The following is a 57,671-nucleotide window of genomic DNA, read 5'->3' as shown; positions in this document are numbered from 1 at the left end:
TTGGCCAGAAACGTTCAATATCACTTGTTATGAAGCCATAGCTGCGGGGTGTAAAGTAATTACATATCCAAGCTCTGGTAACGTATCTAACTACATCATAAGTAATGATTTAGGCGTTGAAGTTGAAAATGTCGATGAACTGTTATCGATGATTAAAGATGCAAAGCTATTACCAATCAATCAAAAAATTGATAGGGAAGTTAAGTACAGTAAGATGACCATGGAGTGTGAAAAGTAAAGTATGAAAAAGGTAGCAGTATACTCTAGTTTTACATTTAGTTACTTAGCCAAAGCGCGGGTACTAGCTGAGTCATTAAAAAAGCATCACCCTGACTGGGATTTTTATGCATTAATGACCGACTTGCCACCAGTAGAAGTTGACTTCAATGTAGAGGATGAACCATTTGATTCGGTGCTATGGAGTAAGGATATCGGCATTGTTAACTTTGATGAATGGATAAAAACGCATAATATCGTTGAAGCTTGTACTGCAGTAAAAGGCCCTGCTATGCAATATTTATGTGAGCAAGGGTATGATGTCGTTATGTACTTAGATCCTGATGTGGCTGTATTTGATTCTTTGCAGCCATTAATTAACGAACTAAATGATGGTGCAGATATACTATTAACCCCCCATCAACTGACTCCCGAGCATAAAGATGATGCTGTAGCTATTAAAGATAATGAACTTTGTTCGTTGACACATGGCGTTTATAACCTAGGGTTTGTAGCTGTTAATGCAAGTGAGAACTCAGAGGGCTACCGCTTTTCGAAATGGTGGCACGATAGGCTATACCAATATTGCCGAGAGGATATACCAAACGGTATGTTTACCGACCAGCGCTGGTGTGATTTAGTACCAGCTTTTTTTGATAACGTGAAGGTTATAAGAGACCCTGGCTATAATGTAGCAAGCTGGAATCTGTCACAGCGTACTATAACGTTTAGCAATGATGGTGATATCTTAGTGAATGGTAAACCATTAAGGTTTTTCCACTTTACGAAATTAGGTCCAGTAGGCCGTAAGATGACTGAAAGGTACGCAGTTGATAATTGTGAAGTATTTGAGCTATGGCGCTGGTATAAAGAGGCTGTTAAAAAGTCTCATGTTGAAGGGTTGCCGGATAGATATTGGGCATATGGTGCAATCTAGTGAAGAGACTTTATTTACATATAGGTACACATAAAACAGGCTCTACATCTATTCAGAAGACTTGCCTAGAAAATAAAGATGAACTTTTGGCGCAAGGCTTTCACTACCCTACAAGCATTGCTAATAGTGATGGAAATCATAGCGCCCTAGCATGGTTCTTTATGGGGGATAGCCGGGCTGATAATATTGATATTGAAGCTTTTAAATACGAAATAAATAATATTGGAGCAGGTAATTTAATTATCAGTGGTGAAGAGTTCGAGTTCATGGGGGTCGAGGACCTCAATCAAGTGATGGAATTTTTCAATGATTATAATATCACTATAATTTGCTACTTAAGGCCTCAACATGAACTTATTCGTTCGGAGTATATTGAGTGGTTAAAACAAGGTTTGACGTCAGATCAGTTTTCTGTTTTTTGGCGTCTTCAATCAAACTTACCGAGATTCAATTACGAGCTTCTTTATAATAACTGGAAAGAAAAATTTTCTAACTTAGAGTTTAGATCTTTTGACCAAGCAAAAAAGTTGCAGTTAGGTGTGGTTGAAGACTTTTTTAATATTTTAAATGTCAGTTCGTCCAATATAAGGTTTTGTTCTAATCAAAATGAGTCACCCAATAGTAAAGTGGTTAAAGCATGGTTATTGTTAGCAAGGCTTCATGAGCTTTCTGGTGGTAAGGACTACTCTATCGCTGATTATTTGTATAATGTGTCTAGAAGAAATGAAAGGAAGCCACTTTACGAATTACTAATGAGAGTAGCCGAGATCCAGCCCTTAAAGCAACATTCCTCCAAATTTATAGGTTATCACCCCTATGAGGCTAAGCAGTGCTATTCTAGGTTTACTTTATCTAATGAGCAGCTATTTAAGAGCCTAGGTAGCAATCTTTGGTCTAAAGAAGATCTTCAGTTTGCTTCAGAAGAGCCAGTTGCACTGTCTATTGAAGAACTGTCTTCTGCTTATGAGGTATTTAGAGAGTATTATAAAGGTTAGAGCTTTTTACTTAAAAAGTTTTTCTTCTTTTGTAGATGGTGTCAGCTAGCTAAAATATAGCTTGTTTAGTGGTATGTTATTGCATTTTGAGAGTTATTTAGATGATTGATGTAGAAAACGATTATGTGTTCATTTTGGGTGATTCTAGGACAGGAACAACCTCCTTGCACTTGTTCTTTGAAGAATTAGGTTTGCCATCTAAACATTATTTTGTTGAAGAAGCAGGCTTGATTGGACAAGTTCATACAAATTACGAAGTTAATAAAAGAAAAGCTTTAAATTATATAGATAAGAGTGGTTTTAGGTGTTTTTCGGACTATCCTACACGGCCATTCTACAAAGAGTTGCATGAAAAGTACCCAAGTGCGTATTTTATATTATCCAAACGAGCCTCGGACTCTGATTGGAAAAATTCAATGCTTAACTTTTTTAAAAACAGCCATGATATGGATATTGAGAAAGTAAATAAACTGTTTAAGCATTATAAAACAATCAATTGTGACATTCGCACATATTTTGAGTCTAAACCTACAACCAAGTTTATGGAGTTAGTCATAGACTCTCAGAGTGCATCAGACGAGCTGTCGAAATTCTTAGGACTAAGCAGTACTAAAGAGCTTAAGAAGAAGAATAGTTCTAAAGCCTAATTCCATAAGCTTTAAGGTTAAGCCAGTGTTTGAAAAAGTTTGTTCTCGTTATGGCATTATAAATGTTTTTGATGAAGACTTAATTTCTAAGTTTATAAAAAAGTATGGTGAGTGGGCGTTTATAGAGTGTGAATTTATTCATCATGTGCTTTCAAGGCAAAGTGGACCTCACTTGATATTTGATGTGGGTGCCTATATTGGCACCTTTACCATGGGACTAAGTAACCTTGGATTTTCGACCAGTAAGTTTGTTGCTGTAGAAATGAATGAAGGTTCCTTTAGTGCTTTAGCAAGTAATTTGAAAGAGCATATCGAGAATCACTCTCTGATTAAAGGCGCTATTGGTAAGGAGAATCGAAAGGGTTCAGCTTTTAAATTAACTGAAAATAGAGACAATGCTGGGGCAAGTTCGTTAGAGCATCTTGAAGAACCAGTTGGTGATAATGTCAAAATAATTGATCAGTATACGTTAGCCAAACTAGGGGCAATATACGGCCCCCCTGATTTAATTAAAATGGATATTGAAGGCATGGAATTGGAAGCCTTAAAGTACTCCCAAAACTGGATAAAAGATAATATGCCCACTTTTTGGCTAGAGTGCAATGAAAGCGCCAGCTCGCTCGCGCTTTGGGAGCTATTAGACTGGCTTGGTTATGACGTCTACTATTTTGCTTTTCCTTCGTTTAATCCATCAAACTTCAACTCATCAGAAGATAAAATTTTTGGTTGTGCGTATGAAGCAGGGCTTTTAGCTATAGATAATAGCCCAAGCCTTTCAATTGGCAACACGTTTTATGAGCGAGATTGTATTTTTAGTAAAGTGAATAGTGAGCAAGAGCTTAAGCGGTTGATGTGGAAAACACCACGCTGGTCGAAGGAGGAGTGGCTTACGCTTACTAAGGCTGAATTAATAGCGTTGCTTGGTAGAAAAGAGTTAAATAGTGACTTTTCAGAGTTTCTTTTAAATACTTAAATGAAGGGTGCTGATCGCATAAAAATACAAGAATAAAGGTATCAGTATTTTGCTAATTTTTCTTGTCTTATCAAATACCTTCACTGCTAAGTTTTAGCGCGCTTCTTCTTACAAAGCCATGACTAGTGGAGTCTTAAGAGAGCATTATCGAATATTTGGAAAGTATAGCGTTTTGAAAAAGAAAATTATTATCCATGCAGGCCCTGGAAAAACGGGTACGTCAGCTATACAGTCTTGGTTGTCGTCAAATATCGAGCTTCTTAAATCACATGGGATACATTATCCAGCTCATGAAGTTGACTCAAACTCAGTTAGCTCAGGTAACTTACTTAAGGTTCTCAAGAGCGATGGAAAGCATTGGGTTGTAGACGAGGTTAAACTAAAACAATTAGTCTCCGCTTTTGAATCATCAAAGTGTGAGGTTTTATTGCTTTCGTCCGAACACTTTTACAGTGTTATCGAAGAGCTTCATCGAATGCTGCCTGAAGCTAAATTCTTATTATATTTTCGAAATCCAGTCGATATGTTGGAATCAAATTATAACCAAGGGGTTAAGCGTCATGGCTTCACACATAAGTTTTCTCCACCAGAAAAAATAGGAACTGGATACCTTGAAAGGTTTAAGTCTTTACTTTCTTTATTGGGGACCAACCATTTATTTGTACGTTCTTATGATTTAGCTAATCAATTTGATGGTGGAGTGGTTGAAGATTTCTTATCGTTTTTGGGGTTGGATGTTAAACCAGAAAGGAAAAAAATTAATGCATCCTATACCCTAGAAGCGCTGGAGTTGAAAAGGCAGTTAAATGTATTTGAACTTGAGCCTTTAGATGCGAGGGAACTTGACAAATTATTACAAGGCTACAATCAAGGTCTGGTGGGTTATTCGCTCTTCAGTGAGAGTCAATATCTAACCTTACAGCAGAGTTGTCATGAGCAATTAAGAGAACTCTTCAGAAAGTACGATCTGCATAGCCTCCAGAAGTCACTGAGCGTATATCAAAGCCCTCCAGATAAGAATTTCGTCTCACAATATGTTTCAAAAGAACGCTTATCTGAGGTGGTCGATTACATATATAAAAATGACCAATGCTTATTTGAGAATATACATAATGAACTTGCTAGCTTGCTATATAACCCCCTAAGAAGTAGTGATATTTATCATTGCTTTAATGTTACACCTCCCTCACCCCCACCTTTATTGCTAGATAGAATGGTAGAGCAGGTTGTTTCATCTCTTCCGATAGCTGAAGAAAATAAGAGTAAGGTGGCAGTTAGAATGGCTCATTACTTTTTAGGAGAGCTCGATTTTACAAGGGCTATTAAATTTCTGTCTGTAGCCATAAATATGGAGCCTCATGTTGAGAAATATAATGAAGCTTTAGCTAAGGCATATAACCTCCGGAGAAAAAGCATTAAGAAAAAAAACCTTAGAAAAGAAAGGCTCTTTGGGCTAATAAGTAAGCTGTTAAATTTAAGGTAAAGCAATGGGTAGAGTATGTGTGTTATTAGCAACTTATAATGGCAGTTGTTATATAGAAGAACAACTGAAATCATTGTTTGAGCAAAGCTGTCGCCCGCAAAAAATAATCATCAGTGATGACAACTCTACAGACAATACTTGGTCTATTATAGAGCAATGGCAAAAGCGATACCCTTCAATTGTTGAGCTACATAGAAATACTACGACCCGTCATGGGCATGTTGGTAACTTTACTTATTTATGTGAGCTTGGAAAGAAGACAACCTGTAAGTACTTTTTATTTTGTGACCAAGATGATGTTTGGCTTGATACAAAAATAGAAACACTCGTTGAAGAATGTAAGCGCCAAGAAGGAGAAGATGTTGGCCTTGAACCGGTACTGGTGCATAGCGATCTTGAAGTGGTTGATAGCAACCTCAAAGAAATAGCCCCTTCTTTTTTTGAGTATCAGGGTTTGCCTCATGCCTCTGAATTGAGCTTCCCCAAACTTTTTATTCAAAACAATGTTACCGGCTGTGCAAGCCTAGTAAATCGGTGTTTACTAGAGTTAGCAACGCCTTTGCCTGACCAGGTACTGGTCCATGATTGGTGGTTTACACAAGTCGCCCATGCTCTAGGGAAAGTAAGCTTTATTAACAACACCCTTGTTAAATATCGTCAACATGGCGGTAACGCAATTGGAGCCTCAGCGAAACAACAAATAAAGTTTATGTCTCCTCAGCACATACGTTTGCTTATTAACGCAGCAAAGCATTTGAAAAGCAGTTATCTACAGGCTCAAGCTTTATCAAGTAAACTAGAGAAGCAGGCCCCGGGCCTAGCTAAGCAGCAACGTTATTCGTTTGCCTATTTAGACAAACTAACAATCAAGCAACGGTGGTCTTTAGCAAAAGAGTTAGTTAATAATAGACGCTGTCTCTTTGAAAAGACGTTAATGAACCTTGCGATGATATGGCTTATTATCTTCCACTCAAAGTAGACATAATTGAATTGTTCGCTATTTCAAGTAGGAATTGCTCAAGCCATTATTATAAATGTTACTACTGCTTCGTTTCATTATGTAAAAGATAGATTTTGTGATAACTATAGCTATTCCCTGTTTCAATACAGATAAAAACTATATAAAAACAGCGATAGACTCTGTTTGCGCTCAGTCTTGCTCTAACTGGGTCTTGCACGTAGTTGATGGCAATCCGCGTGCTGATTCTGCCCTTCAATTTTTATGTGAAAGCTACTCAAGCGACCAGATAAGGTATCTACGTAACCCTGATGATCATAGCATGGCTGGAAATTGGAACTTTGCGTTTGATAGTGCCAATACTGAACTGGTTAGCTTGTTGCACGATGATGACTTTTTAGACCCTACGTATGTTGCGGAGATGCTTATCCTGGCAAAAAAACACCATTTGGCGTCCGCGTATTTTTGTGATGTTGATATAGTGGACTCAAACAGTAGGGTAAGTAATACTTTTGTGGACGTTGTTAAAACAATAATAAGGCCTAAGTATCACGAAGTCACTCTAAGTGGTGATGTAGGTTTGTCAGCCCTACTCAAAGGGTGTTTTATTTACTGCCCAACTATTGTATTCAGAAAGAGTAAGCTTCCTTCTTCCCCATTTAAATCAAAGTGGGCGATGGTAACTGACCTCCAGTTTTACGCCGACGTTTTGATCTCAGGGGGGAGCATTATAGGTAGCGCAAAGAAGCTTTTTAGCTATCGTCGCCATGAAGGGAATCAAACAGTTCTACTTACCGCGACACGTCGTCGCTTTGAGGAAGAACTTTGCTTCTATCGTTCTCTATGCGCTGAAACAGCTCAGTTAGGTTGGCATAAAAGCTTGTTCCATTGCCGGTATCAACCAATTATAAGGTTACATATTTTGTATCAAGCTGCTAAAGAGTTAATGCACTTGAGAATAAAACGAGTAAAAGAACTTCTTATTCTTTCATTTAGTAAGGCGCGGTAGTTATTACATTAATTAACGGCTACAATAATGGGCTAAACTTTTTCGAGGGATAGAAATGCTTTCTCCGCTTGTGGTGATCCCAGCACATAATGAAGAAAACTCAATAGCCTCTGTGGTTGAGGATCTACATGCTAAAGGTTATCGCAATACCTTAGTGGTGGATGATGCTTCGACCGATCGCACATACTCAATTGCTTCACAGTGTAGCAAGGTCATTTCGCTTCCTTACAACTTAGGGGCATGGAAAGCCACACAAGCAGGCATACGCTACGCTTATGAGCAGGGGATTGAACAAGTGGTAACATTCGATGCCGATGGTCAACATTTAGCCCAAACACTGCCTCCTCTACTAGCTCTACACAAGAGAGAAAACTTTGATATTGTAATAGGCTCTTGCACCTCAAGAGGAAGTTTAGCCCGCCATATTGCATGGGGAGTATTTAGGAGGCTCTCAGGGATTGAGGTGAAAGATCTAACATCTGGGCTTAGGGTATACAACCGCAAGGCTATGGCTGTTTTGAGTTCAGAACAGGCGACGATGCTTGAGTATCAGGATGTAGGCGTATTGCTTTTACTTAAGAATTTTAAGGTGTCTAAGACCGAAGTTCCCGTAAAAATGACACAGCGTGCGGATGGTATTTCTAGGATATTTTATTCTTGGGGAGCGGTTGTTTATTACATGGCGTACACCACGATGCTGTGCTTAAGCAAAGTTTCAAAGACTTACCACCTTTCAATAGATGACGACATAAATCTTGAGAAGGAATAAAAGTGGCTTATTATCAGATATTTACTTCTTTTATAGCTGTAACTTTTTTCATTGTAGTATTCGTATTAATTCGTAGAGACTCTATCCAAATGGGGGCGGCGTTTAGGTGGTTCGTTATAGCTCTAGTTACTTTAATTTTAGGGATTTACCCACAATTATCTAATGTCGCGGCGGAGTGGGTAGGAGTGTCATATCCTCCTATTTTACCAATAACTCTAGCTTGCTTGCTATTACTTATCAAAGCCCTAATTGCTGATATAAAACGAGCTAAAACCGAGGTGAAGTTGGACAGAGTCGCTCAAAGACTTGCAATACTTGAGCTCAATTTGCGTGACCAACAGACTGGTAAATAATCACGGTTGAAACGTTAGTTTTAACCGTGATGCTGCCTTTAAATTAAACTAGCCCAGACTTTTTCCCACATCTGTTTTGTAAGTGACTTATAGTAACTTGCCCGTTGCTCTAGTGTGTTTTTAGTGTTCTCAGAGGGAGAAATTATCTTGCTCAATTGCCCCTTTAAATAGGGCTTATCTAACTTAGGTTCAAGTAAATTGTCGCCCATCTGGTACTCTTTAAACAGCTCTTGATACTTGTGACTCCAACCGGTTGCCAAGCAAGGGACACCTTGGCTGAGTGCGCTGACGCAACCGTGAAATCGTGAGCTGACTACACATTTTGCCTCGCCAATAAGCGCCTTAACTTCGAGAGCATTTTCAGGGGTAATAATACTCGCGCGGTAGTTTAAATGCTTTTGTAGTTGCTCACACAGCACCTTATCATCACGGCCACTGTGATTAAGAATAACAACTTCGGTCATTTCAGCTAACGAGAGCTTACCAAGCATTGCTAATATTTCTATATAATTGTCGTGCCACTGCGTGTTTGTATTTTTGTGGCTGAGCATTTTACTGTTTGGAATGATCACACACTTCCCACTCGCGCAGGCCCCTGATGTTGAAAAATCTTGCGGAAGTAACAAGTTGGTAAAGTCAGGCATTTGTGACGCGTTGATGGCATTACTAAGTTGCCTTACATGCTCGAGAGATACGGTTTCTCTCGGGAAAACCAGTTCAGCATGAGAGAAGGCTATCTCTGCCCAATAGCGATTCGAATCCCGACTAAAAGGGCCTAAAGCTTGCGGCAGAAAGACAACAGGTTTGCCACGGGCTTTCAAACGTCTTACTCGTTGTGCCACTTGGCGTAGAATTAAATCATTCCATTGATCACCATAAGCAAAGCCGGAAGCATCTAAAACTAAGTTAATATCACTCTCAAATACAATGCCCCAGTTATTCCTCAGCCAAGTCCTAAAAAATGAGGGAAAGTAATAAGTGATCCAATTGAAATCATACTTATTCTTCACTAAATTTACCGACCGCAAGGCTCCAACTAATTTGCGTTTTGCGTCGGGTGTATTTACATTGGCAGGTAAGCACAGGATGTAGCTAGAGTTTTCCTTCTCCAGCTGTTGCTTCGCTGCGTAAAGCATTAGCTCAGCTCCTTTGTTCTCAAATTGTACGCCCACCAACTCAACGATCACCTTGCATCTCCATTCGGGATTTAAAATAAGGCGCCAAGCTTACCTGAGTCTTGTCAAATGATGAAGCTCGCAATTGTACTGTGCTCTAAGTTATACTGCTTGGTCTTTCTGTAAAGCTCGAATTTAGGGAGCAAAGTGACTAGGGCGCTAAAAAATACAGCACTGTTATTTGCCGAGCGAATTGTCACGATGGCTTTTGTTTTTGCCTCCAGTATCGCTATAGCTCGTTTTGGAGGAGTTGAACTCTTCGGTAACTATAGCGCTATAACAGCTTTCGCAGCACTGTTTTTACCTTTTGTAGCGTTAGGCCTAAACAATGTGGCCACAGCAGTGTTTCTTCGCTACTCCAAGCATAGCCACTTTTATTTAAGGGTCATTTTCCGAATTAGGTTTCTCGGTGCTGTGTGTACCTTAGGCGCTGCAAGTATTTTGGCTTGGCTTGTGTTGCCTGAGAACCAGCTTCTCGCGATCATACTTGTTACACTGCAAAGCTTTACCGTGATGCATGTGATTGAGTTCTTTTTTATAGCGCAAGAAAAGGTTCAAGTTACGCAGCGAGTGCGTATGGCCGTTATTTCTGCAATTAGTTTGGCTAAGATCTTGGTAGCTTGGTGTTTTCCTAGCCTTATAGCTCTGGTATTTCTATCCGGCTTAGAGTGTGTCTTTATTGCGGCAGGTTACTACTTTTGTTATCGGCATATTCGCGAAGTAGGAAGTATCAACTATAAAGCAAGGTTAAAGCGCCAACGTAAAGTGGCAGCTATTTTATTAGGGCGCTCAAAATGGTTAGTTATTTCAGCATTTGCAGCATCGGTCTACTTAAAAATAGATCAGCTTATGTTGATGTCTTTTTTAGGCGCTGAGCATGTTGCTCACTACGCCGCTGCGGCCAAATTGTCGGAGTTTTGGTATGTTTTCCCTGTGCTGTTGGCTAATGTTCTAACCGCGAAACTGCACCGCTCCAAGAAGCAAGCACGACAGCTGTATAGTCAGAATATTCAGGGCCTTTTGGCGTTGATGGTTATTTTAAGCCTAGTAATTATTATCTTTACATACTTAGTAGCGCCCTTACTCGTTGCTTTGATATTCGGCGAGCAGTACCAACAAGCGAGTGAAATACTTCGTATTCATATTTTTGCTTGCATATTTGTGTTTCAACGAGCAGTGCTCTCAAAGTGGATTATTTTCGAGCGCTTATATCACCTTAGTGCTGTCACCCATGGGTTTGGAGCTGTAGCCAATGTAGCCTTGAATACCTGGCTTATTCCTATGTATGCCGGGGTCGGGGCGGCATGGGCTACGGTCGCAGCGTATGCTGTCTCTAGCCTATTAGCTTTACTTTTTTATAGGGCAGGACGTGTTTTCGCTTGGTCGATGTTAAAAGCTATGTGTTTGAACTTCTTTTATTGGCGCTATATCCGAGGACTATTTAGGAACTAATTATGTTGAGAACTTTTAAGCTGGGGGTAAAGAGGGTTGGCTACGCGTTGGGATACGATATCCAGTTACACCCAATTGCTAAGCGACGTTCCCAGCAGCTTGTATGCTTTGTTCATATCCCCAAGTGTGGGGGGATGTCTATCGAGAGGGGATTAAGACAGCAATTTGCATTACCTGGGGGACTAAGAATTAACCGTAGCGCAGCCATTCAAGCCAGTATTTGCAACCTTAATAGTGATATTGATGGACTTGATGGTGTTGCAAAATTTAGTGATTACCATTGCGAAACGATCAAAACCCTATTAGCTTACCAGTTGTCTCAACAAAATCAGGGGCTTATAAGCGGCCATGTTGCCACTAGTAATTCGATATTGGCAGAGTTCTCAGAACGTGTGCAGTTTGTCACCGTGTTGAGAGATCCTGTAGCTCGTTTTAAATCTAATTATATTTTCAACAAGCTTACGAACCGACTGCCGGTGATGAGCCCTAACGCTTTATGCAGTGATAATGTGTTGGAAGAAGCGTGGCAGATACTGAACCATCGACGTGGTTGGCAAATGGCTAACGTACCGACTATGTGCATTACAGGTAGATATCCAAGGGACCGAAGGGACGCAAAGTACATGCAAAAGGAGTTTATCAGTAACCTCCATCATTATAAGGTGGTTGGTTTTCTAGATAGTTTACCCAGCTTTGGCTCGAAAGTAGAACAAATGCTAGGCAAGAAAGTTGCCTTTGAGCGAAGGAATACCACTGATTCTTTTACTGAAAGTGCAAACGAAAGTGTAAAGCAAGCCTTAACCGCATTTTTTGAACAGCAGGATGTTGTTAATAAGATTGAAGAATTATGCGAATTTGAGTCAGAAAATTACCTATTGGCGAAACGCAAGTTTTCTTAATAGGTAGGCCTTTTGTTAAGCTGTGATGCTACATAAATTCGTGTAAGGTTACACTTCTTTACGGTTTCAGGCTTCTATGAGGTGTTATTTTGCGCGAACATTACGTTAAGCATTTTTATTTTATGACACTTAGCCTATAATTACCGCGCATTATCCGGTGCACGTATTCGTGTGCCCGCTTCAGAATGCGGCTTCTAGGTTTTGTTAAACAGCAAGGTTCATACATCTTAAGGGTAGTTACTTCGTGATAGCTAGTACGTTAGGGATTTTTTTAGGCTCATTTTTGAGTTTGTTTTTTTTCAGGAAGGTAGCTGTTTTTATTAACTTAGTTGATGAGCCTAATGCGCGTAAACATCACAACGGAGCGGTTCCGCTTGTTGGTGGTTTGGCTGTATTCATTGTCGTCTTTTCTTTTTTGTATGCTTTCCCTGATACTATTTCCTCTTCGTATCTATACCTCGCTTGTGCAGGAGCCTTACTATTAGCTGGTGTCGCAGATGATCTATACGATATCAGTTTTAAGTTCAGACTATTACTTCAATTCTTTATCTCTGCACTGATGATGGCAATTGGTGATCTTGTACTTTTCGATGTTGGTGAATTGATAGCACCATTCAATATCAACCTTTCTTATTTTGGTTATTTAATGACGGCAATAGTGGTTGTTGGGGCTATCAATGCATTCAATATGGTGGATGGAATTGATGGTTTGCTAGGAGCATTATCGACAATCACTTTTAGTGCTCTAGGCGTCCTTTTCTACTTCAATGCCCAACATGAGTTGATGACCTTTTGCGTCGCAATTGTAGTCGCTACTATTCCGTATATATTTATGAACTTGGGAATTCCGTTAGGCCAACGTTTTAAAATCTTTATGGGCGATGCGGGCAGCACAGTTATTGGTTTTACTGTCGTGTGGCTATTGCTCGAGGGTTCTCAGGATAAGGAATATTCCGCGTTTTCTCCAGTGATAGCGTTGTGGCTTGCAGCGATTCCGATTATGGATGCGGTGACGACTATTGCTCGACGTATTAAGAAAGGACGTTCTCCCTTTAAGCCAGATCGTGAACATTTGCATCATGTTCTGATGCGGTTAGGGTTTTCGCCGCGCCAGGCCTTGGTCGTTATATGTATTATGGCATTAGTTTTTGCAGGGGTAGGAGTTGTTGCAGAAGTGCAACAATGGCCGCAATACATTATGTTTTGGGTGTTTATGCTTGCTACCGTTACATACTACTTCATTATGTCCAAGGTGTGGCGAATTACCGTTCGTTTAAGAAAAGTGTTAGGTATTAGTAAACGTTCAACTATCTCTTCACCGAATAAAATAAGCTAGCCCTTCTATGGTTGTATCATCTCTCAATGCAGTTACTCTCGCTGGCGTTAAGGTCATTCCTTTTTTAAGCAAGAAACAGGTCGTAGAGGCCATCATATCTCCTGAAGGCGGTGTGTACCCAGGTGTTGCTGTTGCTGTTAATCCCGAAAAGGTAATGAAAGCGCAGCAGGACACTGAAACTATGGACATCATTAACTCAGCTTCTATTCAATATGCTGACGGAATTGGTGTTGTTAAAGCCTTAGAGAAAAAACTTGGAATTAAACTACAGCGAATTGCAGGGTGCGAATTGTGGTTGGATGTACTTGAGCGCTCTGTAGATAATTCGGTGCCAGTGATGTTAGTGGGTGCTCGACAACATGTTATCGAGAGCTGCGTGGCAAAACTTAAGCAAAGGGGAGTGAATGTGGTCGCTTTCCAAAATGGGTTTTTCTCAGATTCGGCGCAAGTGATATCGCAAGTAAATGCAACGCAGCCCAAAATTATTATCGTAGCTCAGGGATCGCCCAAGCAAGAGAAGCTGATTGCTGAAATTCGCAGCCATTATCACGATGCTTTCTTTATGGGAGTAGGAGGAAGCTTTGATGTGTTAGCAGGAGAGGTAGAGAGAGCCCCCAAGTCATGGCAAAAGCTACACTTAGAGTGGTTATATCGTTTAGTTAAGGAACCTAGGAGATTGTTCCGTCAGAAGAATTTATTTAAATTCGCTTGGTTAGCTATACGAGGCAAGCTGTGACTCCGAGTGTACTTGTAATTAGTAATATGTCTCCTAAGCCCTCAGCTCCTCTTTTAGGGCAGTTTGTTGATAAGCAAGTAGAGTCATTGAACAAAGCTGGTGGGGATGTAGAGTATTTCAAAATGCGATGGAATGGCGATAGCTTACTGCATAAGCTTTTTCGCTACCCAGTGTTTTTTTTCCACTTTTTAGTAAGCATTGTCTTATTGCGAAAAAAATACGATATAATCCACGTTCACTACTACTTCCCTACCATTTTTTTAGCAATGGCTTATCACTGGTTAGTATCTAGGCGTAGCAAGTTAGTCGTTACTTGTCATGGTAGTGATTTATACCTGTACGACCCTCCAAATTGGTTTTATAGAAAATTTAGCCATTATGTGCACCTGTGGATTTTTACTTCCAAAGCACTAAAAGAACGTTTTTATAGACCAGTCGATAATTATAAGATTTTGAGTGCAGGTTTTGATGACAGTGTTTTCAATTTAGAAGAAAATTCTGTGGCTTTTGCGAATAAAACATACCTAGCCTGCATGATCTGCCACGTTGATAAAAATAAGGGGGTAGACCGCTTGTTGTCGCTTGCAAAAGCGTTACCTGGGCACCGCTTTGCTTTGGTTGGGTCAGGGCCAATGAGTGATACAGTTAAGGAATTTGCCTCGCAGCATAAGAACTTAGAGTTTTTTGGCAGTCAAAGTGCCAAGCAAGTGAAAGTCATAATAAGCCAATCAAAGTGCTGCCTATCGCTTTCACGTAATGAGTCATTTGGGTTGACTATTGCGGAAGCCCAAGCCTGTGGTACCCCCGTGGTGGCAACCAACACGGACGGTTCAAATGAACAGTTAGCAATGAGTGGCCGCTTAGTAGAACAAAGTTCAGAGGGGTTATATGAAAAACTTCCCTCTAAACTTCTGAGCATTTCGACAATGCCTGAATCAGAATACGATGAATTATGCTTGCTAGTACATCAACAGGCGCAGAGGTTTTCTCTAACTAACGTCGTGACCGAGCTCATGGCTACTTATAAGCAACTCATAGAGGGCGGGTGTGCTTATGAGCTATAGTGTTGGCGTTTACATTCCTACTAAAAACCGCCTAGCACTTTTGAAAAAAGCACTAGGCTCTGTATTAGCTCAGACTTACGAGAATATAAAAGTTTGTGTTGTTGATGATGGTTCAACAGATGACACCTACGAGTATCTGAAACAGCTCAATGACCCAAGAGTCCAGGTTATTCGCAATGAGCAATCTATAGGCGCCTGTGCCGCTAGAAATAAAGCGATAGCTTCATTAGATACTGACCTAGTGACTGGGTTAGATGACGATGATGTGTTTTTACCAGAACGAATCGAAGAGCTGGTGAACGTGTATGATGACAAATACTCTTTCATATGTAGTGGTTATATTTGGGACTATGGAGTCCACAAAAAATCTTTATTTACAAGTGATAAAGTAATATCGCTTCCAGACGCTCTAGATCTTAACCAATGTTCTAATCAGGCTTTAGTGAAGCGTGAAAGAATCTTAAGCATTGGAGGGTTTGATAAAGATTTACCCGCTTTGCAAGACCATGACATGTGGGTGCGTTTAATTGCAAAGTATGGGGACGCGTATAGGCTTGGGAGAGCACTCTATATTGTCAACGATGACCAAGAGTTAGAGAGAATATCCTCAGTTAACAATAAAGTTCGGGCAATAGACATATTTTTAGACAAGCATAAGAGCATAATGTCTGAAAATAACCGAATTAATTTCTATTTCTATCGAAAAAAAATATTAGAACAAAAGTTTACTTTAAAAGAGCTATTGAGCACTAGTAAAGCAGGCTTAAAGTCACTAAAGGTGCGTTACTTCCTAGCGAATCGCTTTAGCAATATAGCGAATGCTCGGCTTTATATGTTACGGGGTAATAGCCACAGCCAAAGTCTAATGTCTAAATTGTTACCCCTAGTCGCTACCGCATCCCCTGGGGGCGTGAGACTGGTACTAGCGATGTCTATAGCCTTTATTTATGGTGCTGATGGTAATCAGGCTCTAACCGATTTCGCTACGGTTATTGCTGTTGCAGTATTGTTTACTAGCGGGACAGCGATGAAGTTGTTAAAAGTTGGTACGCGGGATAAAGACAACGGCACAATACTCTCTGGTGGTGTGGCGTGCGCCTTAGGTTCTATGGTTCTTTGGGTGGGCCAGTACGCGGGAGCGATTTCAAACCACTTCAGTGTCTTACTTTTACTGCTAGGTGTTTTTGCCTATCAAAATATAAGGGCACTATTAATTCGCACCTCAAGCTTTACTGCTGTGCTGATGCTAGAGGTATTGATTTTGATAGGAACCGGGCTGTACTTTTTAGCGCTTGAAGCTCAAAAGCCAGAATCTTTATTGATTGCCTATGCGTTATCTCTTTTTACTCTATTCGTTTTTCATTTTATCCGGACTTGTTATTCTTTATCCTCTGGTATTACATACTTTATTCTTTCCTTACGTGAAACGCTCTATTTAGGAGGGGTCAATTTCATTAGCACGGGAGTGGCTTGGCTAATGCCTATGGTTGGCTCTTTTCTCTTTTTACAAGAGCAAGCGTTCATAGTTGCTAGCTTAACTTACTTAATAGGCGCTTTCGGCGTAGTCTCTCGATACCTCATTAACAAGAATATTGAGAGAGTAAATAACCTAGTTAGGGATAAGGACTGGGAGTCTAAAAAGCAATTAAGAGGTCAGATAAAAAAAGCGCTATTTTTACTCGCTCTCCCTTTCTATTTATTTGCTTTTGTTATGACTAAGTTTTCACTAGGTGAGATAGGGTTTCAGAGCTTAGCGGTAGCAGCTTTAGTGCTTTCTTGCTTCCTTATTTCACAGTTATCTATCTTAGAGTTTCTGATACTCACTTTTATAGATAGGGCTTCTCTATCTCTGCGTAGCAACCTTGTTTATGCAGCGTTGTTTTTAGTTTGTGTAGCAACGCTATTTTTCATTAAAGAATATAGCGCCTTTCCTGATATGTATTTGATTTACATCTTTTATATTCTTAATTGTTTTTTCTACTATATACGGAATAAAGCGGTAGGGAGTGCACTTAGCAAAGAGGTAGAGCACCATGCTTAATGGATCACCAAATATAGATGCTTCAAGGTGGCAGTAGATGAAAGGAATATATTTAAACTGTGACTCCAACCATGCATTGAAACACTTTCCCGAGTGGAGTAAATATAGCCAAAGGGTAAGTGGTGCTTATGCCGGACAGAAATATGAACTTATTTACGACAAAATGGAGTGGCGGCAACCTCCGATTATTGAATTTGATGATGCTCTGTGGGTCCTCTATGGCTGGTTCATCGTCGATGGTAAAAAGAATGATCTACAGTACTTGCTTCGTCAGCTAGCAAAGCATGGAGTAACATTTTTACAGCAACTCACAGCAGGGAGCTTTGTTCTAGTTAAAATCAACTCCGATGGGGTAAGTGTTATGGTTGATCCGCTAGGGCTGTCTACACATTATTACCAAGTGAGTGAGGGGCAGTTACAGGTCAGCCCAACCTTGTCGGTATTTGAAAATAAGATCCAAGATACGGTTTTGACTGAAGCTCTTCGGGTACAAGGACATTTATTTGGTGATTATACAAAGTATAAGGGGGTATATCGGCTTTCCCCTGGGTCGCATACAACGTCAAGTAGTGTTGAGTATTATTACCACCATAGCTGTAACAGTAGTTATGCTCTAGAGGAAGTGCCTCAGCTTATTTCAGAACTAACCAGTTACTGGACCCGTGAGCAAAGTGCCATTGGCTTGAGTGGTGGGCTGGACTCCCGGCTTATACTTGCATGTGGCCAATTTGATTATGCTTTCACTTACGGACCGGAATCCTCAGGGGACAGGCCCATCGCTAGGCAGTTTAAGAAAGAGGTTGCAAGATATGATGAGTTTAGTTACTTGGAACCTCCAAAGCTGCCCTATGAAGAGCTGGCATACGAGGTGATGTTTGATGGCTCGTCATCGCCTGTATATCGTCTTCTGAGTGCGTATAGCCATGCTCGTAATGAATCAGGTAATGCTCATGTGTTTTTTGATGGCTATTTGGGAGATGTCCTTCAAAGAGGCGCGTACCTTAAAACCCCAGGCCTTTTAGGTGAGCTATTACACTTATTTCCAAAACTTTATGATACTTTTGGCTTTTCAGCGGAAACTCTATTATTGCAGCGCTACCGAAAATTGAGTTCCGAAGCAAAGTCCTTATTAATTGATGACTTTCGCTCCAAAGTGAAATGTATCGCAAGCGATGATCCTTATACACAGTTGACCTTTTATGAGTTCCTTTACGGTAGAGGTGGTAGGTATATCATAAATGGTGGTAACATATCGTGTGGCCAGTTTTTTACTGTAGTACCTGTTTTTTCAGAACTCCGAGTGTTTAATTGTTTCATGAGTCAGTCGCTTCTAGAAGCCGCTCGCTATCGGAACTTAAAGCTAATATGGAAGCATGTTCCAAGCCGCTTTAAAAAAGTTAAAACTGAGTCAGGTATAAATCCTGACACTAAGCCATTACTTATTCCCTTTGTACATTTTTGCCATCGGTTTTATACGCATTTTCTTTCTTCCGGAAATTATGGGCGGGAGATAAAGAAAGCGCAGAAAAATAGAGTTTGATTAACTAAGAATTTTTATGACATCAGTTAACGTAGAAGAAAAAAAGATCGATAATCATTTAGCAAGCTTCTTCATTCATGCTTTTTTTGAGCATAAGTGGAAGATAACCCTAAGCGTGTTAATGTTTTCTATTGTAGGTGTTTTGTACTCCTTATCATTACCAAATCAATACCAAAGCACAGCATTAATGTCACCATCTGAATCTGAGAGTTCAAAAGGTGTCGCAGGAATGTTAGGTGGTTTGAGTAGTGTAGCGTCATTAGCTGGTGTTAATTTAGGTGGAGGTGAAGAGGAGCCTTTTCATGTAGAAGAGCGCCTTAAATCTCGTGACTTCATAATTCCTTTTATAAATCGACATCAGCTCAAAGTTAAATTATTCGCAAGTGAAGGTTGGGACCGAGAGCAAGATAAGATAGTTTATGATGATAGCATTTATGATATGGAAGCGGGAAAGTGGGTTAGAGATGTTAAGCCGGGCCAAAGCAAAGAACCTAGTGACGAAGAGGCATATGAAAAGTTCAGGAAGTATTACAGCGTTACGTACGACAGGAAAAGGAATATTTTTAAGGTTTCCTTCGAGTTTGTTAGTGCTTCCTTTGCAAAAGAGGTTCTTGACAATTTAGTTTATGAATTTAATTCTTTCTCTCGAGATAAAAAGCTTGAGCAAATAAACAAGAATATCTCTTTCGTTAGAAACTACTTGGATAAAGCTGAGTACGCTGAAATAAGACAAGCGCTATACTCTCTCCTAGAAGAGCAGCTGAAAACACTTATGCTTACTCAAAGCAAAGTCGACTACACACTTTCATTGATACAAACACCTTTTCAACCAGAAGAGAAAAGTGGCCCCTCCAGAGCTCTAATTTGTATTTTATTCTTTCTTCTAGGTGGACTATTGTCATATGGGTATGCGCTAGCTGTCAGTTATCGTCGGCTATGAGTTAACTATATGCCTTTAGAGTTATTTTTTCCGTTTCTTGCTAGTACCTTTCTTCTCCTAGTTTCTTTTTGGTTATCCAAAAAGAAACTAGGATTTTACCTTTTAACGAGTGCATTCATTTACCTAAGTACGTTTATGTGGATTCCTTTGAACTGGTTAGCAGGAATTGCGCTTAAACAAGATATGTTCCCTGAAGGAATTGTTATCAATTGGCTGTGGGGCGCAGTAGCTTTCTATGGAATATATGTCTTTATAAGTGGGCTTTTAGTGCAGGCGGTAAAGCCAACAGTGTTTCCTATTTATGATGGTAATGCCAGCGGTTCTCTAAGTTTTTCATGTTTGTCTCTATTTTCCCTCTCTATTTTAGGGTATGTAGCGTTAAACGGGTTTAGCTTTAGCGCAGGTAACTATGGTCACCGTTTAGCGTCTAACGCCGGCAATGGAATATTTATAATATTTTTCTTTTTGTTTATTCCAGTAGCTTATGTCTTCATGCTGAGAATGCGTAATTCAATTGGGCTGCTTCTTTCGATCTCATTTTGTCTTTTTTGCGGCATGCTTGTTTATTTTACTTTGGGTGGCTCGAGAAATATCTTGGCAGCGGGAGTTGTTGGTGTTTTAGTTATCTCTCAACGGCTTGAAGTCATCTCGATGAAAAGTATTATGTTAATGGCAGTAGTGCTCATTCTTTTAGTTAACTATTTGGCTTTTGTGCGGTATGGGCTTTCATTAGATGACGATATTTTGGCTTTGGGCTTTAGGTTTCTGATTGATAGTCTGTCGCCGTATGACTCTTTCAATAATATTGTGAGTTATTTTGAGAGCAGTGATGAGTTTTTTAAAGGGTTTGAATTCATACCAGCCCAATTTAATCCTCTTATTCCTCGCTTTTTGTGGCCAGATAAACCTGTTGTTCCAGTCACTAATGCTTATTTCTATACCGAGTCAATATTGGGTATAACTAAGGGCTCCTATATCATATCACCAACTCTTTTGGGTGGTTTGTACATAATGGGTGGAGGTGTAGCAGTATTTATAGGTTCACTCTGTCTTTCTTTTTTTATTTTCTTTTTAGAAAAGGGGCTGTTTTCTAAAAGCCCATTCTGGGTGTTATTTTCATATACGCTGCTCCCCTTTACGTTCTTTATGGTTCGAGAATCTATCGAATTATTTATAAGTAAATCAATAATGATTTTTTGTACGTTCTTGGCTGCTTGGCTATGTGCGGTCGTGATTAATAATATGTTACATAAGATAAATGAGAGTAGAGCTTTGAATGACACACGTATACGACCTGCAAGAGGATAGTCTAAAGGTTCAAAAACAAGCGCTGCGGGAATTACTTTGACGATGTATTGCGAGCAGCTTTATTTAGAATGTGGAGGCAAAGTTTACTATGGGGTTAATCAGAAGTGCAATTTAATAGAATATCAGTTGTAGGCCTTGGCTATATAGGTCTACCCACTGCTGCAGTGATCGCTTCTCGAGGTCTAGAGGTGATAGGGGTCGATGTTAACCAGCATGCGGTTGACACCATCAACGCCGGCGATGTGCACATAGTAGAGCCTGATCTGGACATTGTGGTGAAAAGTGCAGTGCAAGCAGGGAGGCTCCGCGCAACAATACAGGCTGAGCCCGCAGATGCATTTATGGTAGCAGTGCCCACTCCTTTTAAGGATGGCCATGAAGCTGACTTGAGCTATATTGAGGCGGCAGCAAAGTCCATCGCGCCAGTGTTAGAAAAAGGTAACTTGGTTGTGCTTGAGTCTACCTCCCCAGTTGGTGCCACCGAAGCGCTATCTGAATGGTTAAGTCAATACCGGCCTGACTTGAGTTTTCCGCAGCAAGCGGGTGATAACGCTGATATAAAAGTTGCGCATTGTCCTGAACGTGTCTTGCCTGGTCATGTTTTACGTGAGCTTGTTGAGAATGACCGTGTTATAGGCGGTATGTCAGGCGCTTGTTCTCAAGCTGCGGTATCCTTATACGCAACCTTCGTAAAAGGGGAGTGCTTACTGACCAATGCACGCACTGCAGAAATGGCTAAACTCACAGAAAACTCGTTCCGTGACGTTAACATTGCCTTTGCAAATGAATTATCCATTATTTGTGATAAGTTGAAAATCGATGTTTGGGAGCTTATAAATCTAGCTAATCGCCACCCTAGGGTTAATATCCTAAACCCAGGCCCGGGGGTTGGGGGGCACTGTATTGCCGTTGACCCATGGTTTATTGTTAGCTCTGCGCCTGAACAAGCGAAGCTTATACGCACTGCGCGAGAAGTGAACGATAGCAAACCTGTTTATGTGTTAGAGCAAATAAAAGCAGCAGCAGAGCAATTTAAAAAACCCGTAGTAGCGTGTCTAGGGATTGCTTTTAAGGCTGATATTGATGATTTACGTGAGAGCCCAGCGCTCGATATTACTAAGCAGCTGTGTGCCTGTGATGCAGAGGTTTTAGTCGTAGAGCCGAATATTGAAGAGTTGCCTGCACAATTAAGCGAACTAGGTGCAAAATTAGTGAGCTTAGAAAGTGCATTAGAGCGGGCAAATACGTTAGCTGTTTTAGTGGATCATAAAGAATTTAAATCGATAGACCCTAACGTAGTTGCACGCAAGGTAATCGTTGATAGTCGAGGCATTTTCTAACTATTATTGTTGAATAGCTCTGCGAGATTATATTTACAGCCCGCCAACTGGTGGGCTGCGCTATTTTAAGTTGGAACAAATTAATGAAAGTGTTAACAGTCTTTGGAACGCGCCCTGAAGCGATCAAAATGGCCCCATTAGTAAAAGCCCTAGAGCAAAATAATGATATCGACGCACGAGTGTGTGTGACAGCCCAGCATCGTGAGATGTTAGATCAAGTGCTGGATTTATTTGCTATTCGTCCAGATTACGACTTAGATATCATGAAACCAGGGCAAGACCTGTTCGATGTTACTGCCAAGATTCTTCTAGGGTTGCGTGATGTGTTAGATGACTTCAAGCCTGACTGGGTTTTAGTTCATGGCGATACCACAACGACCTTGGCGGCGTCTTTGGGCGCGTTTTATAAGCAAGTTAAAGTGGCTCATGTTGAGGCAGGGCTGCGGACTCACGATTTATACAGCCCTTGGCCTGAGGAGGCTAACCGCACATTAACGGGCTCTCTTAGTGCATTACATTTTGCACCGACCCAGGCTTCTGCAGATAACTTGCTTCGCGAGCATGTTGCTGACACCGACATCGTTATTACCGGTAATACCGTTATTGACGCGTTGCTTAAAGTCAAAAGTGAAGTGCTTACTAACCCTGAAACAAAAGTGCAGATGCAGAAAAAGTTCGGAGAGTTAACAGCAAAACCTTATGTACTAGTGACAGGACATCGCCGTGAGAGCTTTGGCGGGGGTTTTGAGCGGATATGTGAGTCAATAGCGCATTTAGCAAATAAATACCCAGAACACAATTTTATCTATCCCGTTCACTTAAATCCTAATGTGCAGGAGCCGGTAAATCGTCTTTTAAATGGTTTAGATAATGTGAAGTTAATTGAACCTCAGGACTATCTACCCTTTGTTTATTTGATGGATAACTGCCAAATTATTTTGACCGACTCGGGTGGCGTACAAGAAGAAGCCCCTTCTTTGGGGAAACCTGTATTAGTGATGCGTGATACCACAGAACGACCTGAAGCTGTTGCCGCAGGAACCGTAAAGCTAGTTGGTACAGATATTAATAAAATCATTGATGCGGTAAGTGAGTTACTCGATGACACGAGTGTTTATGAAACCATGAGTCGAGCTCATAACCCATATGGTGATGGCTTGGCTTGCTCTCGAATTGTTAACGCTTTACAAGCGAGATAGTATGAAAGTAACTGTCGTCGGAACTGGTTATGTTGGGCTATCCATAGCTATGCTATTAGCCCAGCATAATCAGGTCATAGCGCTGGACATAGATGAGGCCAGGGTCGATAAACTCAATAGAGGTGAAAGCCCAATTATTGACCCAGACATCCCTGAGTACTTGTTCACAAATAAGTCTCGGTTTAAAGCGTTAACCGAGCCACTTGAGGCTTATCAAGAGGCTGAGTTTATCGTCATTGCTACGCCTACCGACTACGACCCACAAACTAACTACTTTAATACTCAGTCTGTAGAGGATGTTCTTAAACAGGTTGAACTATGTAATCCAAGTGCGGCCGTGATTATAAAGTCGACCGTTCCGGTTGGGTTTACTGAACAAATGAGAGCTCGGTTTACCCACCTACGTATTATTTTTTCTCCTGAGTTTTTAAGAGAAGGTAAAGCGTTACAGGACAACCTATATCCTTCAAGAATCATTGTCGGGGGGCATTGCGAGAGCGCTAATGACTTTGCTCAACTCCTTTCAGAATCTGCTCTTATCGACAATGTGCCAGTACTTTTTACAAAAAGCACCGAAGCTGAAGCAATCAAATTATTTGCTAACACATACCTTGCTATGCGAGTAGCTTACTTTAATGAGCTAGACACTTACGCTGAAAAGCATGGTTTAGATTCCAAGCAAATTATTGAAGGGGTAGGCCTTGATCCGCGTATCGGTGACCATTATAACAACCCTTCGTTCGGATACGGCGGGTATTGCCTTCCCAAAGATACAAAACAATTACTGGCTAATTACGAGGACGTACCTAACAACCTCATTTCAGCAATCGTGGAAGCCAATCGTACTCGCAAGGACTTTATCGCTGAACAAGTATTGGCAAGAAGCCCACGAGTTGTTGGGGTATATCGATTAGTGATGAAGTCTGGCTCTGATAACTTTAGAGCTTCAGCAATACAAGGTGTTATGAAGCGAATTAAGGCTAAAGGAATAGAAGTGATCGTTTTCGAGCCTCAACTCAATACTTCATCTTTTTTCAATTCTCGCGTATACAGAGATTTGAATGCTTTTAAAAATGACTCAGATGTGATTATCTCTAACCGTATGGTTGAGAGCCTTATGGATGTGCAAGATAAGGTTTATACTCGAGACTTATTTGGCAGTGATTAATCGTTAAGGACGTTACCTATATGAAAGCTGTTATCCCCGTTGCGGGCTTGGGCACCCGCATGCTTCCCGCGACCAAAGCTATCCCTAAAGAAATGCTTCCTCTTGTTGATAAGCCGCTTATTCAATACGTTGTCAATGAGTGTGTACGAGCGGGGATCAAAGAAATTATTTTAGTGACACACTCATCGAAAAACTCGGTGGAAAATCACTTTGATACCAGCTTTGAACTGGAAGTGACCTTGGAGAAGCGGGTTAAGCGCCAGTTGCTCGACGAAGTACGCTCTATTTGCCCCGACGACGTGACCATTATTGGCGTACGCCAGGGCGAGGCCAAAGGCTTAGGGCATGCCATTATGTGTGCTGAGCCAGTCGTAGGTGATGCGCCTTTTACTGTTATTCTTCCGGATGTCATCTTAGACGAATACAGTGCCGACCAAACCAGTGAAAACTTGGCGGCAATGATTGCCCGTTTTAAGGATACGCAAACCAGTCAAATTATGCTTGAGGCTGTAGCGCAACAGGACGTTAGTAAGTACGGTATTGCTGATATTAATGGCGAGCAAATTGAACCTGGTCAGAGTGCAGTCATCAAGTCTATGGTAGAAAAGCCTAAAGTCGAAGACGCACCGTCTAACCTCGCGGTTGTCGGTCGCTATGTACTGTCTCACAATATTTGGCCACTGCTAAGAAAAACACCTATTGGTGCCGGTGGTGAAATACAATTGACCGACGCCATTGATATGCTGATAGCTCAAGAGGCGGTCGAGGCATTTCGAATGAGTGGCATTTCTCATGACTGCGGCGACAAGTTGGGGTATTTAAAGGCGTTTGTACGCTATGCCCAGCAACACCCTGAGTTAGGTGCGGACTTCTCGGAACACCTCAAGAGTATTTAAAGCGAAGGAGTTAAAATGGCAATTTTAGTGACAGGTGGTGCCGGCTACATTGGTTCTCACACCGTGTTGGAACTGCTAAATCAAGGAAGTGAGGTGGTGGTTTTTGATAACCTGAGTAACGCCTCCAGAGAGTCGCTACGTCGCGTTGAAGCGCTTGCCGATAAGCCTGTCACCTTTGTGAAAGGTGATGTGTGTGATAAAAGCGCACTTGATAGCGTATTTAAGAACCATGATATTGATAGCGTTGTGCACTTCGCGGGTTTGAAAGCCGTGGGTGAATCTGTTGCTAAGCCTACGCTGTATTACCAAAACAACGTACAAGGTTCATTGACGTTAATTTCGGCCATGCGCGATGCTGGTGTGTTTTCTTTAGTATTCAGCTCATCGGCGACCGTTTATGGTGACCCTGAGACTCTGCCCATTAAGGAATCGGCACCAGTGGGAGGGACGACCAACCCATACGGCACGTCAAAGTTAATGGTTGAACAAATCATGCAGGATGTGGCGCAATCGGATGAGCGTTGGCGTTTCGCTATTTTACGTTATTTTAATCCGGTGGGTGCGCACCATAGCGGGCAAATAGGTGAAGACCCCAATGGTATTCCAAACAATTTGCTGCCTTATATTTCTCAAGTGGCGGTAGGTAAGCTCAAGCAACTGGCCGTTTTTGGTGATGACTACAACACCAAAGATGGCACCGGAGTGCGTGATTATATCCATGTCGTTGATCTTGCTATTGGCCACCTAAAAGCATTGGATTGGCTTAGCCTGCATAGCGGTGTGCACATCTACAACTTGGGTACAGGGAATGGCTACTCGGTTCTGGAAATGGTCAAAGCGTTTGAGCAAGCTGCCGATAAAGCCGTGCCATACGAAATTGCACCACGGCGCGACGGTGATATTGCTGCCTGTTACGCCAGCGCTCAAAAAGCCGCTGATGAGCTTGGCTGGCATGCACAGCGAGGTATTGAGCAGATGATGCAAGATACGTGGCGCTGGCAAAGCAAAAACCCGGATGGGTATCAAAATAGTCAGGCTAAAGCCTGACCCACAACCGGTGTTTGGTTTGTTGTAGGCAAGGCTTCAGCCTTGCAAAGGTATCAGATATATCCAGACTGTCAGGCTAAAGCCTGAACCACAACGGGTGTGTGATTAGGTCGTTGTAGGCAAGGCTTTTAGCCTTGCACAGGTACTAGTTTTATCTAGATAGTCAGGCTAAAGCCTGACCCACAACCGGTGTGTGGTTTGTTGTAGGCAAGGCTTCAGCCTTGCGTAGGTATTAGGTTTATCTGGATTGTCAGGCTAAAGCCTGACCTACAATCAGTGTGATTTGGTTGTTGTAGGCAAGGCTTCAGCCTTGCACAAATATCAGGTGGCTATTTCTACCTTGGTTTGCTGCGCAAGCTTACTTCTGAGCTGTTCTGCCAACGCTTGTTTGGCCTCATTATCGCCATGAACAATTTTAATATGCTGAGGCTTTTTACGCATGCCGGTAACAAAGCGTATCAGCCCAGCCTGATCAGCGTGTGCACTGTAACCACTGATGGTGTGGATATGTGCATTGATATCAATGCGTTGCTCATTTAGTTCAACATAGCCTCCTCGCGGGCCATATTTTTGAATAGCTCGCCCTGGCGTGCCTGCACCTTGGTAGCCAACAAAAATGACATCGGTCGTGGGCTCTGGTAAAAACTCAACGAGGTAGTTAACTATACGCCCGCCACTGCACATGCCGCTAGCAGCAATGACAATCGCGGGCTTTTGTCTTTGCTTAAGATATTGCAGTAGCTGCACATGCTGTTGGTGAGTATCTATCGTCACTATATTATCGAAATCGAGAGGGTGGCGACCTTTAGCCACTCTTGCTTTGGCTTCTTTATCCCATAATGACTTAAAGCGCCGATATTCTCGGGTGAAATTTGCTGCCATGGGAGAGTCAATAATCACTTCGATATCTTGCCAGAAAGAGTGCTTTTTAGCGCTGTGTATAATCTGCTCAAGCTCGTATAGTAATTCCTGTGTGCGGCCAATGCTAAAGGCTGGAATGAGCACCACGCCGTTATCTGACACCGCGCGTTCAATCACAGTTTTAAGTTGCTGTGTACGTTGTTTACGGCCATGATGAAGGCTATCACCATAGGTGGACTCAATAACCAAAGTATCGGCTTTGTAGGGCGCTTTCGGCGCCGGTAGTAATGGGGTGTAAGGGGCTCCAAGATCGCCCGAGAACACCACGCGATGACGGGTCTTGTTATGCGGCAAATCCACTTCCACATAGGCTGAACCAAGAATATGGCCCGCGCGTTGCAGTCGAAAGCGACAATCGGTGTTGGGTAAATCATACCAGTGCTTAAAATCAACGCTCACCAATTGGCGTTTAAGCAAACGAATACAGGTGGCCACTAACTCTTGCTCTTGAGTAACACCCAGTTTGAGCGCATCTTCAATGACCAAAGGCAGTAATGCCGATGTCGCCTGTGAAGCATAAATAGGGCCCGTGAATCCCGCTGCAAGTAAATAAGGTAAGCGGCCGACATGATCAATATGACAGTGCGTGATGATAACCGCAGTCACGGCACTTATATCAAAGTCGATGGCCAAACTTGGCTTGGCCTCGGCACCCTGAAACAACCCACAATCTACCAGCACTGACTGTGCCTTACTCACCTGAAGTTCATGGCAAGAGCCCGTAACACCGTTTACAGCGCCATGATGGCGTATTTGCACCTCATCCATTGCTGATCATATCGCTTTTATTCGCTGCTTATGCCTTCACTGTAGCACTTAAGTGCCGAGAACATCAGCCCTTCGAGGTGCAAGATTTTAGGTTTCAAATTTTTGCGTTTGTTGCTCTAGTTGCTCAGTAAGTGCACGCATGCTTTCGCTGGCCTCATGCGCCTGTTTTGATAGCTGCGCCGTGTTCGTGGCGGTATCAGAGATCACCACCACGCGATTTGCCGTATCTTCACCTGCCCCGAGCTGCTCTCTCGCGGCACTGGCTATTTCTTGGCTCATACCGGCTAGGGTACTCAACGACTGGGCGATATGCACTAACTCGGTGCGCACTCGTTGCGATTTACTCACGGTTTGTTCACTGGTCTCAATGCTCATTTGTACCGACTGTTTAGCCTCGCTGGTAGCACTTTGTAGATTAGTGATCATGCTGTGGATTTCTTCGGTGCTACTTTGGGTGCGCTGCGCGAGTTGCCTAACTTCATCCGCGACCACTGCAAAACCTCGGCCTTGCTCGCCCGCGCGAGCAGCTTCAATGGCCGCATTCAGCGCCAGTAGGTTTGTTTGTTCGGCAATACCTTGAATAACCCCGAGCACATTGGCGATATTATTGACTTCGTCATCGAGTAGCTGAATATTATTACCAGCGCTGTCAATTTGTTTCTCTAAAAGGGAAATGGTGTCAACAGCCTCCTCTGTCAACGCGTTCGCTGCTTGGCCTTGCTGCTCTGCTTCGCCAACGGCGTAAGCTGATTGCTCGGCAAGGTCGACCACACTTTGCGCTGAGGCCGTAAGCTGAGTAATCGCTGAGGCCACAATGGCCGTATCTTGCTGTAAAGATTGCGTTAAGCGCTCCAGCTCAACCGAGCGTTTGTCTGAGTCCACGCTTTGCTGCTGTAAGGTGTCTGCGACTTCTTTTATGCCTGTTACCACTCCCTGCAATCCTTGTTGCATGTAGGCCATGCTACCGATAATGCTATCTTTGTTGTGCTCTTGGTGAGCGATAGTATTGTTCAAACGCCCACGTGATACTTGCGTTACGATATCTTTTACTGAGCTTAATTCAGCGCCTAAGGCATTGGTCAGTGCTAAACCAAACTTAGCTAAGGCGAGTGTGAGTAATACCGCGATGATAAGCGATAAACCGAGTAACCAGCTGGCGGTGCTCCAGTAACGCTGATCGACTTCTTTGTAGCTGATGCCGGTACCAATATACCAACCCCAACGAGGCGTTTTTTGTACAACTGAGGTTAAATCAACGACTTCACCATCGCGCTCAGAAGTCCAGTGATAGGTGATGATCTCACCCGTTTTGTTACCAACCAAGCGCTCCACCATGGCGCCAATGCTGTTGCCTTGGGCATCTTTGAAGTCATTAAAGCTGGTACCGTGCAATTGCGGATCATGCGGTGCGGCAACAAAGTTGAGATCGCTGCTGACTACATACACATACTCAGAGTCATGGTAAGTATTATTTTGTAATATGGTGCTGGCGTAAGCTTGTGCTTGCGCGTCACTAAGCTCACCCTGAGCCGCTAAGGTTTCGAGCTCCTCAACCACATTGACGGTGCTTTTCATCAGTTGATTAATACGGGCAATATTGTCGTTTTCACTGGCATGACGCAAGGCTTGCAAACCTAGCAAAGCGACGGCAATAAGGGCAATAAATAGGGTGACAGCAAAAGCAATAATTTTGCTTCGTAAAGAGAACGTTGCGAACACAGCAAGCTCCAAGTCGATAAGCGGTTTGTTACACTTATCACTTTTTCAGCGGCTTTTTAAGGAAAAAGCCGCAAAAACAGACTTTTTTCTGTTGAATTTTTTTTGAGTGTATGTTTGGTAGGTACGCTCAACAAAGGTTTATTTCATCTTCGCTTAAGGCTCGGTACTCCCCTGGGGCAAGCGCGTCATCAAGAGTCACACCGGCTATGGCCTCTCGGTGCAGTGCGACCACCTCATTGCCAACGGCGGCTAGCATGCGCTTCACCTGATGATATTTACCCTCAACAATATGCAAGCGAATTTGATAGGGGGCTAATACCTCAACTTTGGCTGGGCGAGTGAGTTCACGTTCGCCATGTAGCTGCACCCCTTGTTCAAGTTCATGCACCGCGTGTTCGCTAATAGGTTGCCCTAACTCCACCACATAGGTTTTGTATTTTTGCTTCTTTGGGCTAGTTATTTGATGTGTCCACTGACCATCGTTACTCAGCAGCACTAGGCCAGTGGTATCTATATCCAAACGCCCAGCAACATGCAATTCCTGCAAGTTGGGCTCATCCATTAAATCGAGCACCGTAGCATGTAAATCGTCACTATTAGCACATACATAGCCTTCGGGCTTATTAAGCATAAAGTAGCGCTTGCCCAAATAATGCAACTGTTCACCGTCTAGCGTAACCACGGTGTTCTCATCAATAGCTGTGTTTTGCTGTGTGGTCATCTCACCACCCACACATACCCGCTTGGCTTTGATCACGGCCTTGGTTTTGGTACGTGGTAACTGGGTAACGTGGCTAATGAACTTATCTAAACGGCAAGGAAACTTCATTGGGTCGGGGCTTTAATTTCGCTACAATGGCGCGAGTATAGCTTATGCGTCTCAGCGAAAACAGCCACCGTGAATAAAATCCTCTCACAGTACCAACAGCAAATTGATGCGCAAATACTTGCCGTTGATGACGCGCAACAACGGGCGGTCGAAGAGCTTGCCCGTTTAGCGCAGGAACTTGAGCAGCGCTCATCGTCTCAGTGCTTTTGGCGTCGTCCTAAAGTCACGACCGGGGTATATTTATATGGCCCCGTAGGGCGGGGCAAATCAATGCTGATGGACTTATTCTTCCAGCATCTTAATAGTGATAAAAAGCAACGCTTACACTTTCATCACTTTATGGCTTTTGTACATCAACGCTTGGGGCAGTTGCAGGGGGTGAAGAATCCCATGCGTCAGTTGGCAAAAGAGTATGCCAGAAGTACCGATGTGCTGTGTTTTGATGAGTTCTTCGTAAGCGATATCGGTGACGCCATGATTATGGCTAGGCTATTCGAGGCTTTGTTTGCCCAAGGTATGGTCTTGGTAGCAACCAGTAATTGTCATCCGCAGCAATTGTATCGCAATGGGTTACAGCGAGCGCGCTTTGAACCTACTATCGCCTTACTTGAGGCACATTGCCATGTCTGTGATGTCAGCGGTGAGCAAGATTATCGGCTGCAAGGATTTGCTGGCTTTCGTTACTACATCGCCTATGGCCCAGAGGTGTTGAGTGAGCTGTTTAAGCAGCAACAACGCTGTTCTATTAAGCCTTGCATACGAGAGATAAACCGACGAAGCATGCATTTTATGGCTTATGCCAGCGATGCGGCCATGATTGATTTCTTTGCCTTGTGTGGCGATGGTCGCGCCAGTGCAGATTATATGGAGCTGGCCCAGCAACTGCAGGTGCTTTATGTGGACAAAGTCCCTGCTATGGGAGTCGCTATGCACAGCGCACATGTAGCCCAAGGCACAGAAGATGGTTACATCCGCGACCAGGCCCCACAGCGCCAGGCTCAGTATGACGATGAAGCGCGGCGCTTTATTGCTTTGGTTGATGAGTTTTATGATAACCATAAGTTGCTAATTATCACTGCGGAGGTGGAGCTAGAGTCGCTTTATCAAGGAGAGCGTTTAGCTTTTGAGTTTGCACGAACCCAGTCGCGCTTAATTGAAATGCAACGTTGGTCTTTACCAAGCCACTAATGTTGTAGGGCAGAGGTAGGCAAGGCTTTAGCTTTGCTCAGGTGTGAGGCCGGTTTCCATTGTCAGGCTAAAGCCCGACCTACAACAGGTGGGTAGTTTGATGTTGTGGGCAAGGCTTTTAGCCTTGCGCGGGTATTAGGTTGATGTCGGTTGTAAGGCTAAAGCCTGACCTACAACGGGTGGGTAGTTTGATGTTGTAGGCAAGGCCTTTAGCCTTGCGCGCATGTTAGGCTGATATCGATTGTCAGGCTAAAGCCCGACCCACAACGGCTGTGCAGTTTGATGTTGTAGGCAAGGCCTTTAGCCTTGCACGGGTGTAAGGTTGATGTCGGTTGTCAGGCTCAAGCCCGACCTACAACGGGTGTGCAGTTTGATGTTGTAGGCAAGGCTTTTAGCCTTGCGTGGGTATTAGGCCGATTTCGGTTGTCAGGCTAAAGCCTGACCCACAACCAGTGTGTGGTTTAGTTTTTGTAGGCAAGGCTTTTAGCCTTGCTCAGGTATTAGGTCGATTTCGATTGTCGGGCTAAAGCCCGACCTACAACGGGTCTGTAGTTGGTTGTTGTGGGCAAGGCTTTTAGCCTTGCGCGGGTGTGAAGTCGGTTTCGATTATCAGGCTAAAGCCTGATCTACAACCAAATTTTCTGTAGCTCTTGCCACTGCTTATCAAATTGGCCACTGGGTTTAATCGTGAAATTAGAGCGTACAAACTGGTTCATTTTCCCTTCAACAAATGCTAGGAAAAGGTTCGCTAGAGTTCCCTCGTCACTTGCAAAGGCCTTACCCTCACGCAATTTACGTTCACGTAAAACCTGTTTGAACTGGGTTTCTAGCTTTTCAAATAGACTCTGAATGCGCTCACGTAATCGTTCGTTTTCGCCTTGCAATGCATCTCCGGTGAGAATTCGAGTAATCCCAGGGTTCTTTTCTGCAAACGCTAACAGTAGCATCAAAATGTTGTAGACACGGCTTTGCGTTTCTTTCTCGTTCTCTAAGATTAAGTTAATGCGAGACAGCAAGGTGTCTTCAATAAACTCAATTAATCCCTCGAACATACGCGCTTTGCTAGGAAAGTGGCGATAGAGAGCAGCTTCTGAAACGCCTACTTCGGCGGCCAATTTGGCGGTAGTGATACGCTGACCGGGACTAGTTTCCAGCATTTGCGCGAGTGATTGTAAAATCTGCTCTTTACGGTTAGTGCGACGTGAGGCAGCCATGGCGTTCCTTTTTAACAACTTTGGTGGTCACTGACCTTTATTATGAACGCCATATTAATGCTTTGTGAGGTCCCTTTCCAGTCTTTTGCGACCTTTACACTAACTTTGTAGCAATTGCTTCGATGACAGTAAGTGCTAACTTATCTTTTTTCATAAGCGCAATGCTTTGTGTGCTGTCATGACTAAATAAGGTCAGGGCATTATTATCGCTGTTAAACCCTTGCCCTTGTACCGACACATCATTAGCGCAAATCATATCTAGCTTTTTATTCTTTAATTTGCCCTGTGCATAGGCGGCGACATCTTGTGTTTCCGCAGCAAAACCAACAGTAAACGGCCTATTCTCACTCAGCGCAGCAACATCAGCAATAATATCCGGGTTTTTCACTAGTGTGAGGGTGAGTTCATCGCCTTGCTTTTTCATTTTCTGCTCGGCGATATCAGCAGCACGATAATCGGCCACGGCAGCGCAGCCAATGAAAATATCGGAACTTGGCGCCAAAGCGAGTGCTTGCTGGTGCATTTGTTGTGCGCTTTGCACATCAATGCGCGTGACTCCCACAGGCGTTGGTAAATTAACCGGGCCGGAAATAAGATTCACTGTCGCTCCCATTGCCACGCCTGCAGCGGCTAAGGCATAGCCCATTTTGCCTGAGCTGTGGTTAGAGATGTAACGCACTGGGTCGAGCGCTTCACGGGTGGGGCCGGCGGTGATGGTGAGGGTTTTCCCCGCTAATAATGGCTGTACTGTAGGGGCACACACTAACTCAACAAGCTCGTTGGGCTCTAGCATACGCCCGGCTCCTACGTCACCACAGGCTTGCTCGCCCGCACCTGGGCCCCAAATGGCAATGTCTCGCTGTGTTAAAGTTGCTAAGTTCGCTTGCGTTGCCGCATGAGCATACATTTGCTGGTTCATAGCGGGAGCGATAGCAACTTTAGCTGGGGTGGCTAGCAATAAAGTAGTGAGTAGGTCATCGGCAATACCGGCCGCCATTTTGGCAATGATATTGGCTGTCGCAGGGGCAACGAGAATCAAGTCGGCCCATTTGGCAAACTCAATATGGCCCATCGCTGCTTCGGCCTGAGGATCGAGCAGTGAATCAGAAACAATTTCTCCTGATACCGCTTGCATCGTGAGTGGGGTGATAAAATGCTTAGCGCTGTCGGTCATAACCACTTTGACCTCACAACCGCGCTCTTTCAGCCGTCGGGTTAGCTCTGCACATTTGTATGCGGCGATGCCGCCACTGATCCCAAGGACCACCTTTTTATTTTGCATAACAATAGACAATATCGCTTGTGTGACTGCTTAGAAGATACCAGATGTGCCGCTATTGCACTATAGTTGAGGAAGGTTCATAAGCGCAAAAGCGAAGGAATGCCCATGCGACTCACTGACTTGCCAGCCCAACAACGGCCTAGGGAGAAATTACTTACTCAGGGTGCCGGGGCACTGAGTGATGCCGAATTACTCGCTATCTTTTTTAGAACGGGCATTGCCGGTTGCAATGCTATTGACCTAGCCCAGCAGATACTCAGTCAAAGCCAAGGGCTGCATACTTTGTTAGCTGCTGAGCACGAGCATTTCTGCCGTTTTAAAGGTATGGGCACTGCGAAGTATACGCAATTGCAGGCGGCAATTGAGTTGGCGCGGCGATATTTACAAACAAGTTTGGAACGAGAGCTCAGCTTTGACTCACCACAAGCGGTGCAAGATTATCTCAAGTTAGAATTAAAAGGGCTGCAACGGGAAGTCTTTTTAGTGTTGTTTGTTGATGCCCAACACCGTTTAATAAGCACAGAAACGCTGTTTCAAGGCACCATAGATGCGGCGTCGGTATACCCCAGAGAAGTGGTTAAAGCAGCACTCAAGCATAATGCCGCTGCCGTTATTTTTGCGCATAATCATCCCAGCGGTATCGCCGAGCCGAGCCAGGCCGATGAAGTCATTACCCGCAAGCTAATACAAGCTCTTGGTTTGGTGGATATTCGTGTGCTCGATCATTTAGTGATAGGCGGTTGCCACGCGGTCTCTTTTGCCGAGCGTGGCCTACTGTAGCTATTTGTGCAATTTAAATGCAGTTTTTGCTTTCCCTTTGCTGCGTTGATCTTTATAATTAGCCGCTATCAAATTTACATATGAGCTGATTCTGAGATCAGGTTTCTTGATCTTTGCCTGTCTATGCTGTATAAAGAGCGCCCTTCGATTTATCCCGGGGCAGTATACAAAAAGGCCGTAAGGGAAAATTAAGCTCGAGCGAAGTTATTGGAGATAAATAGACATGTCTAAAGTCTGTCAAGTTACAGGTAAGCGCCCAGTGGTAGGTAACCACCGCTCACACGCGCGCAACGCGACTAAGCGTCGTTTCCTACCTAACCTACAAACTCACCGTTTTTGGGTTGAAAGCGAAAAACGCTTTGTATCACTACGCACTACCACTAAAGGTATGCGTATCATCGACAAAAAAGGCATCGACGCGGTACTGACTGATATCCGTGCTCGCGGCGAAAAAGTTTAAGGAGCCTGAGTCATGCGCGATAAGATTCGTCTAGTTTCAACTGCCGGTACTGGTTTTTTCTACACTACCGACAAAAACAAGCGTAACATGCCTGAAAAAATGGAAATCAAAAAATACGATCCTAAAGCTCGTAAGCACGTGATTTTCAAAGAAGCAAAAATCAAGTAATCTGATTTTGAGCGTACGCTTCCAAATTTGAAAACCCGACTTTATGTCGGGTTTTTTGTTGGCTGTAATTGCGGATTCTTGGTCGGTGGGTTTTGCTGTGCATCTTTCACCATCGACATCTTGGGTGGCTGCAGAGCAACAACCTTCTCACCACTGGCTGGTGGATTCTCCATTTGCGCGGTAATAATACGCACTACTTTTTCGTTACCAATAATAAACAGCGGAATCGCTTCGCTATTTACTTCTTGATATTGTTGCCAGTCAAATTCATCACTTAATCGAGTCGCACTGACCTTACCGCCTTTGGCTATCAGGCTACTGAGCTTGGCATAAGAGCCATTCTCGCCAAATAGAATTTGTCGAGACAGGAAAGTAGCACTGTCTTTATTCGCTTTCGCGTGGTTTTGTGATGATTTGAGTGAGAACACTCGGTTTTCGCTAAATAGGTGGCTAAAGTATTGCACTCCTAAAGCGTTGTGATGGCGGTTAGGTGACAGTGCCAACACCTTACTGATGCTTGTTAGTGGCAGATAGCGCTCGGCATGCTCCGATTGCGGATTACCATAATAGCAGGGCAAACCATCCATGCGGGCCATTTTACAGTTTTCCCATGCCGGATCGGAGAGGTGCACATCGATATCTTGCTCTTTCAGGCCACAGGCTATGGCTCTGGCAACGTGGTTCGCACCAATGATGAGTAAGGTCGAGGGAGCAGGTTGGCGGACCCCGAGCATTTTTGCTAATGGGATGGCGGTGAGGCTATTTAAAACCACAGTGACAATTATCACCGTGAAGATTAAGGGCACCATTTTATTGGCATCCACAATACCGGCATCGGCCATACTGAGCGCAAACACCGAGCCGACAGCGGCGGCAACAATACCGCGAGGCGCAATCCATGCCAGTATCAGCCGCGATTTGACGGGCAAGTCACTGCCATAAGTAGAAATTAAAATATTCAGTGGTCGAGCGACAAACAGCACAATGGCTAAAAAGATGAAGACTTGTGCATCCAAAGCCAGTAAATCTTCAAGCTTGAGGCGTGCTGCCAGCAAAATAAACAAGCTGGAGATAAGAATCATCGACAGGTCTTCTTTAAATTCAAGCACCGAGTCAATTTCCAAATCGTCTTGGTTCGCAAGCCAAATACCGAATACCGTCACCGCTAGCAGCCCAGACTCGTGACTGAGATGATTCGAGACGGTAAAGCTGATAAGCACTAGCGCAAGAATACCAAACTTATGCAGCTCATAAGGGAGCCACTCGCGACGAATCAATTGCGTTGTTAACCATCCTGCGGCAGCACCGAGCGAAAAGCCCACACTCAGCGTGGTGACCAATGCCCCTAAGGTGTGACTAAACACATCGCTTTGCCCCACTAACATCACTGCCTCGAACACTAACACAGCGAAGAGCGCACCGATGGGGTCAATCACAATGCCTTCCCAGCGCAGCACTCGGTCAATGTCTTGAGTGGGGCGCATGGCGTTAAGTAGGGGCGCGATAACCGTGGGCCCGGTAACGACCAATACTGCGCCTAGCACTGCAGCGACACGCCAATCGAGCTCAAGCAACCAATAAGCACTTAAGCTGACGACTAGGCAGGTTATGAGCATGCCTATGGAGCACAGGTTGCGCACCACCTTACCAATGCCCTTTAGCTCCCTAAAGTGGAGCGTGAGCGCGCCCTCAAAAAGAATAATCGCCACCGATAAGGACACCACTGGAAACAGTAAGTCGCCAAGGAGTTCGTCGGGCTCGAGTAACGAGGTGGTTGGCCCAAGTAATAAGCCAGTGAGTAAAAGAAATAAAATAGCGGGAACACGGAAGGCCCAGGCGAGCCATTGCGCAATAACACTACATAAAGCAATTCCTGCAATATAAATTGCTGACATAAAGACCCTTATTATCTGTCCATGAAAACTCAGTATGAGATAAGCAGAGCGTGATGACAACGTTTTGCTGCATCAGTCAAACACGCATAACTACCCACCTTTTAACGTGTGATATAGCGAAGCTGATTACTTTTTAAGTAAAGAAGAGCCTTAGATCACTAAAAATTCATAATAGGTCAAAATTTTATGTATTCATCGCTAGAGTGCATTTTTACGCGCTTAGGGGCTATTTCAATGCGCTATAAATAGCATGAATACTGGCTATGGCTAAGTTTTGACCTTGATTTTTATATCTAAATCCGCATAATAACGTTCGTAGACGAATTATTAGAGTGCTAATTAATTGTGGTTTTTAGCCTGCCTCGTCGTATGCAACCGCTGTTGTCACAGCGTAAACCACAACTGTTAGTGCTTTCCTTTTAATTGGTTTTGGAACAGCTTGATGCCTGTGCTTGTTAGCGTTGGGTAGGTAAAGCCGTAAGCAAAATTTAGCGTCGCCCCAGTTGTTATATCGCGACGCTTTTTATTGCCCAAAACAAAGTCCACCTAGGGTGGCCAAACAGGATAAGGAATGCATTTTTATACATATCTCTCTCTCGCATTGTATTTTTTAGCCATGCTTGGCATTGGCTTGTTCGCTTATCGCAATTCCACAAGTGATATTTCTGGCTACATTCTAGGTGGCCGTCAAGTGAGCCCTCATGTGACTGCCTTGTCTGCAGGAGCATCGGATATGAGTGGTTGGATGCTAATGGGCTTGCCAGGAGCCATGTTCTTAACTGGTTTCGACACCGTATGGATTGCACTGGGCTTGGTTTTAGGTGCACTGGCCAATTATTTATTAGTTGCACCGCGCCTGCGGGTGTACACAGAAATGGCCGATGATGCACTGACGCTACCGGACTTCTTCGATAAGCGTTTTAACATGAGCAAAGGACCGATTCGCGTGATTTCAGCGGCAGTGATCATCTTGTTCTTTACGCTCTATACCTCGGCAGGGTTAGTTGCAGGCGGGAAGCTGTTTGAATCGGCATTCGGTTTAAGCTACCACCTTGGCTTAATCATTACCGTTTCGGTGGTTGTGGCCTACACTTTATTAGGTGGCTTTTTAGCCGTGAGCATGACCGACTTTGTCCAAGGCTGCATTATGTTTGTGGCATTAATACTCGTGCCGATTGTGGCTTACATGCAGTTTAATGGCAGTGCCGATATGCTTAATTTTGCGCAGCAATCAATTCCAAGTTTTAGCGAATCTTGGCAGAGCATCACCTTGCTGGGCATAGTATCAAGCTTGGCTTGGGGATTAGGTTATTTTGGCCAGCCTCATATCATTGTGCGCTTTATGGCGATTCGCTCGGTAAAAGATATTAAAACGGCGCGTAATATTGGTATGAGCTGGATGACAGTCACCATTTTAGGTTCGCTAGGAACAGGCTTAGTTGGGGTTGCTTATGCCAACAAATTTGGTTTGCAAGTGGCTGACCCAGAGACAATTTTCGTTATTTTTTCGGAAATTTTGTTCCACCCTCTGATTAGCGGCTTTTTACTCGCCGCGATTTTAGCGGCGATCATGAGCACCATCTCATCACAGCTGTTGGTGTCATCAAGCTCGCTGACCGAGGACGTATACCGTGCTTTTTCAAAAACTGAGGTAGAGCAAAAAACCTTAGTAAAAATCGGCCGGATAGGGGTTTTCGCCGTGGCACTCGTTGCTACCTTACTGGCACTGGACAAATCTAATAGCATTTTGTCATTGGTCAGTAATGCCTGGGCTGGTTTCGGTGCCGCATTTGGCCCATTAGTATTATTTAGCCTGTGTTGGTCGAAAATAACCCACCAAGGCGCGCTCGCTGGAATCGTTGTCGGCGCAGCAACTGTTTTATTCTGGATATTTGCACCAGTGCTTAGTGACGGGGGCACGCTAAGCAGTATTATTTACGAAATTGTTCCCGGATTTATCGCAAGTTCACTTGCAATCGTTGTGGTGAGTAAGCTTTCTCAGGCACCTTCAGCCGAGGTGAAAGAAACTTTTCATGCAACTGAGCAAAAACTTGAGCAACTTAGCTAAAGCTAGTAAGGAAAGTAATCGCAATGCAAAATTTTAAATGGCAACGCATCGTACTCAAAGTAGGCAGTGCCTTAATTGCACCCGAGCAAAATGGCTGTAGTTCACGCTATTTACTCACCATAGCTCAGTTTATTGTTCGTTGCCGCGCCCAAGGTATTGAAGTTATTTTGGTGTCATCAGGCTCTGTGGCTGCGGGCTCACACTTATTCCCAGAGGATAAGCCGCGCTCTGTAGCACTTAAAAAAGCAATGGCAGCCGCTGGGCAAATGGAGATGATGGCAACATGGGATCGCTTTTTTGATTTCCCATCAGCACAGATTCTGCTAACACACGGTGATTTACGTGACCGTGAGCGTTACACCAGTGTACGCGACACCATTTTTACCTTGCTTGATCACGGTGTTCTTCCTGTCATCAACGAAAATGACACGGTGACCACTGATGATTTGAAAGTAGGTGATAACGACAACTTATCAGCTATGGTAGCAGCGGCCGCTGATGCTGACGCATTAATGATTTTCTCAGATGTGGACGGCCTTTATGACAAGAATCCTAACTTGCATACCGACGCTGTACTGCTACCTGAGATCAGTGAAATTGATGAATCTATTTACGCCATGGCTGGGTGTGCTACCAGTGCCGTAGGCACCGGCGGCATGAAAACCAAAATCGAGGCGGCCGAAAAAGCCACTTCCCATGGTATTACTACATTTATCCTAAATGGCTTTAAAGAGCAGACCTTTAACTTGTTGTTAGAAGGTAAAAACCCGGGCACTATCTTCTTGCCGTATGAAAAACCAATGCAAGAGGCAGTCCATTGGCGTACACATACCGCCAGTGAGCAGGGTGAGGTGATTGTTGAAGGTGACTTCAGCGAGCCATTAGATGAAAACGCCGAGCAGATTAACCCGCAAGGCATTATCGAGGTTCGGGGCGAGTTCTCCGTTGGCGACACTATTTTGGTGCGCAGCGACGACGGCACTAAGCTGGCTAAGGCACGAGCAAACTACAGTAGCTGTTTGCTGAACTTTATTGCCGAGAATGAAACCAGTGAGTTTAGCGATGAAGCACAAGATTCCATCGGCCCGATTATTTCAGACGAAGACATTGCAGTATTGGAGAAATCATGAGTTTAGTTAAGGATATTTCAGCTCAAGCAGCAAAAGCCGCTAAGGTGCTTGCTCTGCTTGATACAGAGAGTAAAAACAACGTACTTAAAGAAATGGCTGAGGCACTGCGTGCCAATAAAGAGCATATTAAGGCGGAAAACGAATCAGATCTTGCCAATGCGCGAGACAACAACTTAGCTGCAGCCATGGTCGACCGTTTGACGCTGACCGATGAGCGTATTGAAGATATGGCCGTGGGCATTGAAACCATTGCCGATCTCGATGACCCAGTAGGTCAGTTGCGTTCATTGGGTGAGCGCCCCAATGGTATCAAAATCAATAAAATGCGAGTGCCTCTTGGGGTGATCTGCATGATTTATGAAGCTCGTCCAAACGTAACAGCGGATGCTGGCGCACTGTGCTTCAAATCAGGTAATGCGGTTATTTTGCGTGGCGGTAAAGAGGCTTTAGCGTCAAGTAAAGCCATTGCCAGTGTACTGCACAGTGTGCTGGAGAAACACAACTTGCCGACGGCGCTTATCTCAGTGATCCCTGATCCAGACCGTGGCCTGTTGATGGATCTTATGCAGCAGCGTGACACCATTGACTTGATTATTCCTCGCGGTGGCGAAGGGCTGATTAATTTTGTGACCGAAAACAGTACCGTACCGGTTATTCAGCACTTTAAAGGGGTGTGTCACCTGTATGTTGATAAAGATGCAGACCTCGATGTGGCGATGAACCTGTTGCTGAACGGTAAGACTCAACGTACCGGTGTATGTAACGCGCTAGAGGGCTTAGTTGTGCACCAAGAGGTGGCAGAGGCGTTTTTAGCTCGTGCGGCAAAAGAGCTTGAAGCAAAAGGTGTACGTGTTAATGCTGATGCTCAAGCAGCGAAGTTCTTCAGCAATGCGAATGTCATTGGCGATGATGAATTTGGTGAAGAGTACCTTGATCTTGAAATCGCGGTACGTATCGTTGCTGACTTTGATGCAGCAGTGGCGCATATTGATCGCTTTGGTAGCTTCCACACCGAAGTTATTTGTACCAAAGACGAGCAAACTGCCAACTTGTTCCAGCGCAGTGTTGATGCGTCAGTAGTGATGGTAAATGCCTCCTCACGTTTCTCTGATGGTTCGCAGCTAGGTCTAGGCGCTGAAATCGGCATCGCAACCACTAAGTTGCACGCTTACGGGCCTATGGGCCTAGAGTCATTGACCACAGAAAAATACTTAGTGAATGGTGAAGGACAAATTCGTAGCTAATCACGACTAAGATTTAAAAAGCCCAGCTTAGTGCTGGGCTTTTTTGTGCTTTGAAGGTTATTTTACGAAGCGCTCTAGCTCGCTTTGAGTGGTGCGAGTTAGGTGCTCTGAGCGTGCGCATTGCTCTGCGGCTTGGTCTATTTGCGCTTTTGCGTCTTCACCTAAGGTTTTAATTTGCTCCACCGATTGCTGAGTATTGGCCTGGGTTTGCTCCAGTTCATGCACTGCTGCAACAATATCCTGCAATTGTTGTTGGTTTTTCTCAAAGTCTTGCACTAGTTCACTAAAGCCTGAAGCCGTGTTACCGATTGCTTGTTCAGCGCTTGAAGAGTGCTCAATAAGTTGCTCTGACTCTTGGTTAGTATCGCTTACCAGAGTGCCCATTTTATTAATAAAGTCGCTAATTTGCTGGGTCGCATCACTGACTTTAAGTGACAGTGAGCGTACCTCATCAGCAACGACAGCAAAGCCTCTGCCTGCTTCACCGGCGCGAGCAGCTTCAATGGCTGCATTAAGGGCGAGCAGGTTAGTTTGATCGGCAAACCCTTCGACCATTTGCAAAATACTGCGAATGTTCTCTGAGTTTTCTTTCAAGCCTGCAACGGTGTCGGCAAATCGCCCTAATAGCTGCGTGATCTTATGAATTTGCGATACTAATTGGCTAAGCTCTTCAGATGAAGTGCGTACAAAGGTGAGGTTCTCACTGTTGTCGCTGAACACTGCATCCGTATTGGCGACGATTTGCTCTAGGCTATGCGTGACTTGCGTGGTGCTCGCTGCAATCTCACTACTAAATTGTAATTGTCGAGCTCCCAATTCAGCTGTGTTTTGCATGGATAAATTGACCTGCTGATTGCTATCAGCAGCTTGGGCTGCACCTTCATAGGTGGTATTTAAAAGGGCGCTTAGATGGTGTACGAACTTATTATATTGCTCTGATAAGTCACGAAATTCATCATACGTGAATTGGGGTAATCGCGCATTTAAGTTGGCATCCTGTTGATTGATTTGCTCTAACGTATCGCGCATCGCTTGCACAGGGCGCACGATTAAATGGCGCATATAGAACACCGTAAAAATAAAACCACCGACGACTAATAGCGAGATCACCGCAAACAGCGCCAAACCTTGTTCTTGAGCGCTCAGTTCGCGGTACAGCCAAACTAAAGTAAGTAACTGTAAAGCAAACAAAAAGCTAAGGTTGCCAACAATCTTACGAGTTAGCGTATAAAAAAATGTTTCTTCAATATAATTGTACATGCGCATAAACCAACTCATTGATGAGGGCTCCGTTTGCCTGAGTAGACGTCAATGTATACATGCTCAGTATTGTATAAAGCAAAAGATTTTCAAGTGTTTAGCGATGAAGTAAGCGCCTAGCTAGGCATCATTCGCTAAAATCATCTTAGTATTGCATGGGTAATTGGTGAAAATGCCATCAACTCCCAGTGCTCGCATATCAAGAATATCTTCTTTCTTATCTACAGTATAAGCATAGACCTCGAGCCCGCGCTGTTTCGCATCGGCGACAAACTCGTGGTTTACGAAGTTTTTGTCTAAGTGCAAGCTATACGCATGCAAGCGTTGAGCAAACTCAGCATAGTTGAGCGGGATAGAGGAAGTCAGCGCCCCAATTTTCACCCAAGGTAGATGTTGCTTCAACCATACGAGTTGATGGTGATCAAAAGAAGAGACAATAAGCTGCTCTCGCTGTAATAAACCCTGTTGTACATTGTGCTCAAGGGTAGCAACGAGCTTATCGAGTGAGAATGTGTGTTTAAGTTCTAGGTTCAGTAGGGTCTTATTCCCTATCCAGTCGATCATGTCTTGCAGCCCCGGCACGCGCTGTCCTTGGCCGGCATCATAACGTTGAATTTCTGCTAAAGGGGTTTTATTGACCTTACCTTGACCTGAGGTGGTTCTATCAAGCCAGGTATCATGAATGATAACATAGTCATCAAGGCAGCTTTGTAGGTCGACTTCTATACCATCGACGCCCACAGAAAGGGCACTTTCTATGGCGATTTGCGTATTTTCCGGGTAGTTACCGCTGGCACCGCGATGAGCAAATACTTTCATTTCTTATCAGTCCGTCTAGCAGGGTCATTGCTATCTTTGTTGATGGCAACCAATTTATCAAGGGCATTTATCGCGATTGTCGAGATACTGACCAAGTCTCAAAAAATGCAGCACTGACAACCAGCATACCGCCTATCAGCGTGGCGATGTCTGGGCGCTCTTGCAATAAAATAAAGGCCAAAATGGTGGCATAGAGAGGTTGTAAGCAAGAGATGAGTCCAGCCGTTGTTGCACTGAGTTGGCGCAACGAGGCGGCAAACAATGCATGGGGAGTGGCTGTAAATACTATGGCGACCAAGAACAGCAGAGCAATATCACGCTGCGTAACGGCCATGGGGGGAAGCTCAACAAAGGCACACAGCATTAGACTGGCGACCAATGTTTGATAAAACATGGTTTGCGGGCCGCCATAGTGGTTGAAGTACTGGCGCTGCAAAATATTACGAAGGGCAAAGCATAATGCAGAAAACACCCCGGTCGCTATGCCCAAAGTGACATCATTTCCCAGTGTTGCTTCTGGTATGAGTAAGTAAATTCCGACACTGACGGCAATGGCACTGATCATATCCTTAAGCTTGGGCAAAGCGCGATGAAAAAGCGGTTCAATCATAACGGTTAGAATCGGATAACTAAAAAACGCGATAATGCCGATGGTGATCCCGGCAAGCTGCATTCCAGCAAAATAGGTTACCCAGTGCACGCCAACGATGGCACCGAGTGCCAGTGCTATAAGGTAGTCTTTGCTGCTTCTTAGGGCGACGGGCTGGCGCATTGCACCGAGCATGATAACTAAGGCAAAGGCGGCGATTGCGGTGCGATATACGGTGATATCTAACGCTGGCAGGTGAATTAACTTGGCGAATAAGGCGGTGCCACCAAACAGTAGAACCGCTGTATGCAAAAAGAATAAGCTTTGTTTGTGAGAGCTCATGGCGCGTCAAAGGCTGTTTTCTTGCCAGCATACCATGAGCTATATCACAAAGCAGGTGCTGACAAATGTCATCTGCTATTGGTGACAAAGGTGACTGCGCAGCGGATGGTAAATCAGCAATGATAAAGATGTCCAAACAACAGGAGAGACATCATGAAAATAACCATTATCGCTTTGGCACTTACCAGCGCCGTGACCACCTCGACCTTTGCCAGCTCAACCGATGTGCAACACATTGAGCAAGCAGCAGCCACTCTAGATATACAAGAGCTACGCTTACATAGTCAATCAGCTCAGGGTTACGAGCAAGGCTTGGCCTATTACCGCTTGAGTATGAGTCAGTACTTGCAAGCGCAACAGCAGGCAGCGCAGCAAAGCCTGGAGATGGCGCAGCAGAGCTTAGAACAACTTTTAGCTAAGCCTTTGTCAGATACCGAATTAGGCGAAGCCAAAGCTTTGCTGGCCCAAGTGTATGGCTTCAAAATTACCTTTAACCCTCTCAAAGGGGCGTACTACGGGCCTAAAGCAGGTAAGTTATTGTCCCAAGCAGAGCGTCTTGCACCTAATAGCCCGCGTGTACACCTTATAAAAGGCGTTAGTGCTTATAACACCCCGTCCATGTTTGGCGGTTCAAAACAACAGGCGTTGCGTGACTTTAATAAAGCAGTGTTATTGTTTTCTCAGCAACAGGACACTCGCTATGGGTGGGGAGAGGCAGAGACCTACACATGGCGCGGACTAACACAAAAGGAGCTTGGCCATGGCGAGCAAGCCTTAGCCGACTGGCAGCAGGCGCTGCAAGTGAACCCTGATTATGGCTGGGCGAAAATGCTCATCGCTAAAAATCAGTAAATTATAAGCACAAGCCCATCAGCGCGGTGGTATTGATAACCACCGCCGCTTGTTATTTACTAGCTCATACAGCGTCATGGTCGCACTATGAGTTAAAGGCCACAGGAAAACCACTATATGCTTTACTCCTACACTATCGCACAAAACCAGAAGCCTTTTTGGAACTGGATGCCACTGATTTTCTCAAGTTTTTACTTTTTACCTTTGATCATGGCGAGCGATTATTTTTCGTCGGCACAGGTCGCGTTAGCCATCGTCGCTTACATTGTTTTTGTCGGGCTATATGGCTTCGCTCTTCGGGTTAAAGGGAGCAAGCTGGTTGCCTGTGTGATTGCTATGCTGGTGCTGTGTATTGCAGCAACGGCTATCACCCCTGGAAGCCAGGCATTATTTGGTTTTATCGCGTTTTTATGTGGTTTTCACTTTATTGGTTGGCAAGGGAAAGCTGCGTTAGTGATTATTTTACTGGGCGCGACCCTAAGTGGCGTGGTCTTTGCCCCGGTGCAGCTCGGTTATTACTTGCTTCCGGCGGTGGTAGTTAGTATTGGTATTTTCTTTTTTGGTGTCTTTGAGCGCCGAGAGCGTCAGCATGCACGAGCTAAAGCACGTAGCGAGCAACAAATTGAGCATATTGGCGCGGTGGCTGAGCGTGAGCGCATCGCTCGCGATCTCCATGACTTACTAGGGCATTCGCTATCAAGTATTGCCTTAAAATCAGAGCTCGCGCAAAAAATGCTTGATGCCAAAGAAAGTGAGCGAGCCCGCGTCGAGATAAACGAGGTAAGTCAGTTGGCTCGGGACTTACTCAGCGAAGTGCGCCAGGCGGTGGCGGGGATGAAGCAAATGGGCCTAGGTGGAGTGTTAGAGACCATTACTAAAAATTTGCAAAGCCAGAACATTCAATGCCATGTTGGACCGGTGCCACGTTTGCCGAGCACGATTGAGAGTGCACTGTGCTTTATCTGCAAAGAAGCGGCAACCAATGTTATACGCCATAGCAAGGCGACTCACTTTGGGGTTGAGTTCAAAGAGACTGATAGCTATTGGCAAGCGAGTATGTTCGATAATGGCAAAGAAACGAACGTCTCTTTTGGCAATGGACTTAAGGGCATTCAAACACGCTGTGAGCAGTTAGGTGGTGAGCTCGATATCAACACTGAGCAAGGCGTGCGTTTAACATGCACATTTTTAAAATAAGGGGGCGGCGATGATACGCGTTGTTGTTATAGAAGATCAGGCGCTAGTGCGTAATGCCATTGTTGCTTTACTAAATTTAGACCCTTTTATTGAAGTGGTTGGTGAAGCCAGTGATGGCCAATCAGCGCTCACATTATTGACTGAAGTACGGGCTGATTTACTACTCAGCGATATCGAAATGCCCAATATGAGTGGCTTGGAGCTGGCTGAGCAAGTCACCCATGAAGGTATCCAAATCGTGATTATGACAACATTTTCTAAATCTGGTTATATTCGCCGCGCATTGGATGCGGGTGTACGCGGATTTATTCTCAAAGAAGCGTCCAGTGATTATCTAATTGATGCATTAAAGAAAGTCCATCAAGGGCAAAAAGTTATCGACCCAGAGTTGGCATTGTTAGCGCTGGAGGATAATAACCCCCTAAGTCGTAAAGAGAGTGCCGCACTTAAGCTCACCGAAGAAGGGCTAAAAACCAGTGATATCGCCGCGCAGCTCTATTTAAGCGAAGGCACGGTACGCAATTATCTCAGTGAAGCGATTAGTAAGTTAAATGCCTCCAATCGCAGTGATGCAGCGCGTATCGCCAGACAAAAAGGATGGTTGTAAATAATAACACTTACGGCTGTCTGGCCAGTGGGCTTGGATGCCAGACTATATAAAGTAATAAAAAGAAAGGAAATGGTGGAGCTAAGCAGGGTGAGAAACGCTCCAAAAAAGCACTGCTTTTTTAGTTTTGAACGCGAGGTAGGGATACCGAGCCGGGGGATGGGCTTGGATGCCAGACTATAAAAATAATAAAAAAGAAAGGAAATGGTGGAGCTAAGCAGGGTGAAAAACGCTCGAAAAAAGCACTGCTTTTTTAGTTTTGAACGTGAGGTAAGGATACCGAGCCGGGGGATGGGTTTGGATGCCAGACTAAGAAAGTAATAAAACAAGAAGGAAATGGTGGAGCTAGGCAGGGTGAAAAACGCTCGAAAAAAAGCACTGCTTTTTTAGTTTTGAACGCGAGGTAAGGATACCGAGCCGGGGGATGGGCTTGGATGCCAGACTAAGAAAGTAATAAAACAAGAAGGAAATGGTGGAGCTAAGCAGGATCGAACTGCTGACCTCCTGCGTGCAAGGCAGGCGCTCTCCCAGCTGAGCTATAGCCCCACTAAAAAGTGGCTTGTCCGTTAAGACGTTTGGTATTTTATTAATTTTACTTTCAAGGTCAAGTACCGCATCAAAAAAAATCACGCAAACCTAAACATTATCTTTATCTGATGCACGCACTAAGGTGCGGGCTGTCGCTTCGTGACAATACGCTCCCCAAAGCGCGGGGGCTTTGATACAGTATGGAAAGTTAATAATAAGAATGTCTTTATCATGTATAAATTAATCACGGTGGCCTTGTTTTATTGCGCTTTAACGGCCTGCTCATCATCTTATGATGAACCCGAATATGAGGTGCAGTCACAGCAGTTTTACGGCAAAACCACAGAGCAAGGGCAGAAAATATTCGCCTATGTTATTACCGTCAAAGCCAGCCGCAGAGAAATGCTCGACCCGGATGAACCCATCACTCGCCGTGAGTTTGAACGTTATGCTGAAAAGGAGTACTTCGAAGAATCGCGGGTACTGAAACTGCAACTTGAAGATCAAGGTGCCGCAGCCCTAAAAAAAGAGCTCGATGAGCGCCAGTATTGCCCCGGTGACTATGAAATAACACAAGTGCTATGGCGCGATTTAAGTGTGCAGTTGCGTGGTGAGTGCCTGTAATGAGTCGTGCTATCGCAGCGCTGGAGACGCTTTTTACGGCTTTGGATATCACTTGTGAGAAGCTCTCTCACCCGCCCTTAGCCACGGCACAAGCGGCCGACAACATTGCCCTAGAGCGCCCCGGAGTGAGGCTAAAAAATCTATTTTTACGAGACAACTATGGCCGCCGGCATTTTTTACTGATCACCGCCCATGACGCGCAGGTGGATCTCAAAGCGCTTTCTAAAGCGCAGCAAGTATCGCGTCTTGGCTTTGCATCGAATGAACGGTTACAGCGTTATTTAGGCGTACACCCCGGGTGTGTATCAATGTTGGCATTGATGAATGACCCTGAAAATCAGGTCGAATTATGGCTAGATGAGGCCATTTGGCAGAACACTCCACCTGGTACGCTTTATCACTGCCATCCTTTTGACAATCGTTATACTTGGCTGGTGGCCAAGCAGGACTTACTGCGTCTGTTCAGGCATTGGCAGCATCAAGTGCAGGTTTTGTCGGTCCCCAAACGTTGTGGCACGGCGATGAGTAAGTAGCCACATAGACACACAAGCAGTAAACACCCTAAAAAAGCACGCTCGCCATAGGCTTGATACAACAACCCTGGAACAAACGAGCCCAGTGCGCCGCCGCTGTAGTAAAAAGACACATACACTCCATTGGTGAGGCTGGCGCTGGCGCTGCTGAGGCGGTTTACTAGCGGAGCAGCGGTGGCATGAATAATAAACATCGATGCACAAAAACAGGTAAAGGCAACGAGGAAAACCGGCAAACTATGCCAAAACATCAGCGCAATGGTGGCGCTGTAGCCTAAAAATACCGTGGCCAATAAACTGAAAATATTCGCACAGCGTTTTTGCAAATAGGGAGTAACAAAGGTCGTTAACGCTCCTAATAGGTAACCGCTATAAACTAAACCAATATTTTTGGTATTGGTCATGGCGTAGGTACTGCGCAAAATAAAGGGCAAATAATTCAACAGCGCTGCAAAACAGAAAAACATACAAAAAACACTGGCGTAAAGCGTAAGTATGCGCGTATTTAACAGTGCGCTAAGGTTACCCCGCAGTGGTGTATGGGCTTGGCGTATGGGCGCCCGATGGGCGCGAATGCATGCAGCGAGTGCCAACAATAACAGTGAATTAAGCCAAAAAAAGCTTTGCCAGCTGAGATACTCAGCGAATCCAGCTGCTAAGGCGCGACCTAAAAAGCCACCAGCAATGGTACTGCCAATATAACCACTCATTTTTTTGCTCACTTCAGCGCCTTGGTAGCGTATCGCGATACTGGCCGTCATCGCGGTGAGTGCGGCGGGCAGTGCCAAACCTTGAATTAATCGCAGCGCTTGCAACTGCCAAAATTGCTCGGTGAGTGGTACCAAGGCGTTGGTTAAGGCGAGCGTGACCATCACTACTTGGAGCACCCGGTATAAGTTGCGGCGGTTGAGAATGACCCCATAAAGTAAAGGAGCAATGGCCAAAGGGGCCATGGTCAAGGTCATGAGCGAGCCAGCAGTGGCCGGGGATACTTGATAATGCTGTGCGAACAGCGCCAAAAGGGGTTGTACGGCGTAAAGAATAAAAAAAGTAAAGACCGAGCAGGTCAGTAACAACCAATAAGACATAAACCCAAGTACATAAAATGAGTAGCTGCAGCGTCAGTGTATCATAAGTTCAGGGGCAAACCTTGGCTTGCGCTTAGTCAAAGTTTCTCGCAATCACTTCTGTTACTGTCATTTCCGAAAATGATGAGTAAAATAACCTTATTCAGTTCGTATTTTACAAGTGATAGTTATGGGGTCATTACAAGATCAGCTTCTTAAAGCCGGGCTAACCAACGAGCACAAAGCTAAACTGGCCAAGTCGGAAAAGCGTAAAGCACAAAAGAAAAAGAAGAAAAAAGGCGCCACTAGCGACCAAAGTGATTTGCAAAAGCACATTGAGCAAACCAAACAAGCGCAGCAAGAAAAAGCTAATCAGCTAAATGAGCAGCGTAAACAGGAGCTTAAAGAGCGAGAGCAGGTTGCACGGGTAAAACAAATTCTTGAACATCACAATCAAGATGAGATTCGCGGTGAGCTTACTTTCAACTTCACCTACGACAATAAAATTAAAGAAATCGATGTTAATGCACAAACCCAGCAGGCGCTGGCAAAAGGGCGCTTAGCCATTTGCGTATTAGAAGGCCAGTTTTATGTGCTGCAAGATGAGCCAGCCCGTAAAATAGCCGAGGTCGATGAAAAATATATTGTTTTCCATGTGGAAAATGAGGACGACCAAAAAGACGAGGACGATCCGTACGCAGACTACGAAGTACCTGATGATCTAATCTGGTAGTCAAAGGCGACGGCACGAGTACAGTAGTCGGTGGCACTCAGTGTAGGTTAATTCTTAGTTGCTAGGTTTAAGAACATGGGTCTACACTCATTGTTAACATTTTATCTACCGTCAACATAAGAGTAACTACTATGAAAAAACTAACAAAAGTCCTTGTGGGAACTGGTGCCTTAGCATTATCGGCATTAACTATGAATGTTCATGCTGCCGATGGCAAAGCGCTCTACACCGAGAAAAACTGCCACACTTGCCACGGCGCCGATGGTAAAGCACCGATCATGCCTTTGTATCCTAAGCTAGCAGGGCAAAACAAAGAGTATATGGTAGCGCAAATGAAAGATATTAAGTCTGGCAAGCGCAACAATGGCATGTCGGCGGCGATGAAAGCCATGGTAATGAACATCGGTGATGCGGAGTTTGAAGCCATTGCCGAATACCTTGCCAACGTAAAATAAGGTCATTATTTTAAAAAAGCCATCGTAGGTTTGCCTGCGGTGGCTTTTTTTATTGAATGACACCCTAGAAGTGTTTAGACTTCTATACATCTATTTTAAGTGGAGTAACTCATGAGTGTGATCCCGACATTACCCCCGTTAAGCGTACGCGATAAGGTCAGTGAGCAGGAGTGGCGTTTACGCGTTGATTTGGCGGCGTGTTATCGCTTGGTTGAGCATATGCGTTGGGGCGATTTAATTTACACCCATATGTCGGCGCGTATTCCCGGCACTGATGAGTACTTGGTGAATGCATTTGGCTTGAGCTTCGATGAGGTGACTGCCTCTAATTTAGTGAAGGTGAATCTGCAAGGCGATATTCTTGACGACACGCCCCATCAAATAAACCCAGCGGGCTTTACTATTCATAGCGCCATTCACGAAGTGCGCGATGATGCCCACTGTGTAATCCACTTGCATACCAAAGAAACCATCGCTGTAGCCAGTGTTAAGGGTGGCCTGCAGCCTTACAGCCAGCACTCTATGTTCTCATTGCCATCATTGTCGTACCACGAATACGAGGGGTTGGCAGTGAATGACGAGGAAAAGCAGCGCTTACAACAAGACTTAGGCACTACTAACCATATGTTGTTAGTGAATCATGGCGGGTTAACCGTCGGGCCAACGGTGGGCGATGCCTTTATGCGTTTCTATGACTTGCAGCGGGCGTGTGAAATTCAAGTAGCCATGCAAAGTATGAATCAGCCACCTACGCCTGTGCCTCAGGCTATTATCGATAATATTTATAATCAAGCGAATGTGGTCCACAGCGGCAGCACCGGCGGGCAAAAAGCGTGGCCAGCTATGCTTCGTAAAGCATATCGTCTTGACCCTAGCTTTGCTGAATAACAAGGATAAGCCATGAAAGTAAATCGTGTAGAAATATTTGATATTCACTGCCCAGAGCGCCCAGCTTGGACACCCGTATTTGTGCGTATTCACACCGATGAGGGGATCAGTGGTGTAGGTGAAGCAGGCTTGGCTTATGACTTGGGGCACAGCGCTGCAGCAGCGATGATTAAAGAAATGGCGGATGCATTTTTAATCGGTCATGACCCATTCCAAACGGAACTGTTATGGTCGCGGATGCTGCGTGAGAGTTTTTGGGGGCTCGGTGGTGGGCCGGTGGTCTACGCCGCCATGAGTGCGATAGATACCGCGCTTTGGGATATCAAGGGTAAAACTTTGGGCTTACCTGTATACCAATTATTGGGCGGCAAGGTGAATGATGAACTGCGTACTTATGCGTCGCAGTTACAGTTTGACTGGGACAGCGAATTTAAGGCCTTAGTGCAGCCGCAAGAGTATGCTGAAGCCGCACTTAAGGCGGTGGCACAAGGCTACGATGCTGTGAAAGTGGACCCAATTCAATACGATAAACAAGGGAACACTTACTACGATCGCACTAAGATCATCGACCGTGGCGAGATGAAACTGTACCGCGCGCGGATGCAAGCCATTCGTGAAGCGGTGGGGGACGAGGTGGATATTATTTTTGAATGTCATAGCCTGCCCGGAGCAACATCGGCAATTCAGATTGGTGAAATCGCTGAAGAATTCGATTGTATGTACTACGAAGAGCCGGTGAATTACCTAAACCACTCTTTGCATGCAAAGGTGGCAGACAAAGTCGCCGTGCCCATCGCCGGTGGTGAGCGTTTATATAACCGCTGGGGTGTACGCCCTTATCTTGAAGATCAAAGTATTGATGTACTGCAACCGGATATTGGTTTGTGCGGAGGCTTTACCGAGACTAAAAAAGTCTGTGACTATGCCGATATCTTCGATGTGCGTATTCAAGCGCATGTGTGTGGCGGGCCAGTGGCTACGGCGGCGTCCTTGCATCTAGAAAGTGCGATTCCGAACTTTTTAATTCACGAGCACCACACCTATGCCATTAAAAAGTGGAACCGCGAGCTGTGTATTCAAGACCCGCAGCCAGTGAATGGCAAGTTTAAGGTCAGTGAAGCGCCAGGCATTGGCATTGAGCTTAATGATGAGGTCGTGATGCGCTCATCAAGAGTTGAAGTGAAGTAGCTTCACTGGATACAAAAAAGGCCAGCCTATGCGCTGGCCTTTTTTGTTTTTACTGGCATTGCAGCTGTGGCGCCGCGACTAGGGTGTCGCTATTAAGGTGATGGATATAACACTGGTCTTCATCGCGCATAAGCATAAAGCGATCGGGCATGGTGATTTGTTTGCCCATGATAGGGTTGCCTTGGCTATCGACCACATTGGGATGGCTTAGTACCAATGAGCTTTGCTGAGTGAACACGCCGCCACTGAGGCGCACCTTATCAGCGTCAAGGATGCGACTGATAATCTCAGCGACTTGCTCGTCTGCGGCATTGACCAGTAGGGTTTGCTTGAGCTGCGAGTCGCTGGTGCTATTGCAACCGGTACTGGTGATAAACAGCATTGACGCCAACAGAGTTGTGATTTTTTTAAGAGTCATAGCCGTTAGTCCTTTATCACTGGCGTCATTATCCGGTTGTTTTGCAACTTGCTGTGCGTGCGGTTGTCGCCGATGGCAGCTGCTCCTGAATTAGCCGCAGCATTGCTAACAGCATAACCTTTTAAGCCAGCTAAAGTACTTGCTGCAGGGCAGTTACCGGTCGCGCGGTAGCCAAGAGCTGCACTGAGTAAGGCCTCATTACGATCGCCGAGTAAATGATTAAAGTCATCGGCTACAGCGCAGCCTTGCACAAGCACTGGCGCGCGCTCGGTATTAGTAATATTCTGCGGCGCAAAGCCATCGGCATATTCACCAAACCCTTTGTCATTGACGCCAGTAAATTGAATGGTGAAAAAGGTGGTGTCGCAATTATCGGTAGGGTAAAAGCCATAAGGCTTGCCACAGGTGCCATCGCCAATGAGCACCACCTCAAAGTTACGGCTATCGGGGATACCCCGTAAGCCGTTAATTAACGCTTCGCTGGCGGAGCATGTAATGCCGGTGGTGAGCACAAATACACGGTTCAAATTAAGACTTGGCAAGGCTGTGCCCGCACTGATGCCGGAGTCGGGATCGAAGCCAATGTATTCGTCAATAAAAGGAAAGGGGGTTAAGGGATCGCCAGTTACCGGGTTTGTGTCTGGGTTTTTATCATTAAAAATAGTTTGCTCGAATATCACCCCATTGGTGTTATTGCTACCTGCAATCATATACCCAAGTTGAGCCGCCATGGCGAGAAAGCCACCACCGTTGTAGCGCATATCAACCACCAAGTCAGAAATATTGGCGCTGGCGAGTTGATTAACCGCATCAACCAGCTGACGCTCGGCAGGTGCATTGTGATCATTAAACTGCATATAACCAACATTGCCAGTCCCGGTACTGAGTGTGCCCACCTTCATTACTGGGTCTTGGATGAATTGCGCCGAATCTAAGGTAATACGCTGTTGCTGGTTGGAGCCGCGCAGGGTGAAGGTAAACTGTGTTTCAACTCCTGTTTGCGTGGGGAATAAGGCGGCGTTAATGGCGTCGACATTGTCGCTATTGACAACATCCACGCCATTTACAGCGGCGATTTGCCAACCTCGCTCAATGCCTTGGGTGCTCGCATCAGTATTCGGCTCGCTGTAGGTCACCACGACCTCGCGCGGAGGAGTCGCCTTGACAACGCGAAAGTTAAAACCATAGCCTAACACACTGCCACTTTGCTGTTGTTGCTCCCATTCATCGGTGGGCAGGCTAAAGTGAAAGTTATCTTTGGGCGCACCGGACGCGGTGACGTCATTCGTTTTCAGTACATTGAAGTAGTCAATGACATCGGTGATGGACGCGGGATCGCGGTCTTCAATTTCATCGTACCAGAGGTAAGTTTCATTACTCCATGAGCGCAGCCAGTACTTTTGGTCTAGCGCAGCGCATTGGCCTTTGAATTGTTCGGAGTCAGCAAAAACACCGGCTACCCAACCTGTATCGGGGCTAGGGCCTGGGGATGTAGTATCGTCACTGCCACCCCCACAGCCACTTAAGGTAGCTATGATAGCGGCACATAAAGCCGTTCGAAAAGAATGTTTAATGATCATGGAGTTTCGCCTTAGTGTTAGCCTGTAAGTAACTTTATATCAAAGCGTGTAAGACTGTAAAAAGAAAGTTAACTCTTATGATTTATATCGCTTTCTTTTAGTTAAAGCAGTGCATTATACGTTGCTTTGCATTAGCATTAGCGCGATAGTTAATACCCACTACGGACGTGGCTAAGAATAAGCGTAAGGTGTAATAGGTGAGAGCAAAACAAGTCTTTGCGATGGCTATGGTTTTAGCGTTGAGCGGTTGTGCATCAACTGACGAGCAGCTAGCGGATGCAGCGAAGTACCATGACTGGCAGCTTATGTCGGTTGATGGTCAAGATGTGCGCCATCATCAAGCCTCACTCAGCTTTATTGATGCTTTGCAGCTAAATGGCTTTTCCGGTTGTAATGACTTCTTTGCCGCCAGCAATATTCGCGAGCAACGCTTAGAAGTCACTAATCTGGGAATGACCTATAAACAATGTAACACCGCACTGACAGGCACAGAGCAAGCACTATTGGCGACGTTGAAGTCAGCGCCGATTGTGCGCCTTGGCGAGCGTCAAATGACGCTGAGCGGCGAGCATGTGCTCACCTTCAAGCGCACCACACCTTAAGCGATTAGCGTTTCCAGTTCTTTGGCAACAAAAGGGCGCCCTTTGGCATTCACCGCCGTCCCTATCACTTTGGCTTGTAGGGCGACTTTGTCGTCAGCACTGCGATAAACATTTTGCACAAAAGCAAATTTTAAGCGGCTTTCGCGCACAACCTCTACGGTAACGTAGAAATGATCCCCTGGCATAAGCGATGCTTTGTAATCCAGCTCGCTGCGCAGCACCACCAAGTTAATTTTATCTCTCGCAAGCGCAGCAAAATCAACCCCTTGAGCGAGTAAAAACTCGTGACGAGCATGCTCTAAGTAGTTGAAATAAACACTGTTGTTAACAATTCCTTGAATATCACATTCGTAATCGCGTACTTTCATATCAATACGAAAGGTCATAATCTCAATTCCTATATTTTTATTTGGCGCTGATGCTAGTATGGGGATTACAGTACATCAAGGCGTAAATGAATATGAGTGAAATCGCTATTGTAACCGGTGGTAGTAAAGGAATTGGTCTGGCCATTGTCGAAAAGTTATTAGCGCAAGGGTATCGCGTCTATAACTTGGATATTGTCACGTCGGAGCAAGGCGAGTATCGCCATTGTGATATGCGCGATGTGCCTAGTGTAAAAGCGATCATTGCAGAGATATGCGAGCGTGAGCAAGGGGTTGATGTGTTGGTATGCAATGCGGGAATTCATCGCAGCGCCACCATAGAGCAGACCGATGAAGCGCTGCTGGATGAGGTTATCGCGCTCAACATAAAAGGTGCTTATGCGGCGACCCAAGCCGTGCTGCCCAGTATGCGCAGCGCTAATAAAGGGGCGATTGTTTATATTTCTTCTGACCAAGCACTGGTGGGTAAGCGCAACTCCTTCGCCTACAGCCTATCGAAATCTGCATTGGCTTCGATGGCGAAAACCACAGCACTGGATTACGCCGAGTTTGGCATTCGGGCCAATGCGGTGTGTCCAGGTACCATAGAAACGCCATTGTTCCACAATGCCATCGACAACTACTGCCAGCGTAGTGGCGCTAACAAAGAAGAAGTGGTGGCGCAGGAGTCAGCGATGCAGCCGTTGGGGCGACTCGGGCAAGCCCATGAAGTGGCGAGCCTAGTGGCATTTTTAGCCAGCGATGAAGCTGGGTTTATCACCGGATCACTGCAGGTGATCGACGGTGGTTACACGGCCCAGTAAATGTCGCAACGCCTGTTTGACCCTCATGTGCACTTGTTTGACCTTAGCCGGGG

57 protein-coding genes and 1 tRNA gene (2 of these 58 cut by a window edge) are annotated in these 57,671 nt (G+C 44.7%); 43 read left to right on the top strand and 15 right to left on the bottom strand.

The window, feature by feature from the left end:
• The 10 genes from W04_RS05445 to W04_RS05400 form a co-directional block, all read left to right on the top strand.
• On the top strand, nucleotides 1–238 hold the 3' portion of the coding sequence (locus W04_RS05445) for a hypothetical protein (RefSeq protein WP_053910104.1). 1,937 nt of this gene lie to the left of the window's left edge; only the last 238 of its 2,175 coding nucleotides appear in the window; its start codon lies off the left edge, out of view; it ends in the stop codon at nucleotides 236–238.
• Nucleotides 239–241: 3 nt separating this feature from the next.
• Nucleotides 242–1,153, top strand: coding sequence for a hypothetical protein (locus W04_RS05440; protein WP_053910103.1), 912 nt, complete (start codon nucleotides 242–244; stop codon nucleotides 1,151–1,153).
• On the top strand, nucleotides 1,153–2,148 hold the full coding sequence (locus W04_RS05435; RefSeq protein ID WP_053910102.1) for a hypothetical protein: 996 nt from the start codon (nucleotides 1,153–1,155) through the stop codon (nucleotides 2,146–2,148). The genes W04_RS05440 and W04_RS05435 overlap by 1 nt, the downstream gene beginning before the upstream one ends.
• Before the next feature lie 101 nt (nucleotides 2,149–2,249).
• On the top strand, nucleotides 2,250–2,795 hold the full coding sequence (locus W04_RS05430; protein WP_053910101.1) for a sulfotransferase: 546 nt from the start codon (nucleotides 2,250–2,252) through the stop codon (nucleotides 2,793–2,795).
• 25 nt (nucleotides 2,796–2,820) lie between these two features.
• Nucleotides 2,821–3,768: an FkbM family methyltransferase gene (locus W04_RS05425; protein ID WP_053910100.1), complete on the top strand. Its 948-nt coding sequence runs from the start codon at nucleotides 2,821–2,823 to the stop codon at nucleotides 3,766–3,768.
• Between the two features lie 172 nt (nucleotides 3,769–3,940).
• Entirely contained in the window at nucleotides 3,941–5,251 is a 1,311-nt protein-coding gene (locus W04_RS05420) for a hypothetical protein (RefSeq protein WP_157576279.1), read from the top strand.
• Between the two features lie 4 nt (nucleotides 5,252–5,255).
• Entirely contained in the window at nucleotides 5,256–6,230 is a 975-nt protein-coding gene (locus W04_RS05415) for a glycosyltransferase family 2 protein (RefSeq protein ID WP_053910098.1), read from the top strand.
• A 97-nt stretch (nucleotides 6,231–6,327) separates the two neighbouring features.
• Nucleotides 6,328–7,218, top strand: a complete 891-nt coding sequence (locus W04_RS05410; RefSeq protein WP_197275944.1) for a glycosyltransferase — start codon at nucleotides 6,328–6,330, stop codon at nucleotides 7,216–7,218.
• Nucleotides 7,219–7,273: 55 nt separating this feature from the next.
• The gene (locus W04_RS05405) at nucleotides 7,274–7,987 is read left to right on the top strand and encodes a glycosyltransferase family 2 protein (protein WP_053910096.1); all 714 of its coding nucleotides are present in this window, start codon (nucleotides 7,274–7,276) and stop codon (nucleotides 7,985–7,987) included.
• Nucleotides 7,988–7,989: 2 nt separating this feature from the next.
• The gene (locus W04_RS05400) at nucleotides 7,990–8,340 is read left to right on the top strand and encodes a DUF2304 domain-containing protein (protein WP_053910095.1); all 351 of its coding nucleotides are present in this window, start codon (nucleotides 7,990–7,992) and stop codon (nucleotides 8,338–8,340) included.
• Between the two features lie 38 nt (nucleotides 8,341–8,378).
• Here W04_RS05400 and W04_RS05395 read toward each other — a convergent pair whose 3' ends face one another.
• Nucleotides 8,379–9,527, bottom strand: a complete 1,149-nt coding sequence (locus W04_RS05395) for a polysaccharide pyruvyl transferase family protein (RefSeq protein ID WP_053910094.1) — start codon at nucleotides 9,525–9,527, stop codon at nucleotides 8,379–8,381.
• Between the two features lie 135 nt (nucleotides 9,528–9,662).
• Between W04_RS05395 and W04_RS05390 the strand changes: the two genes are divergently transcribed.
• The 14 genes from W04_RS05390 (at nucleotide 9,663) to galE (ending at nucleotide 26,481) form a co-directional block, all read left to right on the top strand.
• Entirely contained in the window at nucleotides 9,663–10,967 is a 1,305-nt protein-coding gene (locus W04_RS05390) for a flippase (protein WP_053910093.1), read from the top strand.
• Nucleotides 10,968–10,969: 2 nt separating this feature from the next.
• On the top strand, nucleotides 10,970–11,866 hold the full coding sequence (locus tag W04_RS05385) for a sulfotransferase family 2 domain-containing protein (RefSeq protein WP_053910092.1): 897 nt from the start codon (nucleotides 10,970–10,972) through the stop codon (nucleotides 11,864–11,866).
• Nucleotides 11,867–12,110: 244 nt separating this feature from the next.
• Nucleotides 12,111–13,202, top strand: coding sequence for a UDP-N-acetylglucosamine--undecaprenyl-phosphate N-acetylglucosaminephosphotransferase (gene wecA, locus W04_RS05380; protein ID WP_053910091.1), 1,092 nt, complete (start codon nucleotides 12,111–12,113; stop codon nucleotides 13,200–13,202).
• Between the two features lie 7 nt (nucleotides 13,203–13,209).
• On the top strand, nucleotides 13,210–13,938 hold the full coding sequence (locus tag W04_RS05375; RefSeq protein ID WP_053910090.1) for a WecB/TagA/CpsF family glycosyltransferase: 729 nt from the start codon (nucleotides 13,210–13,212) through the stop codon (nucleotides 13,936–13,938).
• A 26-nt stretch (nucleotides 13,939–13,964) separates the two neighbouring features.
• Nucleotides 13,965–15,002, top strand: a complete 1,038-nt coding sequence (locus tag W04_RS05370) for a glycosyltransferase family 4 protein (RefSeq protein WP_053910089.1) — start codon at nucleotides 13,965–13,967, stop codon at nucleotides 15,000–15,002.
• Nucleotides 14,992–17,043 (top strand): glycosyltransferase, encoded by a 2,052-nt coding sequence (locus tag W04_RS05365; protein ID WP_053910088.1) that lies wholly within the window; start codon nucleotides 14,992–14,994, stop codon nucleotides 17,041–17,043. The genes W04_RS05370 and W04_RS05365 overlap by 11 nt, the downstream gene beginning before the upstream one ends.
• Nucleotides 17,044–17,080: 37 nt before the next feature.
• Nucleotides 17,081–18,583 carry a hypothetical protein gene (locus tag W04_RS05360; protein WP_053910087.1) on the top strand — a complete coding sequence of 501 codons (1,503 nt, stop codon included), beginning with the start codon at nucleotides 17,081–17,083 and terminating at the stop codon, nucleotides 18,581–18,583.
• A 16-nt stretch (nucleotides 18,584–18,599) separates the two neighbouring features.
• Complete coding sequence (locus W04_RS05355) at nucleotides 18,600–19,523, top strand: Wzz/FepE/Etk N-terminal domain-containing protein (protein ID WP_053910086.1); 924 nt, start codon at nucleotides 18,600–18,602, stop codon at nucleotides 19,521–19,523.
• 9 nt (nucleotides 19,524–19,532) lie between these two features.
• On the top strand, nucleotides 19,533–20,831 hold the full coding sequence (locus W04_RS05350) for a WzyE family oligosaccharide polymerase (RefSeq protein WP_053910085.1): 1,299 nt from the start codon (nucleotides 19,533–19,535) through the stop codon (nucleotides 20,829–20,831).
• Between the two features lie 104 nt (nucleotides 20,832–20,935).
• Nucleotides 20,936–22,171 carry a UDP-N-acetyl-D-mannosamine dehydrogenase gene (gene wecC / locus W04_RS05345; RefSeq protein ID WP_053910084.1) on the top strand — a complete coding sequence of 412 codons (1,236 nt, stop codon included), beginning with the start codon at nucleotides 20,936–20,938 and terminating at the stop codon, nucleotides 22,169–22,171.
• An 83-nt stretch (nucleotides 22,172–22,254) separates the two neighbouring features.
• The gene (gene wecB, locus W04_RS05340) at nucleotides 22,255–23,370 is read left to right on the top strand and encodes a non-hydrolyzing UDP-N-acetylglucosamine 2-epimerase (RefSeq protein WP_053910083.1); all 1,116 of its coding nucleotides are present in this window, start codon (nucleotides 22,255–22,257) and stop codon (nucleotides 23,368–23,370) included.
• Between the two features lies 1 nt (nucleotide 23,371).
• Nucleotides 23,372–24,538, top strand: a complete 1,167-nt coding sequence (locus tag W04_RS05335; RefSeq protein WP_053910082.1) for a nucleotide sugar dehydrogenase — start codon at nucleotides 23,372–23,374, stop codon at nucleotides 24,536–24,538.
• Nucleotides 24,539–24,558: 20 nt separating this feature from the next.
• Nucleotides 24,559–25,434, top strand: coding sequence for a UTP--glucose-1-phosphate uridylyltransferase GalU (gene galU, locus W04_RS05330; protein WP_053910081.1), 876 nt, complete (start codon nucleotides 24,559–24,561; stop codon nucleotides 25,432–25,434).
• 15 nt (nucleotides 25,435–25,449) lie between these two features.
• Nucleotides 25,450–26,481, top strand: coding sequence for a UDP-glucose 4-epimerase GalE (gene galE / locus W04_RS05325; RefSeq protein WP_053910080.1), 1,032 nt, complete (start codon nucleotides 25,450–25,452; stop codon nucleotides 26,479–26,481).
• A 321-nt stretch (nucleotides 26,482–26,802) separates the two neighbouring features.
• On the opposite strand, the gene W04_RS05320 is transcribed toward galE, so the two are convergent.
• The 3 genes from W04_RS05320 to rsuA form a co-directional block, all read right to left on the bottom strand.
• Complete coding sequence (locus W04_RS05320; protein ID WP_053910216.1) at nucleotides 26,803–28,161, bottom strand: MBL fold metallo-hydrolase RNA specificity domain-containing protein; 1,359 nt, start codon at nucleotides 28,159–28,161, stop codon at nucleotides 26,803–26,805.
• Between the two features lie 96 nt (nucleotides 28,162–28,257).
• The gene (locus tag W04_RS05315) at nucleotides 28,258–29,889 is read right to left on the bottom strand and encodes a methyl-accepting chemotaxis protein (protein ID WP_053910079.1); all 1,632 of its coding nucleotides are present in this window, start codon (nucleotides 29,887–29,889) and stop codon (nucleotides 28,258–28,260) included.
• Between the two features lie 127 nt (nucleotides 29,890–30,016).
• Entirely contained in the window at nucleotides 30,017–30,718 is a 702-nt protein-coding gene (rsuA, locus tag W04_RS05310) for a 16S rRNA pseudouridine(516) synthase RsuA (protein ID WP_053910078.1), read from the bottom strand.
• 69 nt (nucleotides 30,719–30,787) lie between these two features.
• On the opposite strand from rsuA, the gene zapE reads away from it, so the two are divergent.
• On the top strand, nucleotides 30,788–31,906 hold the full coding sequence (gene zapE, locus W04_RS05305) for a cell division protein ZapE (protein ID WP_053910077.1): 1,119 nt from the start codon (nucleotides 30,788–30,790) through the stop codon (nucleotides 31,904–31,906).
• A 626-nt stretch (nucleotides 31,907–32,532) separates the two neighbouring features.
• Here zapE and slmA read toward each other — a convergent pair.
• Nucleotides 32,533–33,120 (bottom strand): nucleoid occlusion factor SlmA, encoded by a 588-nt coding sequence (slmA, locus tag W04_RS05300; RefSeq protein WP_022946032.1) that lies wholly within the window; start codon nucleotides 33,118–33,120, stop codon nucleotides 32,533–32,535.
• 94 nt (nucleotides 33,121–33,214) lie between these two features.
• The gene (gene coaBC / locus W04_RS05295) at nucleotides 33,215–34,402 is read right to left on the bottom strand and encodes a bifunctional phosphopantothenoylcysteine decarboxylase/phosphopantothenate--cysteine ligase CoaBC (RefSeq protein WP_053910076.1); all 1,188 of its coding nucleotides are present in this window, start codon (nucleotides 34,400–34,402) and stop codon (nucleotides 33,215–33,217) included.
• Nucleotides 34,403–34,507: 105 nt separating this feature from the next.
• Here coaBC and radC point away from each other — a divergent pair, with 105 nt between their 5' ends.
• The 3 genes from radC to rpmG all read left to right on the top strand — a co-directional run bounded on the left by radC (nucleotide 34,508) and on the right by rpmG (nucleotide 35,810).
• Entirely contained in the window at nucleotides 34,508–35,182 is a 675-nt protein-coding gene (gene radC, locus W04_RS05290) for a DNA repair protein RadC (RefSeq protein WP_053910075.1), read from the top strand.
• 223 nt (nucleotides 35,183–35,405) lie between these two features.
• Nucleotides 35,406–35,642: a 50S ribosomal protein L28 gene (gene rpmB, locus W04_RS05285; protein WP_022946035.1), complete on the top strand. Its 237-nt coding sequence runs from the start codon at nucleotides 35,406–35,408 to the stop codon at nucleotides 35,640–35,642.
• A gap of 12 nt (nucleotides 35,643–35,654) precedes the next feature.
• The gene (rpmG, locus tag W04_RS05280; protein ID WP_022946036.1) at nucleotides 35,655–35,810 is read left to right on the top strand and encodes a 50S ribosomal protein L33; all 156 of its coding nucleotides are present in this window, start codon (nucleotides 35,655–35,657) and stop codon (nucleotides 35,808–35,810) included.
• Between the two features lie 41 nt (nucleotides 35,811–35,851).
• Here the strand turns inward: rpmG and W04_RS05275 are convergent, their stop codons facing one another.
• Complete coding sequence (locus W04_RS05275; protein WP_022946037.1) at nucleotides 35,852–37,705, bottom strand: sodium:proton antiporter; 1,854 nt, start codon at nucleotides 37,703–37,705, stop codon at nucleotides 35,852–35,854.
• A gap of 571 nt (nucleotides 37,706–38,276) precedes the next feature.
• Here W04_RS05275 and putP point away from each other — a divergent pair.
• The 3 genes from putP to W04_RS05260 are packed head-to-tail and all read left to right on the top strand — an operon-like array spanning nucleotide 38,277 to nucleotide 42,147.
• Nucleotides 38,277–39,773 carry a sodium/proline symporter PutP gene (putP, locus tag W04_RS05270; RefSeq protein WP_053910074.1) on the top strand — a complete coding sequence of 499 codons (1,497 nt, stop codon included), beginning with the start codon at nucleotides 38,277–38,279 and terminating at the stop codon, nucleotides 39,771–39,773.
• Between the two features lie 23 nt (nucleotides 39,774–39,796).
• Nucleotides 39,797–40,903: a glutamate 5-kinase gene (gene proB, locus W04_RS05265; protein WP_022946039.1), complete on the top strand. Its 1,107-nt coding sequence runs from the start codon at nucleotides 39,797–39,799 to the stop codon at nucleotides 40,901–40,903.
• Complete coding sequence (locus tag W04_RS05260) at nucleotides 40,900–42,147, top strand: glutamate-5-semialdehyde dehydrogenase (protein ID WP_022946040.1); 1,248 nt, start codon at nucleotides 40,900–40,902, stop codon at nucleotides 42,145–42,147. The genes proB and W04_RS05260 overlap by 4 nt, the downstream gene beginning before the upstream one ends.
• 57 nt (nucleotides 42,148–42,204) lie before the next feature.
• On the opposite strand, the gene W04_RS05255 is transcribed toward W04_RS05260, so the two are convergent.
• The 3 genes from W04_RS05255 to W04_RS05245 form a co-directional block, all read right to left on the bottom strand.
• The gene (locus tag W04_RS05255; RefSeq protein ID WP_022946041.1) at nucleotides 42,205–43,425 is read right to left on the bottom strand and encodes a methyl-accepting chemotaxis protein; all 1,221 of its coding nucleotides are present in this window, start codon (nucleotides 43,423–43,425) and stop codon (nucleotides 42,205–42,207) included.
• Nucleotides 43,426–43,527: 102 nt separating this feature from the next.
• A complete protein-coding gene (locus W04_RS05250; RefSeq protein WP_022946042.1) occupies nucleotides 43,528–44,226 on the bottom strand; it encodes a glycerophosphodiester phosphodiesterase family protein in 699 nt (232 codons plus the stop codon).
• 67 nt (nucleotides 44,227–44,293) lie between these two features.
• Entirely contained in the window at nucleotides 44,294–45,157 is an 864-nt protein-coding gene (locus W04_RS05245) for a DMT family transporter (protein WP_053910073.1), read from the bottom strand.
• Nucleotides 45,158–45,310: 153 nt separating this feature from the next.
• On the opposite strand from W04_RS05245, the gene W04_RS05240 reads away from it, so the two are divergent.
• From W04_RS05240 to W04_RS05230, 3 genes are all read left to right on the top strand, one after another.
• The gene (locus W04_RS05240; RefSeq protein ID WP_053910072.1) at nucleotides 45,311–46,009 is read left to right on the top strand and encodes a tetratricopeptide repeat protein; all 699 of its coding nucleotides are present in this window, start codon (nucleotides 45,311–45,313) and stop codon (nucleotides 46,007–46,009) included.
• 117 nt (nucleotides 46,010–46,126) lie between these two features.
• Complete coding sequence (locus tag W04_RS05235; RefSeq protein ID WP_053910071.1) at nucleotides 46,127–47,206, top strand: sensor histidine kinase; 1,080 nt, start codon at nucleotides 46,127–46,129, stop codon at nucleotides 47,204–47,206.
• 10 nt (nucleotides 47,207–47,216) lie between these two features.
• On the top strand, nucleotides 47,217–47,813 hold the full coding sequence (locus tag W04_RS05230; protein ID WP_022946046.1) for a DNA-binding response regulator: 597 nt from the start codon (nucleotides 47,217–47,219) through the stop codon (nucleotides 47,811–47,813).
• A 470-nt stretch (nucleotides 47,814–48,283) separates the two neighbouring features.
• On the opposite strand, the gene W04_RS05225 is transcribed toward W04_RS05230, so the two are convergent.
• Nucleotides 48,284–48,359, bottom strand: a tRNA-Ala gene (locus W04_RS05225).
• Nucleotides 48,360–48,572: 213 nt separating this feature from the next.
• On the opposite strand from W04_RS05225, the gene W04_RS05220 reads away from it, so the two are divergent.
• Both W04_RS05220 and W04_RS05215 read left to right on the top strand, forming a co-directional pair.
• Nucleotides 48,573–48,965 (top strand): hypothetical protein, encoded by a 393-nt coding sequence (locus W04_RS05220; protein ID WP_053910070.1) that lies wholly within the window; start codon nucleotides 48,573–48,575, stop codon nucleotides 48,963–48,965.
• Complete coding sequence (locus W04_RS05215; protein WP_053910069.1) at nucleotides 48,965–49,498, top strand: prolyl-tRNA synthetase associated domain-containing protein; 534 nt, start codon at nucleotides 48,965–48,967, stop codon at nucleotides 49,496–49,498. Before W04_RS05220 ends, W04_RS05215 begins: the two co-directional genes overlap by 1 nt.
• Here the strand turns inward: W04_RS05215 and W04_RS05210 are convergent.
• Complete coding sequence (locus W04_RS05210; protein WP_053910068.1) at nucleotides 49,444–50,586, bottom strand: MFS transporter; 1,143 nt, start codon at nucleotides 50,584–50,586, stop codon at nucleotides 49,444–49,446. The genes W04_RS05215 and W04_RS05210 overlap by 55 nt on opposite strands.
• Before the next feature lie 169 nt (nucleotides 50,587–50,755).
• Between W04_RS05210 and W04_RS05205 the strand changes: the two genes are divergently transcribed.
• The 4 genes from W04_RS05205 to W04_RS05190 all read left to right on the top strand — a co-directional run bounded on the left by W04_RS05205 (nucleotide 50,756) and on the right by W04_RS05190 (nucleotide 53,829).
• Nucleotides 50,756–51,298 carry a DUF2058 domain-containing protein gene (locus W04_RS05205; RefSeq protein WP_045980549.1) on the top strand — a complete coding sequence of 181 codons (543 nt, stop codon included), beginning with the start codon at nucleotides 50,756–50,758 and terminating at the stop codon, nucleotides 51,296–51,298.
• Between the two features lie 191 nt (nucleotides 51,299–51,489).
• Nucleotides 51,490–51,753, top strand: a complete 264-nt coding sequence (locus tag W04_RS05200) for a cytochrome c (RefSeq protein ID WP_373432698.1) — start codon at nucleotides 51,490–51,492, stop codon at nucleotides 51,751–51,753.
• A 120-nt stretch (nucleotides 51,754–51,873) separates the two neighbouring features.
• Nucleotides 51,874–52,641, top strand: coding sequence for a class II aldolase/adducin family protein (locus W04_RS05195; protein ID WP_157576308.1), 768 nt, complete (start codon nucleotides 51,874–51,876; stop codon nucleotides 52,639–52,641).
• Between the two features lie 12 nt (nucleotides 52,642–52,653).
• Nucleotides 52,654–53,829, top strand: coding sequence for a mandelate racemase/muconate lactonizing enzyme family protein (locus W04_RS05190; protein WP_053910065.1), 1,176 nt, complete (start codon nucleotides 52,654–52,656; stop codon nucleotides 53,827–53,829).
• 49 nt (nucleotides 53,830–53,878) lie between these two features.
• Here W04_RS05190 and W04_RS05185 read toward each other — a convergent pair whose 3' ends face one another.
• Together W04_RS05185 and W04_RS05180 are read right to left on the bottom strand one after the other, a co-directional pair.
• Complete coding sequence (locus W04_RS05185; RefSeq protein ID WP_045980552.1) at nucleotides 53,879–54,247, bottom strand: hypothetical protein; 369 nt, start codon at nucleotides 54,245–54,247, stop codon at nucleotides 53,879–53,881.
• 5 nt (nucleotides 54,248–54,252) lie between these two features.
• On the bottom strand, nucleotides 54,253–55,827 hold the full coding sequence (locus tag W04_RS05180; protein WP_053910064.1) for a S41 family peptidase: 1,575 nt from the start codon (nucleotides 55,825–55,827) through the stop codon (nucleotides 54,253–54,255).
• 197 nt (nucleotides 55,828–56,024) lie between these two features.
• Here W04_RS05180 and W04_RS05175 point away from each other — a divergent pair, with 197 nt between their 5' ends.
• On the top strand, nucleotides 56,025–56,429 hold the full coding sequence (locus W04_RS05175; protein ID WP_053910063.1) for an META domain-containing protein: 405 nt from the start codon (nucleotides 56,025–56,027) through the stop codon (nucleotides 56,427–56,429).
• On the opposite strand, the gene W04_RS05170 is transcribed toward W04_RS05175, so the two are convergent.
• The gene (locus W04_RS05170) at nucleotides 56,426–56,815 is read right to left on the bottom strand and encodes a thioesterase family protein (protein WP_022945901.1); all 390 of its coding nucleotides are present in this window, start codon (nucleotides 56,813–56,815) and stop codon (nucleotides 56,426–56,428) included. The genes W04_RS05175 and W04_RS05170 overlap by 4 nt on opposite strands.
• A gap of 74 nt (nucleotides 56,816–56,889) precedes the next feature.
• Between W04_RS05170 and W04_RS05165 the strand changes: the two genes are divergently transcribed.
• Together W04_RS05165 and W04_RS05160 are read left to right on the top strand one after the other, a co-directional pair.
• A complete protein-coding gene (locus W04_RS05165; protein WP_045980555.1) occupies nucleotides 56,890–57,618 on the top strand; it encodes an SDR family NAD(P)-dependent oxidoreductase in 729 nt (242 codons plus the stop codon).
• Nucleotides 57,619–57,671, top strand: the beginning of a protein-coding gene (locus tag W04_RS05160) for an amidohydrolase (protein WP_053910062.1). The gene runs 790 nt beyond the window's last position; only the first 53 of its 843 coding nucleotides appear in the window; it begins with the start codon at nucleotides 57,619–57,621; the stop codon falls past the right edge of the window.

This window comes from Pseudoalteromonas sp. SW0106-04, assembly GCF_001293805.1.
Lineage (GTDB): Bacteria > Pseudomonadota > Gammaproteobacteria > Enterobacterales > Alteromonadaceae > Pseudoalteromonas > Pseudoalteromonas ruthenica.
Note: the sequence above shows the minus strand (reverse complement) of the source record. Positions and strands in the feature narration are given on the sequence as shown.

What these genes read in the sequence shown, in the direction of transcription:
- W04_RS05230 (WP_022946046.1), top strand. Translation starts at nt 47,217, where the DNA reads ATGATACGCGTTGTTGTTATAGAAGATCAGGCGCTAGTGCGTAATGCC.
- W04_RS05375 (WP_053910090.1), top strand. Translation starts at nt 13,210, where the DNA reads ATGGTTGTATCATCTCTCAATGCAGTTACTCTCGCTGGCGTTAAGGTC.
- slmA (WP_022946032.1), bottom strand. Translation starts at nt 33,120, where the DNA reads ATGGCTGCCTCACGTCGCACTAACCGTAAAGAGCAGATTTTACAATCA.
- W04_RS05405 (WP_053910096.1), top strand. Translation starts at nt 7,274, where the DNA reads ATGCTTTCTCCGCTTGTGGTGATCCCAGCACATAATGAAGAAAACTCA.
- W04_RS05415 (WP_053910098.1), top strand. Translation starts at nt 5,256, where the DNA reads ATGGGTAGAGTATGTGTGTTATTAGCAACTTATAATGGCAGTTGTTAT.
- coaBC (WP_053910076.1), bottom strand. Translation starts at nt 34,402, where the DNA reads ATGCAAAATAAAAAGGTGGTCCTTGGGATCAGTGGCGGCATCGCCGCA.
- W04_RS05245 (WP_053910073.1), bottom strand. Translation starts at nt 45,157, where the DNA reads ATGAGCTCTCACAAACAAAGCTTATTCTTTTTGCATACAGCGGTTCTA.
- W04_RS05220 (WP_053910070.1), top strand. Translation starts at nt 48,573, where the DNA reads ATGTATAAATTAATCACGGTGGCCTTGTTTTATTGCGCTTTAACGGCC.
- W04_RS05335 (WP_053910082.1), top strand. Translation starts at nt 23,372, where the DNA reads ATGAAAGTAACTGTCGTCGGAACTGGTTATGTTGGGCTATCCATAGCT.
- W04_RS05365 (WP_053910088.1), top strand. Translation starts at nt 14,992, where the DNA reads ATGAGCTATAGTGTTGGCGTTTACATTCCTACTAAAAACCGCCTAGCA.
- W04_RS05355 (WP_053910086.1), top strand. Translation starts at nt 18,600, where the DNA reads ATGACATCAGTTAACGTAGAAGAAAAAAAGATCGATAATCATTTAGCA.
- W04_RS05215 (WP_053910069.1), top strand. Translation starts at nt 48,965, where the DNA reads ATGAGTCGTGCTATCGCAGCGCTGGAGACGCTTTTTACGGCTTTGGAT.
- W04_RS05200 (WP_373432698.1), top strand. Translation starts at nt 51,490, where the DNA reads ATGAATGTTCATGCTGCCGATGGCAAAGCGCTCTACACCGAGAAAAAC.
- W04_RS05185 (WP_045980552.1), bottom strand. Translation starts at nt 54,247, where the DNA reads ATGACTCTTAAAAAAATCACAACTCTGTTGGCGTCAATGCTGTTTATC.
- W04_RS05180 (WP_053910064.1), bottom strand. Translation starts at nt 55,827, where the DNA reads ATGATCATTAAACATTCTTTTCGAACGGCTTTATGTGCCGCTATCATA.
- W04_RS05240 (WP_053910072.1), top strand. Translation starts at nt 45,311, where the DNA reads ATGAAAATAACCATTATCGCTTTGGCACTTACCAGCGCCGTGACCACC.
- W04_RS05165 (WP_045980555.1), top strand. Translation starts at nt 56,890, where the DNA reads ATGAGTGAAATCGCTATTGTAACCGGTGGTAGTAAAGGAATTGGTCTG.
- W04_RS05250 (WP_022946042.1), bottom strand. Translation starts at nt 44,226, where the DNA reads ATGAAAGTATTTGCTCATCGCGGTGCCAGCGGTAACTACCCGGAAAAT.
- W04_RS05430 (WP_053910101.1), top strand. Translation starts at nt 2,250, where the DNA reads ATGATTGATGTAGAAAACGATTATGTGTTCATTTTGGGTGATTCTAGG.
- W04_RS05360 (WP_053910087.1), top strand. Translation starts at nt 17,081, where the DNA reads ATGAAAGGAATATATTTAAACTGTGACTCCAACCATGCATTGAAACAC.
- proB (WP_022946039.1), top strand. Translation starts at nt 39,797, where the DNA reads ATGCAAAATTTTAAATGGCAACGCATCGTACTCAAAGTAGGCAGTGCC.
- W04_RS05385 (WP_053910092.1), top strand. Translation starts at nt 10,970, where the DNA reads ATGTTGAGAACTTTTAAGCTGGGGGTAAAGAGGGTTGGCTACGCGTTG.
- radC (WP_053910075.1), top strand. Translation starts at nt 34,508, where the DNA reads ATGCGACTCACTGACTTGCCAGCCCAACAACGGCCTAGGGAGAAATTA.
- galE (WP_053910080.1), top strand. Translation starts at nt 25,450, where the DNA reads ATGGCAATTTTAGTGACAGGTGGTGCCGGCTACATTGGTTCTCACACC.
- rpmB (WP_022946035.1), top strand. Translation starts at nt 35,406, where the DNA reads ATGTCTAAAGTCTGTCAAGTTACAGGTAAGCGCCCAGTGGTAGGTAAC.
- W04_RS05370 (WP_053910089.1), top strand. Translation starts at nt 13,965, where the DNA reads ATGTCTCCTAAGCCCTCAGCTCCTCTTTTAGGGCAGTTTGTTGATAAG.
- W04_RS05275 (WP_022946037.1), bottom strand. Translation starts at nt 37,705, where the DNA reads ATGTCAGCAATTTATATTGCAGGAATTGCTTTATGTAGTGTTATTGCG.
- putP (WP_053910074.1), top strand. Translation starts at nt 38,277, where the DNA reads ATGCATTTTTATACATATCTCTCTCTCGCATTGTATTTTTTAGCCATG.
- wecB (WP_053910083.1), top strand. Translation starts at nt 22,255, where the DNA reads ATGAAAGTGTTAACAGTCTTTGGAACGCGCCCTGAAGCGATCAAAATG.
- W04_RS05440 (WP_053910103.1), top strand. Translation starts at nt 242, where the DNA reads ATGAAAAAGGTAGCAGTATACTCTAGTTTTACATTTAGTTACTTAGCC.
- rpmG (WP_022946036.1), top strand. Translation starts at nt 35,655, where the DNA reads ATGCGCGATAAGATTCGTCTAGTTTCAACTGCCGGTACTGGTTTTTTC.
- W04_RS05205 (WP_045980549.1), top strand. Translation starts at nt 50,756, where the DNA reads ATGGGGTCATTACAAGATCAGCTTCTTAAAGCCGGGCTAACCAACGAG.
- W04_RS05255 (WP_022946041.1), bottom strand. Translation starts at nt 43,425, where the DNA reads ATGAGTTGGTTTATGCGCATGTACAATTATATTGAAGAAACATTTTTT.
- W04_RS05210 (WP_053910068.1), bottom strand. Translation starts at nt 50,586, where the DNA reads ATGTCTTATTGGTTGTTACTGACCTGCTCGGTCTTTACTTTTTTTATT.
- W04_RS05190 (WP_053910065.1), top strand. Translation starts at nt 52,654, where the DNA reads ATGAAAGTAAATCGTGTAGAAATATTTGATATTCACTGCCCAGAGCGC.
- W04_RS05170 (WP_022945901.1), bottom strand. Translation starts at nt 56,815, where the DNA reads ATGACCTTTCGTATTGATATGAAAGTACGCGATTACGAATGTGATATT.
- galU (WP_053910081.1), top strand. Translation starts at nt 24,559, where the DNA reads ATGAAAGCTGTTATCCCCGTTGCGGGCTTGGGCACCCGCATGCTTCCC.
- W04_RS05260 (WP_022946040.1), top strand. Translation starts at nt 40,900, where the DNA reads ATGAGTTTAGTTAAGGATATTTCAGCTCAAGCAGCAAAAGCCGCTAAG.
- W04_RS05350 (WP_053910085.1), top strand. Translation starts at nt 19,533, where the DNA reads ATGCCTTTAGAGTTATTTTTTCCGTTTCTTGCTAGTACCTTTCTTCTC.
- rsuA (WP_053910078.1), bottom strand. Translation starts at nt 30,718, where the DNA reads ATGAAGTTTCCTTGCCGTTTAGATAAGTTCATTAGCCACGTTACCCAG.
- W04_RS05235 (WP_053910071.1), top strand. Translation starts at nt 46,127, where the DNA reads ATGCTTTACTCCTACACTATCGCACAAAACCAGAAGCCTTTTTGGAAC.